45 protein-coding genes and 1 pseudogene are annotated in these 53,342 nt (G+C 75.1%); 19 read left to right on the top strand and 27 right to left on the bottom strand.

All coding sequences use genetic code 11. The features are described from left to right. Positions 1 to 326 precede the first annotated feature (326 nt). From AB0O09_RS32385 to AB0O09_RS32375, 3 genes are read right to left on the bottom strand one after another with little or no spacing between them, the layout of a single operon-like run. Positions 327 to 1,955: a thiamine pyrophosphate-binding protein gene (locus tag AB0O09_RS32385; RefSeq protein ID WP_363548028.1), complete on the bottom strand. Its 1,629-nt coding sequence runs from the start codon at positions 1,953 to 1,955 to the stop codon at positions 327 to 329. Beyond that, positions 1,952 to 2,914 carry an agmatinase gene (gene speB, locus AB0O09_RS32380; protein ID WP_363548026.1) on the bottom strand — a complete coding sequence of 321 codons (963 nt, stop codon included), beginning with the start codon at positions 2,912 to 2,914 and terminating at the stop codon, positions 1,952 to 1,954. The genes AB0O09_RS32385 and speB overlap by 4 nt, the downstream gene beginning before the upstream one ends. 39 nt (positions 2,915 to 2,953) lie before the next feature. Then, positions 2,954 to 4,420 carry a sodium:solute symporter gene (locus AB0O09_RS32375; RefSeq protein ID WP_363548023.1) on the bottom strand — a complete coding sequence of 489 codons (1,467 nt, stop codon included), beginning with the start codon at positions 4,418 to 4,420 and terminating at the stop codon, positions 2,954 to 2,956. Between the two features lie 245 nt (positions 4,421 to 4,665). Here AB0O09_RS32375 and AB0O09_RS32370 point away from each other — a divergent pair, with 245 nt between their 5' ends. Further along, positions 4,666 to 6,231, top strand: a complete 1,566-nt coding sequence (locus AB0O09_RS32370; RefSeq protein ID WP_363548021.1) for a PucR family transcriptional regulator — start codon at positions 4,666 to 4,668, stop codon at positions 6,229 to 6,231. A 332-nt stretch (positions 6,232 to 6,563) separates the two neighbouring features. On the opposite strand, the gene AB0O09_RS32365 is transcribed toward AB0O09_RS32370, so the two are convergent. Then, complete coding sequence (locus AB0O09_RS32365) at positions 6,564 to 7,331, bottom strand: crotonase/enoyl-CoA hydratase family protein (RefSeq protein WP_363548018.1); 768 nt, start codon at positions 7,329 to 7,331, stop codon at positions 6,564 to 6,566. Positions 7,332 to 7,576: 245 nt separating this feature from the next. Here AB0O09_RS32365 and AB0O09_RS32360 point away from each other — a divergent pair, with 245 nt between their 5' ends. Beyond that, entirely contained in the window at positions 7,577 to 8,509 is a 933-nt protein-coding gene (locus AB0O09_RS32360) for a hypothetical protein (RefSeq protein WP_363548016.1), read from the top strand. Positions 8,510 to 8,564: 55 nt separating this feature from the next. Next, positions 8,565 to 9,374, top strand: coding sequence for a hypothetical protein (locus tag AB0O09_RS32355; protein ID WP_363548013.1), 810 nt, complete (start codon positions 8,565 to 8,567; stop codon positions 9,372 to 9,374). A 22-nt stretch (positions 9,375 to 9,396) separates the two neighbouring features. Here AB0O09_RS32355 and AB0O09_RS32350 read toward each other — a convergent pair whose 3' ends face one another. The 8 genes and pseudogenes from AB0O09_RS32350 to AB0O09_RS32315 all read right to left on the bottom strand — a co-directional run bounded on the left by AB0O09_RS32350 (position 9,397) and on the right by AB0O09_RS32315 (position 17,883). Continuing rightward, on the bottom strand, positions 9,397 to 13,509 hold the full coding sequence (locus tag AB0O09_RS32350; RefSeq protein WP_363548011.1) for a bifunctional nitrate reductase/sulfite reductase flavoprotein subunit alpha: 4,113 nt from the start codon (positions 13,507 to 13,509) through the stop codon (positions 9,397 to 9,399). 204 nt (positions 13,510 to 13,713) lie between these two features. Beyond that, positions 13,714 to 14,040 carry a putative quinol monooxygenase gene (locus AB0O09_RS32345; RefSeq protein WP_363548008.1) on the bottom strand — a complete coding sequence of 109 codons (327 nt, stop codon included), beginning with the start codon at positions 14,038 to 14,040 and terminating at the stop codon, positions 13,714 to 13,716. Between the two features lie 46 nt (positions 14,041 to 14,086). Continuing rightward, positions 14,087 to 14,632 carry an IclR family transcriptional regulator C-terminal domain-containing protein gene (locus tag AB0O09_RS32340; protein ID WP_363548006.1) on the bottom strand — a complete coding sequence of 182 codons (546 nt, stop codon included), beginning with the start codon at positions 14,630 to 14,632 and terminating at the stop codon, positions 14,087 to 14,089. 27 nt (positions 14,633 to 14,659) lie between these two features. Further along, a pseudogene (locus tag AB0O09_RS32335) lies at positions 14,660 to 14,824 on the bottom strand (helix-turn-helix domain-containing protein); the annotation flags it as partial. Positions 14,825 to 14,952: 128 nt separating this feature from the next. Then, a complete protein-coding gene (locus tag AB0O09_RS32330) occupies positions 14,953 to 16,590 on the bottom strand; it encodes an MFS transporter (protein WP_363548003.1) in 1,638 nt (545 codons plus the stop codon). A gap of 31 nt (positions 16,591 to 16,621) precedes the next feature. Then, positions 16,622 to 16,921 carry an SHOCT domain-containing protein gene (locus AB0O09_RS32325; protein WP_363548000.1) on the bottom strand — a complete coding sequence of 100 codons (300 nt, stop codon included), beginning with the start codon at positions 16,919 to 16,921 and terminating at the stop codon, positions 16,622 to 16,624. Between the two features lie 40 nt (positions 16,922 to 16,961). Further along, on the bottom strand, positions 16,962 to 17,405 hold the full coding sequence (locus tag AB0O09_RS32320; RefSeq protein ID WP_363547997.1) for a DUF6325 family protein: 444 nt from the start codon (positions 17,403 to 17,405) through the stop codon (positions 16,962 to 16,964). Positions 17,406 to 17,439: 34 nt separating this feature from the next. Further along, entirely contained in the window at positions 17,440 to 17,883 is a 444-nt protein-coding gene (locus AB0O09_RS32315) for a hypothetical protein (protein WP_052391463.1), read from the bottom strand. 337 nt (positions 17,884 to 18,220) lie between these two features. Between AB0O09_RS32315 and AB0O09_RS32310 the strand changes: the two genes are divergently transcribed. Continuing rightward, complete coding sequence (locus AB0O09_RS32310; protein WP_363547994.1) at positions 18,221 to 20,827, top strand: LuxR C-terminal-related transcriptional regulator; 2,607 nt, start codon at positions 18,221 to 18,223, stop codon at positions 20,825 to 20,827. Positions 20,828 to 20,928: 101 nt separating this feature from the next. Further along, positions 20,929 to 21,129, top strand: coding sequence for a hypothetical protein (locus AB0O09_RS32305; RefSeq protein ID WP_263102957.1), 201 nt, complete (start codon positions 20,929 to 20,931; stop codon positions 21,127 to 21,129). 100 nt (positions 21,130 to 21,229) lie between these two features. On the opposite strand, the gene AB0O09_RS32300 is transcribed toward AB0O09_RS32305, so the two are convergent. Continuing rightward, positions 21,230 to 21,631, bottom strand: coding sequence for an SHOCT domain-containing protein (locus AB0O09_RS32300; protein ID WP_344624165.1), 402 nt, complete (start codon positions 21,629 to 21,631; stop codon positions 21,230 to 21,232). Positions 21,632 to 21,825: 194 nt separating this feature from the next. Between AB0O09_RS32300 and AB0O09_RS32295 the strand changes: the two genes are divergently transcribed. Next, positions 21,826 to 22,422 (top strand): DUF308 domain-containing protein, encoded by a 597-nt coding sequence (locus AB0O09_RS32295; RefSeq protein WP_363547991.1) that lies wholly within the window; start codon positions 21,826 to 21,828, stop codon positions 22,420 to 22,422. Between the two features lie 64 nt (positions 22,423 to 22,486). Here the strand turns inward: AB0O09_RS32295 and AB0O09_RS32290 are convergent, their stop codons facing one another. Beyond that, positions 22,487 to 24,178: a methyltransferase gene (locus AB0O09_RS32290; RefSeq protein WP_363547988.1), complete on the bottom strand. Its 1,692-nt coding sequence runs from the start codon at positions 24,176 to 24,178 to the stop codon at positions 22,487 to 22,489. Between the two features lie 58 nt (positions 24,179 to 24,236). Then, positions 24,237 to 25,502 (bottom strand): 4-hydroxybenzoate 3-monooxygenase, encoded by a 1,266-nt coding sequence (locus AB0O09_RS32285; protein WP_363547985.1) that lies wholly within the window; start codon positions 25,500 to 25,502, stop codon positions 24,237 to 24,239. Positions 25,503 to 25,755: 253 nt separating this feature from the next. On the opposite strand from AB0O09_RS32285, the gene ddaH reads away from it, so the two are divergent. The 4 genes from ddaH to AB0O09_RS32265 all read left to right on the top strand — a co-directional run bounded on the left by ddaH (position 25,756) and on the right by AB0O09_RS32265 (position 30,244). Beyond that, a complete protein-coding gene (gene ddaH / locus AB0O09_RS32280) occupies positions 25,756 to 26,580 on the top strand; it encodes a dimethylargininase (RefSeq protein ID WP_363548031.1) in 825 nt (274 codons plus the stop codon). A gap of 373 nt (positions 26,581 to 26,953) precedes the next feature. Continuing rightward, positions 26,954 to 28,363 (top strand): family 2B encapsulin nanocompartment shell protein, encoded by a 1,410-nt coding sequence (locus AB0O09_RS32275; protein ID WP_344624169.1) that lies wholly within the window; start codon positions 26,954 to 26,956, stop codon positions 28,361 to 28,363. 154 nt (positions 28,364 to 28,517) lie between these two features. Then, positions 28,518 to 29,414 carry a hypothetical protein gene (locus AB0O09_RS32270; protein ID WP_363547983.1) on the top strand — a complete coding sequence of 299 codons (897 nt, stop codon included), beginning with the start codon at positions 28,518 to 28,520 and terminating at the stop codon, positions 29,412 to 29,414. Positions 29,415 to 29,482: 68 nt separating this feature from the next. Further along, complete coding sequence (locus tag AB0O09_RS32265) at positions 29,483 to 30,244, top strand: hypothetical protein (protein ID WP_363547980.1); 762 nt, start codon at positions 29,483 to 29,485, stop codon at positions 30,242 to 30,244. A gap of 228 nt (positions 30,245 to 30,472) precedes the next feature. Here AB0O09_RS32265 and AB0O09_RS32260 read toward each other — a convergent pair whose 3' ends face one another. The 9 genes from AB0O09_RS32260 to AB0O09_RS32220 all read right to left on the bottom strand — a co-directional run bounded on the left by AB0O09_RS32260 (position 30,473) and on the right by AB0O09_RS32220 (position 38,726). Continuing rightward, positions 30,473 to 31,606 carry an FAD-dependent monooxygenase gene (locus AB0O09_RS32260; protein ID WP_363547977.1) on the bottom strand — a complete coding sequence of 378 codons (1,134 nt, stop codon included), beginning with the start codon at positions 31,604 to 31,606 and terminating at the stop codon, positions 30,473 to 30,475. A gap of 108 nt (positions 31,607 to 31,714) precedes the next feature. Next, positions 31,715 to 32,281 carry an ATP/GTP-binding protein gene (locus AB0O09_RS32255; RefSeq protein WP_344624173.1) on the bottom strand — a complete coding sequence of 189 codons (567 nt, stop codon included), beginning with the start codon at positions 32,279 to 32,281 and terminating at the stop codon, positions 31,715 to 31,717. Position 32,282: 1 nt separating this feature from the next. Next, positions 32,283 to 32,687 (bottom strand): DUF742 domain-containing protein, encoded by a 405-nt coding sequence (locus tag AB0O09_RS32250; protein WP_363547974.1) that lies wholly within the window; start codon positions 32,685 to 32,687, stop codon positions 32,283 to 32,285. Beyond that, positions 32,684 to 33,121 carry a roadblock/LC7 domain-containing protein gene (locus AB0O09_RS32245; RefSeq protein ID WP_344624175.1) on the bottom strand — a complete coding sequence of 146 codons (438 nt, stop codon included), beginning with the start codon at positions 33,119 to 33,121 and terminating at the stop codon, positions 32,684 to 32,686. Before AB0O09_RS32245 ends, AB0O09_RS32250 begins: the two co-directional genes overlap by 4 nt. Next, positions 33,118 to 35,787 (bottom strand): nitrate- and nitrite sensing domain-containing protein, encoded by a 2,670-nt coding sequence (locus AB0O09_RS32240; protein WP_363547970.1) that lies wholly within the window; start codon positions 35,785 to 35,787, stop codon positions 33,118 to 33,120. The genes AB0O09_RS32245 and AB0O09_RS32240 overlap by 4 nt, the downstream gene beginning before the upstream one ends. A 514-nt stretch (positions 35,788 to 36,301) precedes the next feature. Further along, positions 36,302 to 36,529 carry a hypothetical protein gene (locus tag AB0O09_RS32235; protein ID WP_363547968.1) on the bottom strand — a complete coding sequence of 76 codons (228 nt, stop codon included), beginning with the start codon at positions 36,527 to 36,529 and terminating at the stop codon, positions 36,302 to 36,304. A gap of 297 nt (positions 36,530 to 36,826) precedes the next feature. After that, positions 36,827 to 37,534, bottom strand: a complete 708-nt coding sequence (locus AB0O09_RS32230; protein WP_363547965.1) for a GNAT family N-acetyltransferase — start codon at positions 37,532 to 37,534, stop codon at positions 36,827 to 36,829. A 94-nt stretch (positions 37,535 to 37,628) separates the two neighbouring features. Further along, positions 37,629 to 37,922, bottom strand: a complete 294-nt coding sequence (locus tag AB0O09_RS32225) for a hypothetical protein (protein WP_363547963.1) — start codon at positions 37,920 to 37,922, stop codon at positions 37,629 to 37,631. 201 nt (positions 37,923 to 38,123) lie between these two features. Further along, on the bottom strand, positions 38,124 to 38,726 hold the full coding sequence (locus tag AB0O09_RS32220) for an alpha-ketoglutarate-dependent dioxygenase AlkB (RefSeq protein ID WP_363547960.1): 603 nt from the start codon (positions 38,724 to 38,726) through the stop codon (positions 38,124 to 38,126). Positions 38,727 to 38,815: 89 nt separating this feature from the next. Here AB0O09_RS32220 and AB0O09_RS32215 point away from each other — a divergent pair, with 89 nt between their 5' ends. Continuing rightward, positions 38,816 to 39,169, top strand: a complete 354-nt coding sequence (locus AB0O09_RS32215) for a hypothetical protein (RefSeq protein WP_363547958.1) — start codon at positions 38,816 to 38,818, stop codon at positions 39,167 to 39,169. On the opposite strand, the gene AB0O09_RS32210 is transcribed toward AB0O09_RS32215, so the two are convergent. Together AB0O09_RS32210 and AB0O09_RS32205 are read right to left on the bottom strand one after the other, a co-directional pair. Further along, positions 39,057 to 39,350, bottom strand: coding sequence for a hypothetical protein (locus AB0O09_RS32210; protein WP_363547956.1), 294 nt, complete (start codon positions 39,348 to 39,350; stop codon positions 39,057 to 39,059). The genes AB0O09_RS32215 and AB0O09_RS32210 overlap by 113 nt on opposite strands. 179 nt (positions 39,351 to 39,529) lie before the next feature. Continuing rightward, a complete protein-coding gene (locus AB0O09_RS32205) occupies positions 39,530 to 42,013 on the bottom strand; it encodes a glycoside hydrolase family 9 protein (RefSeq protein WP_363547953.1) in 2,484 nt (827 codons plus the stop codon). A 205-nt stretch (positions 42,014 to 42,218) separates the two neighbouring features. Here AB0O09_RS32205 and AB0O09_RS32200 point away from each other — a divergent pair, with 205 nt between their 5' ends. From AB0O09_RS32200 to AB0O09_RS32180, 5 genes are all read left to right on the top strand, one after another. After that, entirely contained in the window at positions 42,219 to 42,803 is a 585-nt protein-coding gene (locus AB0O09_RS32200; RefSeq protein WP_363547951.1) for a TetR/AcrR family transcriptional regulator, read from the top strand. Then, positions 42,800 to 44,248 carry an MFS transporter gene (locus tag AB0O09_RS32195; protein WP_363547949.1) on the top strand — a complete coding sequence of 483 codons (1,449 nt, stop codon included), beginning with the start codon at positions 42,800 to 42,802 and terminating at the stop codon, positions 44,246 to 44,248. Before AB0O09_RS32200 ends, AB0O09_RS32195 begins: the two co-directional genes overlap by 4 nt. 90 nt (positions 44,249 to 44,338) lie before the next feature. After that, the gene (locus AB0O09_RS32190; protein ID WP_363547946.1) at positions 44,339 to 44,869 is read left to right on the top strand and encodes a hypothetical protein; all 531 of its coding nucleotides are present in this window, start codon (positions 44,339 to 44,341) and stop codon (positions 44,867 to 44,869) included. 100 nt (positions 44,870 to 44,969) lie between these two features. Continuing rightward, positions 44,970 to 46,715: an RNA ligase family protein gene (locus tag AB0O09_RS32185; protein ID WP_363547943.1), complete on the top strand. Its 1,746-nt coding sequence runs from the start codon at positions 44,970 to 44,972 to the stop codon at positions 46,713 to 46,715. Beyond that, positions 46,715 to 49,531: a poly(A) polymerase gene (locus AB0O09_RS32180; protein WP_363547940.1), complete on the top strand. Its 2,817-nt coding sequence runs from the start codon at positions 46,715 to 46,717 to the stop codon at positions 49,529 to 49,531. Before AB0O09_RS32185 ends, AB0O09_RS32180 begins: the two co-directional genes overlap by 1 nt. On the opposite strand, the gene AB0O09_RS32175 is transcribed toward AB0O09_RS32180, so the two are convergent. Beyond that, positions 49,525 to 49,860: a hypothetical protein gene (locus AB0O09_RS32175; RefSeq protein WP_363547937.1), complete on the bottom strand. Its 336-nt coding sequence runs from the start codon at positions 49,858 to 49,860 to the stop codon at positions 49,525 to 49,527. The two genes, AB0O09_RS32180 and AB0O09_RS32175, sit on opposite strands and share 7 nt — an antisense overlap. A gap of 433 nt (positions 49,861 to 50,293) precedes the next feature. Between AB0O09_RS32175 and AB0O09_RS32170 the strand changes: the two genes are divergently transcribed. The 3 genes from AB0O09_RS32170 to AB0O09_RS32160 all read left to right on the top strand — a co-directional run bounded on the left by AB0O09_RS32170 (position 50,294) and on the right by AB0O09_RS32160 (position 53,252). Next, positions 50,294 to 51,412, top strand: coding sequence for a DUF3103 family protein (locus AB0O09_RS32170; protein ID WP_363547934.1), 1,119 nt, complete (start codon positions 50,294 to 50,296; stop codon positions 51,410 to 51,412). 125 nt (positions 51,413 to 51,537) lie between these two features. Beyond that, complete coding sequence (locus AB0O09_RS32165) at positions 51,538 to 52,623, top strand: S-(hydroxymethyl)mycothiol dehydrogenase (protein ID WP_363547932.1); 1,086 nt, start codon at positions 51,538 to 51,540, stop codon at positions 52,621 to 52,623. Next, a complete protein-coding gene (locus AB0O09_RS32160) occupies positions 52,623 to 53,252 on the top strand; it encodes an MBL fold metallo-hydrolase (protein ID WP_363547930.1) in 630 nt (209 codons plus the stop codon). Before AB0O09_RS32165 ends, AB0O09_RS32160 begins: the two co-directional genes overlap by 1 nt. Positions 53,253 to 53,342 lie beyond the last annotated feature (90 nt).

Raw genomic sequence — 53,342 nt, 5'->3', positions numbered from 1 at the left:
GAACACTGAATTCGGTCATGCCACGAACAGTACGGGCACGCCCGGCAGGGGCGCGTGGGGGCACCTCCCGGCCGAAGGCTGGGGGAGAACTGCGCGATCCGGATGCGGCCGCACTCGCAGGATGAGCCGAGCAAGAACAGGGGCGCGGGGAACTGCGCAATTCGGATGTGACTGCCGTACGAACCAGGGGTCGGCCCTGATAGCACGCACAGCCGCTCCCGGACTGCGCAGTTCTCCCCCAGCCTTCGGCCGGGAGGTGCCCCCACGCGCCCCTGGGCTGATCCGCTCAGTTCCGCGTGCCCTGGGGTGGTGCCCCTGACGTGGCTTCAGGGCTCCAGGTGGGTGGGGGCGAACATGCGGAGGAGGGCGGGGAGGACGACCACGGTGGGGCCGGGGGTGGCGAGGGCGGCGGCCAGGTCGGCGTGGAGGGTCTCGGGGGTGGTGGGGACGGCCGGGACGCCGAAGGACTCGGCGAGGCGGAGGAAGTCGGGGCGGGCGAGTTCGGTCGCGGTGGCCTCGCCGAAGGTGTCCGTCATGTACTCGCGGAGGATGCCGTAGCCCCCGTCGTCCACGATCAGCCAGGTGACGTTCAGGTCGTGCTGGCGGGCGGTGGCGAGTTCCGCGATCGAGTACATCGCGCCGCCGTCCCCGGAGACGGCGAGGACGGGCCGGCCCGGCAGGGCGGCGGCCGCGCCGAGTGCGGCGGGGAAGCCGTAGCCGAGGCCGCCGGCGCCCTGGGCGGAGTGCATGGCGCCGGGGCGCCGGGCGTCCCACGCGGACCAGGCCCAGTAGCCGAGGATGGTCATGTCGAAGAAGGCCGGGGAGTCGTCCGGCAGGGCGGCGCGGGCCGCGGCCAGAACCTGCTGTTCCAACTCCAGTCCCTGGCCGTCGATCCGGGCCCGGACCTGCTTGAGCAGGTCGGCGGCGGCGGCCTCGGCGCGGCCGTCGGGCTCGCGTGCGGGGACGGAGTCGGCGAGGGCGGCGAGGGCGAGCCGGGCGTCGGCGTGGATGCCGAAGGCGGGGTGGTTGGACTCCAGCTTGCCGAGGTCGGCCTCGACCTGGATCAGCTGACCGCGTGGGGCGAACGTGTGGTAGTTGCTGGAGAGTTCGCCGAGTCCGGAGCCGACGACGAGCAGCACGTCGGCGTTCTCCAGCAGCTCGGTGGTGTGCCGGTCCTCCAGCCAGGACTGCAGCGAGAGCGGGTGCTCCCAGGGGAAGGCGCCCTTGGCGCCGAAGGTGCAGGCCACGGGGGCCCGCACCAACTCGGCGAGCCGCAGCAGTTCGTCGGTGGCACCGGCCCGGACGGCCCCGCCGCCGGCGAGGATCACCGGGTTCTCGGCCTCGGCGAGCAGCACGGCGGCCTCGGCGACGAGTTCGGCCCGCGGGACGAGCGGGCGGGGTTCGGCGCGCAGGCCAGTGACCCGGGGCACGGTGGTGGGAGCGAGCAGCACGTCCTGCGGGATCTCCACCCAGACCGGACCGTAGGGGGCGGTGAGGGCGGACTCCCAGGCGGCGGCGAGGGCGGAGGGGATCTGCGAGGCGGTGCGCGCGGTGTGCACGGACTTCACCACGTCGCGGAAGCTGGCCTGCTGGTCGACGAGTTCGTGCAGGTAGCCGCGGCGGCGGCCGCCGAGGCCGGCGGAGGGGATCTGCGAGGAGACGGCGAGCACGGGGGCGGAGGCGGCGGCGGCCTCCTGGAGGGCGGCGAGCGAGGTGAGGGCGCCGGGGCCGGTGGAGAGGAACAGCGGGGCGACGGTCCCTGCGGTGCGGGCGTAGCCGTCGGCGGCGAAGCCGGCGTTGTTCTCCACCCGCAGGCCGACGTAGCGCAGCCGGGAGCGGCGCAGGGCGTCGAACAGGCCGAGGGCGTGCTGGCCGGGGAGGCCGAAGACGGTCTCGGCGCCGAGGTTGGCGAGGGACTCGACGACCAGGTCGCCGCCGTTGCGGACGTGGGTCATGCGCGCTCCTCAGCGATCCGGCGGGCCATCAGGGTGGTCAGCTCGTAGGCGGTGTGCGAGGCGGCCACGGAGGTGATCTCGGCGTGGTCGTAGGCGGGGGCGACCTCGACGAGGTCGGCGGAGACGATGTTGCAGCCGGCCAGTCCGCGGAGGATCTCCAGGAGTTCGCGGGAGGTGAGGCCGCCGGCCTCGGGGGTGCCGGTGCCGGGGGCGTGCGCCGGGTCGAGGACGTCGATGTCGATGGAGACGTACAGCGGGCGGTCGCCGATCCGCTCGCGGAGCTGCTGGGCGACCTCGTCGACGCCGCGGCGCATCACGTCGGCGGAGGTGACGATGCCGAAGCCGAGCTTCTCGTCGTCGGTGAGGTCCTGGCGGCCGTACAGCGGGCCGCGGGTGCCGACGTGGCTGAGCGCGGAGGTGTCGAGGATGCCCTCCTCGACGGCGCGGCGGAACGGGGTGCCGTGGGTGTACTCGGCGCCGAAGTAGGTGTCCCAGGTGTCGAGGTGGGCGTCGAAGTGGAGCAGGGCGACCGGGCCGTGCTCGGCGGCGACGGCGCGCAGCAGCGGCAGGGCGATGGTGTGGTCGCCGCCGAGGGTCATCAGCCGGGCGCCGGTGGCGAGCAGGTCGCGGGCGGCGGCCTCGACGGTGTCGACGGCCTCGTTGATGTTGAAGGGGTTGGCGGCGATGTCGCCGGCGTCGGCGACCTGGGCGAGGGCGAACGGCGAGGCGTCCTGCGCCGGGTTGTAGGGCCGCAGCAGGCGGCTGGCCTCGCGGATCGCGTTGCCGCCGAACCGCGCGCCCGGCCGGTAGGAGACCCCGGTGTCGAACGGGACGCCGACCACGGCGATGTCGGCGCGGCCGACCTCGTCCAGGCGGGGCAGCCGGGCGAAGGTGGCGGGGCCGGCGTAGCGCGGGACGCGGGACGAGTCGATCGGGCCGCGCGGTTCGGTGGTGCTCATGGATTCCTCGGGAGGGTCGGTGGGTGCGGTGGCGTGCCGTCAGGCGGCGGCGGGGACGGCCTCGGGCTCGGCCGGGGTGCGGCCGTCGAGGCGGTCGCGCCAGCGCTCCAGCAGGCGGGCGTCGGTGGGCCGGGTGGCCAGGCTGACGGCCAGGTAGGCGACCAGGCTGGCGCCGAGGCCGTAGTAGATGGGCTCGTTGGCGAGGGTGCCCTTGAGCACCATGAGGGTGATCACGGTGACGCCGCCGGCGGTCATCGCGGCCAGCGCGCCCGGCAGGTTGCCGCGGCGCCAGACCAGGCCGCCGAGGATCGGCACGAGCAGGCCGCCGACCAGCAGGTTGTAGGCGACGGTGAGGGCCGCGAGGACGTCGTCGAGCAGGCAGGCCAGGCCGATGGAGACCGCGCCCAGGACGATGATCGCCAGCCGGTTGGAGCCGACCTCGTCGTGGTCGTCGCCCTGCGGGCGGACCTTGCCGCCGCGGGTGCGCAGCCACTGCCAGATGTCGTTGTTGGCGACGGTGGCGGAGGCGATCAGGGCGCCGCTGGCGGTGGACATCATCGCGGAGAGCGCGGCGGCCAGCACCAGGCCCTTCACACCGGTCGGCAGGGTGGTCTTCACGATGGTCGCGAAGGCGCTGTCGGCGCCGGCGAGCTGCGGGTGCAGCGCCTTGGTGGCCATGCCGATGACGGCGCCGGCGAGGCCGTAGACCAGGCAGTAGACGCCGGCCACGGTGCCGCCGTAGGAGGCGACCCGGTCGGTGCGGGCGGTGAACACCCGCTGCCAGATGTCCTGGCCGATCAGCATGCCGAAGGTGTAGATCAGCACGAAGGTGAGGATCGACTCGCCGCCGATGGAGCCGAAGGAGAAGTAGCCGTCGGGCAGCTTGTCGGCCATGGCGCTCCAGCCGCCGGCCTTGACGACGGCGATCGGCAGCAGCAGCACCAGCACGCCGATCGACTTCACCACGAACTGCACCATGTCGGTGAGGGTGATCGACCACATGCCGCCGAGGGCGGAGTAGCCGACGACGACGGTGCCGCCGATCACCACGGCCGCCCAGCGCGGCACGTCGAAGAGCACGTCGAAGACGGTGGCGTAGGCGATGGTGGAGGTGACGGCCAGCATCAGGGTGTAGACCCACATCACCACGCCGGAGATGACGCTCGCGGCGTCGCCGTAGCGCAGCGAGAGCATCTCGGCGACGGTGTAGACCTTCAGCCGGGCGATCCGGGCGGAGAAGAAGGCGCTCAGGGCGAGCAGGCCGAGGCCGATCGCGAAGACCATCCAGGCGCCGGACAGGCCGTAGGTGTAGCCGAGGCGGACGCCGCCGATGGTGGAGGCGCCGCCGAGCACGACGGCGGCCATCGTCCCGGTGTACATCAGCGGGCCGAGGCGGCGGCCGGCGACCAGGAAGTCGCTCTTGGAGCGGGCGCGCCGCCTGCCCCACCAGCCGACGGCGACGATGCCCGCCAGGTAGCAGGTCATCACGACGTAGTCGATGGCCATGTGGTCCTCCGATCCGGCCGCCGCGCTGCGGGTGCGGGGCCGGGGTGCTCGTGGGGGACGGCTGCCGCGGCCGGAAGGGGGGCCTGCCGCGGCGCCGGGGGGGGACGGGTACGGGCACCGACCGCCGGACGGCGTCCTCGGCCCGTGTCGAAACGGTACGAGCAGCGCCGGGGCGGTTGAAGTGTCGGATCCGTCCATTCTCTATGCTCGGGATGGAGGAAGTGTCCATCGGAGGGAGGCCGGGCATGTCCGCACCGCCCGTACCGGCGGCTCCGCGCGCGCCCGAGCCGGGGACGCCGGCCCTGCCGCTGCGGGTGCTGCTCGGCGCCCCGGGCCTCGGCCTGGAGCAGATCGCGGGGCCCCGTGACGACCGGCTGATCGGGACCATCGGCACCACCGAGCTGCCCGACCCGGCGCCGTACCTGTCCGGCGGCGAACTGCTGCTGACCGCGGGCGTCCGCTTCCCGCCGACCGCGGAGGCCGTGGACGCGTACGTGCGCAGCGTCGCCGCGGCCGGGATCGCGGCGCTCGGCTTCGGCATCGCCCCCGTCCACGACGAGGTGCCGGCGGTGCTCGTCGAGGCCTGCGAGCGGCATGCGCTGCCGCTCGTCCGGGTCCCGCCGGCGACGCCGTTCGTCGCGGTCAACCGGGCCGCGTACGCGTTCATGGCCGAGGCCCGCAACCGCGACCTGCGGCTGGTCTCCGAGGCGCAGTCCGCCCTCGCCTCCGCCGCGGCCCGGCCGGACGCGCTGCAGGCTGTGCTGCACCAGCTGGCCGTGCGCACCGGCTCCTGGACGGTGCTGCTGGAGGCCGCCGGGCAGGAGCTCTTCGCCGCCGGGGAGCGCCCCGCCGCGCCGGCGGCGCGGCAGGTGCGGGAGCTGGCCGCCCGCACCACGGCCCGGCTCGCCGGCCGGCCCGGCCGGACCGCGCCGCCGACGGCCGCCGCCGAGCACCTCGAAGGACGCCACCTCACCGTGCACACCCTGCCCGGCGGCCTCGCCCTCGGCATCGCCGCGGACACCCCGCCCAGCAGCGTCCACCGCTCGGTCACCGGCGTCGCCGCCGTCCTGCTCGCCCTGCTCACCAGCCCCCGGCACGCCCTCGGCGCCGACACCCGCGGTTCCGGCGCGCTCGTCCGGCTGCTGCTCGGCGCCGCCCCGGCCGAGGTCGCCGCCCTGCTGCAACCGGACGGCGCCGCGGACGGCCGCTGGATCGTCGTCGCCGGACGGCGCACCCGGCCAGGACGCGGGGACGACCCCGTCCAGGTCGCCGCGCTCGGCACCGCCCTCGGCACGCCCTACCTGGACGTCACCGGCAACGCACTGCGGGCCCTCGTCCCCGGGCCCGCCGCGCCCGATCCGGCCGCCGCCGTCCGGTTGGGCTGGACGCTCGGCTTCAGCGCCCCCACCGGGCCGGACGGGCTCGGGAACGCGGCCGTGCACGCCGACCGCGCCCTGCGGCGGGCCCTGGCGGGCGGCCGGGGAGCCGCGCGGCAGCGCGACGAAGCCCTGAGCATGCACGCCCTGGTCGCCGAGGACGAGGCCCGCGCCCACGCCCGGGCCCTGCTGGCGCCGCTCGCGGAGGCGGGCGCCCCCGGACCGGACGTCCTGCGGGAGACCCTCACCGCCTGGCTCGCCCACCACGGCAGCTGGGACCGCACCGCCGCCGCCCTCGAACTCCACCGCAACACCGTCCGCCAGCGCATCGCCCGCACCGCCGACCTCCTCGCCGCCGACCTCGACGACCCCGACGTCCGCATGGAGCTGTGGTTCGCCCTCCGCCGTCTCCCACCGACGGACCACCGGACCTGAATCCGGCCCGCCGACCGGAGGAGACCCTCAGGAGCCGAGGACGCGGCGAACGGCGTGTACGTGCCCCGGCAGTGGGTGTCGTTGCCCTCCGGCTCCTCGAAGCATCCGGTGACCACGAAGGTGCCGGTCGCCCCCGCGACACCGACCAGCCCCGGCCAGCCCGGCCAGCCCGGCCAGCCCGGCACCGAACAGCAGCCGGACGACCGCCAGGACCACGTCCGGTCCGTCCACCCCATGCGGCGCCCCGCCACCCAGCCGACCGTTCACCTGTTCGGCCCGGGCCCTACCCGGTGCAGGCGCCACGGATCCGCGCGGCTTCCGCAGGGGCGCGGTCAGTGCCGGTCGGTGAAGGAGCCGTGGCGGCCGGCTCCCTTGGCGAAGCGGGCGGCTCCCTCGCCGGCCTCGGGCAGGGACCGCAGGCCGTGCCGGAGTTCGTTGTCGAGGGCGTCGTGCTCGCTCAGCCCGTCCTGTTCGAGGAGGGAGAGCCGGTCCTCGCGCATGCAGGTCTGCGGGAAGCGGGCGATCTCGGCGGCGAGCCGTTCGGCGGCCTGCCGGGAGGTGCCGCGGGGGACGACCCGGTCGACCAGCCCGATGCTCTTGGCCTCGCCGGCGTCGACCGGGCGGCCGGTGAGGACGAGGTCCATGGCGCGACCTGCGCCGATCAGCCGGGGCAGCCGGACGGTGCCGCCGTCGATCAGGGGGACGCCCCAACGGCGGCAGAACACGCCGAAGACGGCGTCCTCCTCGGCGACCCGCAGGTCGCACCAGAGGGCGAGTTCGAGGCCGCCCGCGACGGCGTGGCCGGAGACGGCGGCGATGACGGGCTTGGAGAGCCGCATCCGGGTGGGGCCCATCGGCCCGTCACCCTCGGGGGCGACCCGGTTCCCGTCGGCGGTGCCGAAGGCCTTGAGGTCGGCGCCGGCGGAGAAGATGCCGCCCTCGCCCCACAGGACGGCGACGGAGGCCTCGGGGTCGGCGTCGAAGGAGCGGAAGGCCTCGGCGAGGGCTTCGGCGGTGGGTCCGTCGACGGCGTTGCGGCTCTCGGGGCGGGAGAGCACGACGGTAGTCACCGGTCCGCTGCGTTCGGTGCGTACGGGCATCTGTGCCGGTCCTCCTCGCTGCCGCGGCCACCGCCGACCGGTGGACGGACCCCATCGAACCAGAACGGCGCCGTCCGGACGAGGCCGCCGCGCGGCGGGGTCCGGCGGGCCCACTGACAGGCGCTCATACTATGATCTGCCGCCGGGGATTGGGTGGCACACGATCCGGCGGCCGCACCGCCGGGGCCGTCCGACCCGACGGGGACAGCGCGGACGGGGAGCCGTCCGACGGGGGAAGGACCGCCATGTCAGGCAGCCACTACAAAGTGTCGCCCGAACAACTCGACCGGCTCGCCAAGGAGTGGCAGGCCCGGGCCGAACGCCTGGAACGCGTCGCGGCCAGGGTCGACGCGCTCTCGGGCAAGTTCCGCACCGCCGAGATCGAGACCCTGATCACCGGCGGCGTGCTCTCCACCGGCATCGTGCTCGCCGCCGAACAGGCCGCCCAGGACGCCGGGCGGAGCGCCGCCGCCACCGCGAAGGCGATGCACCAGGACGCGGCCGGGATCCGGCACTGCGCCCACAACTACCGCGAGGCCGAGGAGCACGCCGGCAAGCAGCTGCCCGGCGGCGGCCACCACACCCCGCCCAAGTCGCCCGGCAAGCCCGGCGGCAGCGGTGGCCACCACGGCGGCGGACACCAGGGCGGCAGCGGCGGCCACGACGGCGGCGGCAGCGGCGGGCACCACCCGATGCCCTCCTCGCCGAACCCGCACGGCAAGATCCCGATGTCCGACGTCGACTACAGCGGCGCCGGCTCGTGGAAGAGCGGCCGGGCCGCCTGCGAGGACTACGTCAACCAGGCGCTCGACACCATGGGCATCAAGGACCCGCAGGCCCGGGCCAACTGGATGCGCGGCCTGCTCACCATGACCCAGCGCGAGTCCTCGTACAACGACTCGCACTGGCTGGTGAACAAGACCGACAGCAACGCCTGGGGCCCGACCCAGGCGGACGGCGCGCCGCTGCACTCCTCGCGCGGCCCCTGGCAGTGCATCCCGGACACCTTCGCCGCCTACCACCAGCCGGGCACCTCCACCAAGATCTACGACCCGGTGGCCAGCGCGTGCGCCTCCATGAACTACATGATGGCGCGCTACCACGTCTCACCGGACGGCCACGACCTGGCCGCCAAGGTCGCCCAGGCCAACCCGAACCACGGCCCGCAGGGCTACTGACCGTCCGCGCCGGCCCGCACGGCCGGCCGTCGAAACCAGGAAGAGCCACCTCACCGTGTCCCGACACACCACGGCGCTGCGCGCCGCCACCGCCGTCTGTGCCGCCGTCCTCGCCGTCGGCGTGCTGACCGCCTGCGACCCGGCCGAGCCGGCCGCCGCACCGAGCACCGCCGCCGCGAGCCAGGCCGCGCCTTCCGCGGCCGACCCCTCGCCCGCCGGGGACGCCGCCTCCGCGGCGGCCTCCCCCAGCGCCAAGGCCGGCGGTGCCACCGGCCCGACCGTCAACGGCGTTCCCGCCTCCGCCTGGATGAAGGGCAACGACCTGCCGCTGAACTCCGCCTACCACTGGCCCGCGCAGGCCGGGAAGGCCAAGGCGGTCAAGAACGGCGAGCCGTTCGCCTTCGAGACGCTCTGCGACTCGGCCCGCTCCTCGGACCTCGCCGGCCTCGGCACCGGCGCCGACGGCGCGCAGTCGCTGCTGAGCGGCGGCACCGACGAGTGGCAGGTCCAGCAGACGGTCGTCCACTTCAAGGGCACCTCCAGCGGGGCCGTGCAGTCCGCGGGTGCGCTGCTGCGCGCCCTGACCGCGGAGGTCAAGGCCTGCGCCCCGGACGGCGCCACCCCCAGTGTGAAGGTCACCGCCGAGGACCCGGCGTACCTGGCCGCCACCATCACCCTCAAGCAGGGCAGCGGCGGCATCACCGTCCACGAGTACCTGACGACCACCTCGACCACGGTCGCCGAGCTGACCGTCTACGGCCCCTACGGCACCAAGAAGCCCAAGGCCGCCTGGACGGTCAAGGACGACACCGCCGTCCTGCGTCTGCTGGGGGCGCCGCTCTGCGGCGCCTTCAAGAACTGCTGACCGGGCGTCTAGCGAACACCCGTCAGTACACGTCGCGGACGTAGCGCTTGTCCGCGGCCAGCTGCTTGACGTACGCGGCCGCGCCCTCCTCGCTCAGCCCGCCCTGGGCGGCGACGATCTCGTGGAGGGCGCGGTCGACGTCCTTGGCCATCCGGCCGGCGTCGCCGCAGACGTACAGGTGGGCGCCCGCCTCCAGCCACGCCCACAGCCGCGAACCGTGCTCGCGCATCCGGTCCTGCACGTAGACCTTGTTCCGCTGGTCGCGGGAGAAGGCCAGGTCCAGCCGGGAGAGCACGCCCGCCTCCCCGAGGGCGGCCAGCTCGTCCCGGTAGTAGAAGTCGGTGGCGCGCCGCTGCTCGCCGAAGAACAGCCAGTTGCCGGCGTGGTCGCCACGGGCCCGCCGCTCGTCCAGGAAGCCCTTGAAGGGCGCGACGCCGGTGCCGGGGCCGATCATCACGGCGGGCACCGCCGGGTCGGCGGGCGGGCGGAAGTGCGGCGAGCGCTGCACGAAGATCCGCACCGGGGTGTCGGGGGCCGCGTCCGCCAGGAAGCTGGAGGCCACCCCCTTGCGGCGGCGTCCGGCGGGATTGTCGAACCGCACGACGGAGACCGTGAGTTGGACCTTCGCCGGGTCGACCAGCGGGCTGGAGGAGATCGAGTAGAGCCGCGGCTGCAGCTTCTTCAGCACGTCCACCCACTCCTGGGCGGTGGCCTTCACCGGGTGCTCGGCCACCAGGTCGATCGCCTGCCGGCCCCAACTCCACTGCGCCAGTTCGTCCTTGTTGTCGGGGCGGAGCAGTTTGCGGAGCAGCCGGCCGTCGGCCGTCCGCTCGGCGGCGAAGCGGAGCAGGTCGGTGGTGATCCGGGTCAGGTCGAGGTGCCGGTGCAGCGCCTCGGAGAGCGTCGTCCGCCCGACGCCGGCGAGTTCGACCTCGGTGTCGGGGTGCTGGCCGGTCGCCTCCAGCCACTCCACCACCAGCTCGGGGCAGTTGACCGGCCAGACGCCGAGCGCGTCGCCGACCTCGTACTCCAGGGCTCCGCTCGCGCCGAGGTCGAAGGTGAACTGGCGGACCTCCTTGGCCGCGCCGGGCAGGCTGAGCAGCCGGTTGCCGGTGAGGGTGGCGGTGAACGGTTCGGCCTTGGTGGGTCTGCGCGGGGCGGCCGGCGCCGGGGCGGGCTCCGCGGTGAGCGCGGTCAGCACCTGCTCCAGCCAGCCGGCGGCCGCCTCCTCGTAGTCCGGTTCGCAGTCGACGCGGGGCAGCAGGCGGACGCCGCCGAGTTCCGCGAGGCGCTCGTCGAGGCGGCGGCCGTGGCCGCAGAAGTCGTGGTAGCTGGAGTCGCCGAGGGCGAGCACCGCGTACCGCAGGTCGGGGAGGCGGGCCGCGCCGCCGTCGGCCAGTTGCTGCCAGAAGTCGGCGCCGTTGTCGGGGGCGTCGCCGTCGCCGAAGGTGCTGGTGACCACGAGCAGGTCGGTGCCGGCGGTCAGGGCGCCGGGGACGCAGTCCGCCATGGGCAGGACGGTCGCGCTCCGGCCGGCCTCGGCGAGCCGGGCGGCGGCGCCGGTGGCGATCTCCTCGGCGTTGCCGGTCTGCGAGGCGTACAGGACGACCACCCGGCGGCCGGGCGCCTCGGCGGCGGGCCCGGCGGCCGGCGCGGGGGAGCGGGAGAACATCCCGGCGAGCACGCCGTCCACCCACAGCGCGTGCGCCGGGTCGAAGGGGGCGTCGGCCGGCAGCACCGGCACCGCACCGGCCGGGGCGGTGACACCGAGGCCCGCCAAGTACCCGGCGAGGTAGCGGCGTTCGTGGTCGGCGAAGGCGGGCGGGGCGGCCAGGTCGGTGAGCGCGAAGAGCCGGGTGAGGGCCGCGACCGCGGTGCCGCCCTCGGCGGTCGCCGAGGTGAGGGCGGGCCCGGGGGCGGCGAAGGCGGCCGGGCCCGGGTCGGCGACGGCGGCGACCCGGGTGAGCGAGACCGCACAGGCCTTGAGCTCGGGCTGGAAGGAGACCGGGTCGACGGCGTCGTTGGTGACGGCGTTGATCCCCAGGTACTCGCCGAACATGTCGTTCCAGTGGAAGGGCGCGAAGCAGGTGCCGGGCAGCACCCGGTCGGTGACCACCACGGGCAGCACGGCCCGGCCGCGCCGGGAGGCGACCTCCAGCCGGTCCCCGTCGGCGGCCCGCAGCGCGGCGGCGTCCACCGGGTGGATCTCCACGAACGGGCCCGGGTTCAGCTTGTTCAGCTTGGCGACCTTGCCGGTCTTGGTGAGGGTGTGCCACTGGTGCTGCACCCGGCCGGTGTTGAGCACGAACGGGTAGTCGTCGTCGGGCAGTTCGGCGGGCGGCAGGTGCGGCCGGGCGTAGAACCGGGCCCGGCCGGACCCGGTGGGGAAGGCGAGCCGCGGCCGGGAGCCGTCCTCGCGGACCAGCGGCTCCTGGCTGACGCCGTCGTTGAGGTACCGCACCGGGTTGCGGTCCGGGCCGCCGGGGGCGCACGGCCACTGCGCGGGGCCCTCCCGCAGCCGGTCGTAGGTCACGCCGCGCAGGTCCCAGCCGGTCGTCGGGTTCCAGGCCTGCTTGAGCTCCTCGAAGACCTCCTCGGCGGAGGCGTAGCCGAAGGCCTCGGCGTAGCCCATGGCGCAGGCGACGTCGGCGATCAGCCGCCAGTCGGGCCGGGCCCCGCCGGGGGCGTCCACCACGCCCTGGACGAGGGTGAGGTTGCGCTCGGAGTTGACCATGACGCCGTCGGACTCGGCCCAGAGCGTGGCGGGCAGCACCACGTCCGCGTAGGCGTTGGTCTCGGTCTCGGCGAACACGTCCTGGGTGATGACCAGTTCGGCCGCCTCCAGGCCCTCGATGACCGTCCGCCGGTTGGCCACCGAGGCGACCGGGTTGGTGCAGATGATCCAGCAGGCCTTGATCTCGCCCTCGGCCATCCGCTCGAACATCTCCACGGTGCCGGCGCCGGCCTCGGCGCGCAGGCTGCCCCGCTCGATGCCCCAGAGGTCCTCCGTGAAGGCCCGTTCGGCCTCCACCAGGGCGGAGCGCTGGCCCGGCAGTCCGGGGCCCATGTAGCCCATCTCGCGGCCGCCCATGGCGTTGGGCTGGCCGGTCAGCGAGAACGGTCCGCTGCCGGGGCGGCAGATGGCGCCGGTGGCCAGGTGCAGGTTGACCAGGGCGTTGGTGTTCCAGGTGCCGTGGGTGGACTGGTTGAGGCCCATCGTCCAGCAGCTCGTCCACTCCCCCGCGGTGCCGATCCACTCGGCGGCCTGCCGCAGGTCGGCCTCGGCGAGGCCGGTCAGCTCGGCGACGGCGGCGGGCGGGTAGTCGGCGAGGAAGTCGGACAGGTGCTCCCAGCCCTCGGTGTGCTCGGCGATGAACGCCTCGTCGGTGTGGCCGCCGGCGACCAGCAGGTGCAGCAGGCCGTTGAGCAGCGCCAGGTCGGTGCCGGGGCGGATCTGCAGGAAGAGGTCGGCCTTCTCGGCGGTGGCGGTGCGGCGCGGGTCGACGACGACGAGCTTCGCACCGGCCTTGACCCGTTCCATCATGCGCAGGAAGAGGATCGGGTGGCAGTCCGCCATGTTGGAGCCGATGACCAGGAAGAGGTCGGCGTGCTCGAAGTCCTCGTACGAGCCGGGCGGGCCGTCGGCGCCGAGCGAGAGCTTGTAGCCGGAGCCCGCGCCAGCCATGCACAGGCGGGAGTTGGACTCGATCCGGGAGGTCCGTACGAAACCCTTGGCGAGCTTGTTCGCCAAGTACTGCGCCTCCAGGGACATCTGGCCCGAGACGTAGAACGCCAGCGCGTCCGGCCCGTGTTCGTCGACGATGGCGCGCAGCCGTCCGGCGACGGCGGCGACGGCCGCGTCCACGTCGACCTCGGCCGGCTCCTCGCCGCGGCCGGTGCGGACGAGGGCGGTGCCGAGCCGGCCGGGCGCGGCCATCAGGTCGGCGTGGGTGGCGCCCTTGGTGCAGAGCCGGCCGGCGTTCGCCGGGTGGACCGGGTCGCCGGAGGCCTTGACCACCCTCCGGCGGCCGTCGGCCTCCCGGGTCACGTCGAGGACGATGCCGCAGCCGACCCCGCAGTACGAGCAGGCCGTCCTCACCCGGCTGGTCTCCTGCTGCGGCGTCGGCACCGTCACGGCTGCCCCTCTCGTGGCCGCCGGTCCGGGCCCCCGCCCGCGGTGGCGGAGGCCCGCCGACCGGCCCGGTGGGACGCTCCCACCCGTGTCCAACGTAGGAAGGCCCTGTTGCGCGAAGGTGTCGTGCAAGGTGACCCGGCCGTTACGCCTGCCGCACGGAAGAACCCTCCGAGTGTGAGGCCCGGGGGTGGCGGCGACAAGGGGTCAGTCGGCGGGGGTGAGTTCGGCCATCTCGCCCCAGCCGTCGACCGGCGCCTCGACGTAGATGATCTGCGGCTTGGCCGCGATGGCCTGCGGCAGTTCGGCCATGGCGGCCTTGAAGTGGTCGGAGTTCACGTGGGCGGCGCCGGCCTCGGCGTCCGCGAAGGCCTCCAGCAGGACGTACACCTGGGGGTCGTCGACGCTGCGGGACCACTCGAAGAAGATGTTGCCCGGCTCCTCGCGGGTGGCCCGGGTGAACGCGTCGACCCGCGCCATCCAGCTGTCGGCGTACTCGCGGCGGGCGGTGAACTTGACGTTGATCAGGATCACGGCTGACTCCTCAATGGTGGTGTGGTGGTGGGGCGGTGACGGCCGCTCAGCCGAACTGCCGGGCGGCGCGGGTCAGGACGTCGCCGATCCGGCCGCGGGCGGCCCGGTGGGCGGTGGGCAGCGAGACGGAGAGCGCCCGGGCGGGGCCGTCGCCGGCGGGCGGCAGCGGCACGGCCAGGCACATCCAGTCGGGGTCGTACTCGCCGACCGAGACCGCCAGGCCGAGTCGGCGGACGAGGCCGAGTTCGGCCTCCAGCCGGTCGGGGTCGGTGATGGTGTGCTCGGTGAACCGCGGCAGGCCGTGCTCGGCCAGGTAGCGGCGGCGGGCCGGTCGGGAGAGCGCGGCGAGCAGCACCTTGCCGTGGGCGGTGGCGTGCGCGTGCGGTTCGGTGCCGGCCTCGAAGGGGTCGCCGTCGGCCGCGGCCGGCCCGGTGCTCTCGACCACGGCGATCCGGCCGTCCCGGTAGGTGCTGTAGTACGCGGGGGTGCCGGCCGCGCGGGCCACCCGCAGCAGCAGGTCGCGGACGTCGGGCTCGGCGGGCTCCCGCCGCCGGTACGCCCGGTGCAGGGCGGGGATCCGCGGGCCGAGCACGTAGCCGCCGCGGGTGCGGGCGAGGTGGCCGCGGGCGGTGAGCGGGCCGAGCAGGGTGTAGACGGTGGAGAGCGAGCAGCCGAGCCGGGCGGCGAGGTCGCGGGCGGCGACCGGGCCGGGTGCGTCGGCGACGGCGTCCAGCAGGTCGAGCGCCCGGTCGAGCGACTGCGGGCCGTGCGCGGCGGCGGCGATGGCGGGGCTCCTCTCGGCGCGGGGCCCGTACGGGCCGGTCGCCCCACAGCCTGCCCGAGGCCGGGCCCGCCGCCCAAACCCGCCGCACGGTCATTCCGGCGGTGCCGGAATGTGCGGCGCGGGGGCCGTCAGGCCGCGACGTCCTCGCGGTCCTCTCCGTCCTCGTCCTCCGCGTCCTCACCGCCCGGCCCCTTGCCGCGGACGTGGGCGGGCAGCGCCGTGGTGCAGAGGAAGCCGATCAGGGCGATGCCGCCGCTGGCGAGGACGGCGACCTTGAGTCCCGTGATCTGGGCGTCCCGGTAGTTGTCGACGATGGCGTCCGCCTCCGCGGGCGGGATCGAGGTCTGCTCCAGCGCGTCGGCGACGCCGTCCGCGGGGACGAAGGTGAGGCCGGCCTCGATCCGGGTGCCGGCCTGCCGGGCCACCTCGTCGGAGATCCGCGGGTCGTTCTTGATCAGGTTGCTCAGCGAGGCGGCGAGCGCACCGATCAGGATCGCGCCGATCAGTGCGGTGCCGAGCGAGGAGCCCAGGTTCTGGGCGGTGTACTGGAGTCCGCCGGCCTCGCTGCGGTCGGCGGCGCCGACGCTGGACTGCACGACGTTGCCGAGCTGCGAGGCGAGCATGCCCATCCCGAGGCCCATCACCGCCATGGCGAGGGCGAAGGAGGCGTCGTTCAGCTCGGGATCGATGGTGGCGAGCAGCCAGACGATGGAGGCGAGCAGCACCAGGAACCCGGCCCGGACGATGGTGCGCGGGGAGGCGATCCGCAGCAGCAGCGAGCCGCTCATCGAGGCGACCAGCATGGTGGCGGACACCGGCAGCAGCCGCAGGCCCGTCTCGAAGGCGTCCTCGCCCAGCACCACCTGCAGGTAGAGCGGGATCACGAAGAACAGGCCGAGCAGGATGGTGTTCTGGTTGAACAGGGTGATCAGCCCGGAGCGCAGCGACCGGACGCGGAACAGGCCGAGGTGCACCAGCGTCGGCCTCCCGGCGGCCTCCCGGCCGTGCTCCCAGCGGGCGAAGACGAAGAGCAGCAGGCCGCCGAGGGTGATGGCGAAGAGGGTCGGCGAGAAGCCGAACACGGTGAACGGCGGGTTCCGCGGCTCCAGCCAGCCCCAGCTGCTGCTCTGCAGCACGGCGAGGACGACCAGCGCGAGTCCGGCCGCGGAGAGCGCGACCGCCACCAGGTCGAGCTTCGGCCGTTCCTTCGGCGGTTCCTCGGCCGGGATCCAGCCGATCAGGCAGAGCATCGCGACCACCAGGACGACCTCGCCGGCGAAGACCAGCCGCCAGGTGAGGTAGGTGGTGACCCAGCCGCCGAGCAGCGGGCCGACGGCGATGCCGGCGCCGGCGAGGCCGCCGATCACGCCGTAGGCGACGGCCCGGTCGCGGCCCCGGTAGACGCCGGCGACGAGGGCCGCGAGGGCGGGCAGCACCAGGGCGGCGCCGAGCCCCTCGATCACGGACCAGCCGAGCGCGAGCACCCACAGTTCGGGGGCGATCGCGGTGAGGCCGGAGCCGACCGCGTAGACGACCAGGCCGACCACGAAGGTGCGGCGGCGGCCGTACATGTCACCGATCTTGCCGCCGGTGAGCATGAAGGCGGCCATCACCAGGGTGTAGAGGGTGATGACCCCCTGGATGGCGGTGACCTCGGTGTCGAAGTCGTCGACGAGCTGACTGATCGACACGTTCATCACCGACGCGTCCAGCACCATGAGGAACTGGCCCGTGCCGAGGACGACCAGCGGCTTCCACCGGTTCACCGCACCTCCAGGGGGTCTGACAGCGAGTCGGTCAGCCGTTGAGGATCCGGGCCTTCTGCGCCTCGAACTCGGCTTCGGTGAGGATGCCCTGCTCCTTGAGCGTGGCGAGTTCCTTGAGCTGGTCGATCTTGCTGTCCATGCTGACCGGGGCGGCGGCCGGCGGGGGCGGCGGCGGTGCCTGCTGGTAGACCACCTGCTGCGGGGGCGGGGCCTGCTGGGCCTCCTGCTCGGCCCACCGGCCGGCCTGCCGCCGGGACACGCGGTTGGACACCGCCGTGGCGGTGCCCGCGACCACGGCGGTGCGGGCGACTCCTCGGATCAGTCCGGGCATGGTTCTCTCCTTCGGTCTTCCGGTGCCGGCGCCGGGCCGGTCACTCCTCGGACTCGAGCTCGTCCAGCGCGGCGACGACGTCCTGCAGCGGGATGCGGCCGCTCGCCACCAGCTGGGCGCCGCCGCGGCGCAATGCGGCGGCGAACGGCGCGGCCCACAGGTTCTCGTAGACGATCAGGCCGGCCGAGTTGCCGGGCTCCAGGGCGGCGGCGGCCTCGTCGAGGTCCTCCGAGCCGAGCAGGCCGGAGGCCGCGCCCTCGAAGACCGCGAGGTCGAGTTCGCCGTCGCCGGTCATGTCGGCGATCTCCAGCCCGACGACGGAGCCGTCGAGCTCCTTCTTCATGAACATCAGGTCGATGATCCGGATGATGCCCCGGTCGACCAGGTCGACGAGCAGCGGCAGGCCCTCCCCGGTCATCTTGCTGCCGGGGAACTCGATCACCACGTAGTCGATCGGGCCCATCTCGTTGAGTTCGTCGGTCACTTCGGGCTCCTCGGGTGCGGGTGCGGGTGGGGGCTCAGGAGGCCGGCGGCCCGGGCTCCGGGCGGCCGCCGTAGGCGATCAGCGCGTACAGGGCGATCACGTCGATGGCGATGACCAGCACGGACCAGACCGGGTACGACGGGATGAAGGCCATCTGGGCGAAGGCGTTGAGGACGAGGACGGCCACGCCGAACCAGCGGGCGAGCTGGTTGCGGGCGAGGACGCCGGCCGCGGCGAAGCCCTGCGCGACGGCGAGGGCGAGCATCGCCCAGCCCCAGGCGCGCAGGTCGCCGAAGACGAAGCGGGCGTCGCCGACGAACACCTTGGACTGCGCGATCGCCGCGATGCCGTCGAGGCCGTTGAACAGGGCGAGGACGCCCAGCATGACGGCGGCGAACATCCGCATGGACTCGCCCTGCTGCGTCGCCCGCGGCGGCGTCGGGCGGAAGCTTCCGGCGGGATAGGGTGCGGTCGCCATCGAGACCTCCGTGTCGGGCGTCCTGGACGGTCCCCCAGATCAGGGTGCGGTCAAGCGGGCGGCTCCGCACCACCCGGCGCGGGTGACCGGCCGCCCCGGCGGTCACCCTCCGTGCGTTGCGGCCGCCCGGGGGTGTACCGATGATTGAAGCCGGGACGACGTGTGCACCCGGCACGCGCCCTGGACTCCGGTGGTCGCCATGCCAGACAGCTCAGGAAATCGGCGGCCGGCCGCCGTCGGCGCACCGGCCCCGGCGGCGCCTCCTCCCCCCGCCGGTCCCCCCGGTCCCCCCGCGGGTCCCCCCACTGCTCCCGCCGTTGCTCCGAACGGCGACCCCGTGCTGGCCGCCCGCTTCGCCGCGCCGCCCGTCCCCCGCACCTTCGTCCGCCGCGAACGGCTCGCCGACCGGCTCACCGCGGGGCTGCAGCGGCCGCTCGTCCTGGTGAACGGCCCGGCGGGGGCCGGCAAGACCCTGCTGGTCGCGGACTGGGCGGCGCGGGCCGCCCTGCCCGGGCCGCTCGTCTGGCTCACCCTGGAACGCGGCGACGAGGCACCCGGGGTGTTCTGGGCGCAGCTGCTCGCCGCACTGCGGCACGGCGGCATCCCGCTCCCCGCGGACGTGGCCGGCCCCGCCCGGGCCGCCGAGGTGGACCTCGCCCTGCCGGACCGGCTGGCCGCCGGACTGAACGGGCGCGGCGCCCCGGTCGTCCTGGTGCTGGACGAGTTCGAGCACGTCACCTCCCCGGCGGTCGCCGAGGCGCTGGACGGACTGCTGCGGCACGCGGCGGGCGGGCTGCGGCTGGTCCTGATCAGCCGGGACGAGCCGCTGCTGCCGCTGCACCGTTACCGGGCCGCCGACGCGGTCGCCGAGATCCGCGGCACCGACCTCGCCTTCACCGCCGAGGAGACCGGTGTCCTGCTCACCCGGCACGGACTGGCCCTCTCCGAGGAGGGCGTGCAGGCGCTGACCCGCCGGACGGAGGGCTGGGCGGCGGGCCTGCGGCTGTGCGCACTGGCCACCGAGAACACCGACGACCCGGAGGGCTGCCTGCGCGAGTTCGAGGCCGGCAACAGCACCGTCGCGGACTTCCTGCTCGCCGAGGTGCTGCAGGCCCAACCCGCGGAGACCCAGGACCTGCTGCTGCGCACCAGCATCCTGGAGCGCACCCACACCGGGCTGGCGGACGCCCTGACCGGCCGGCGGGACGCCGCCCGGATCCTGGAGGAGCTGCGGCACGCCAACGCCTTCGTCACCCCGCTCGGGCACGCCTGGTACCGGCAGCACACACTGTTCGCCGAGATCCTCCGGGTGCACCTGCGCGCCCGGCACCCCGGCCTGGAACAGGAGCTGCACCGGCGGGCCGCGCACTGGCTGCACGACGCCGGGCGGCTCGCCGACGCGCTGCCGCACGCCGCGGCGGCCGGGGACTGGGAGACGGCGGCCGACTGGCTGGTCGACGACCTGGCGGTCGGTCAGCTGCTGGCCGGCCTGGACGCCGCCCGGCTGGGCGCGCTGTTCGCCCGCATGCCGGAGCGGGCCGACGGGCCGGCCGTGGCGCTCGTCCGGGCCGCCCGGGCGCTCGCCCGGTGGGACGTCGACCGCGGGCTGGCCCACCTCGGCCGGGCCGACGAACTCGCCCCGCCCGGCACCGGCAGCGCCGCCGCCCGGCTGAGCAGCGCCGTGCTGCGCGTGCTGGCGGCGCGGCTGCTCGGCTCGGCGGACATGGCGGAGAACGCCGCGGAGAGCGCGGCCGAGCTGGAGCACGAGGTGCCGGAGGAACGGCTGCGGGCGCACCCGGAGCTGAAGGCCCTGCTGCTGGCCGGGCTCGGCTCCGCCCAGCTGTGGGAGGGCCGGTTCGACGCGGCGCGGGCCGGACTGACGGCGGCGGCCGAGGCCGCGGGCGGCGCCGCGCAGGCGGCCGTCCGGCACGAGTCGCTGGGACGGCTGGCGCTGATCGACCTGCTGCTCGGCTCACCGGGCCGGGCCGAGGCGCACGCCGTGGAGGCGATCGCGGAGGCCGCCCGGTGCGGGCTGCCGCCCTCGGCCCACAGCGGCGTCGGCCACCTGGTGCTGGCGGAGATCGCCTTCGACCGGGACGACCTGGCCGTCGCCCGGACGGCCCTGGAGCGGGCCGAGGCCGGGTCGGGTGCCCGCCGCGACCCGTTGCTGGTGGTCGGCCTGGCGGTGCTCAAGGCGAAGCTGCTGCTGAACTCCGGGGACGCCCGCGGCGCACTGCTGACGCTGGCCGCGGCGGAGCGCCCGGCGCCGGCCGACAAGCCCTCGCCCTGGGCGCGCGAGCGGATCGCGCTCGGGCAGTGCGCCGCGCAGTTGGCGGCCGGTGACCCGGTGGCCGCGCTGCGGGTGCTGTCCGCCGCCGGCGAGGGGCCGGAGCCGGCCGTCGCCGCCGCGCAGGCGCACCTGGCCGCGAACGATCCGCGGGCCGCGCTGGCGGCGCTCGACGCGGTGCCCGCCCGCGCGGTGCGGCCGGCCGTCGCCGTCCGGGCGCAGCTGGTCCGGGCCCGGGCCGCGTCGGCGTTCGGGGATCCGGCGGCGGCCCACCGGCTGCTGGCGCAGGCGCTGGCCGCGGCCCGCCCGGACCGGCTGCGCCGCCCGTTCCGGGAGGCCGGGCCGTGGGTGCGGCGGCTGCTGCAGGAGCGCCCGGCCCTGGCCCACGCGCACGGCTGGCTGCCCCGGGACCTGGTCGCCGGACTCCCCCGTCCGGGTGACGCGCCGGCGCCCGCCCCGGTGGTGGAGCAGCTGAGCGAGCGCGAGCACGACGTGCTCGTCCGGGTGGCGCAGTTGATGTCGACCGACGAGATCGCCGCCGACCTGCACCTGTCGGTGAACACCGTGAAGACGCACCTGAAGAGCATCAACCGCAAGCTCTGCGCCACCCGTCGCGGCGAGGCGGTGCGCCGGGCACGGCAGTTGCACCTGCTCTGAGCGGGCCGTCCCACCCCGGCCGGGTGATGACCCGACCGGCCGTACCGGGGACGGTGGAGCAGGGGGTCCGAGGCCGTGGGGTACCGAGGGAGCGTGTGCCCATGCACTACGAGATCCGGGTCGCCGGGACGATGTCGGAGACGATGCTCTCCGAGGGGTTCCCCGAGCTCGACAGCTACGTCGTCCCCAGCCAGACGGTGCTGTACGGCCAGGTGGTCGACGAGGCGCACCTGTACGGCCTGCTGGCCCGCTTCCGGGCGCTCGGCCTGCGGGTGGTGGAGTTCCGGCAGCTGCCGGACTGAGGGCGGGGTCCGGCAGCTGCCGGACCCCGCCCCGCGCGCACGGTGCGCACGAGGGCGCCGGACCGCAGTGGCGGTCCGGCGTCCCTTCAGGTCCGGGCGGTCAGGCCAGGACCTTCGCCTTGGCCTGCTGGTACTCCGCCTCGGTGATCGCGCCGCTCTTCTGCAGATCGGCGAGCTTGGCGAGTTCGTCGACGTGGCTGGACGGTGCCGGGCCGGAGCCGGCCGCGGCCTCTTGGACGTAGGAGCGGAAGTCCTGCTCGGCCTGCATCCGCATCCGCATCTCGCGTTCGCCCATGCCCCGGCCGCGGGCGATCAGGTAGACGAACACGCCGAGGAAGGGGATCAGGATCAGGAAGATGCACCAGCCGGCCTTGCCCCAGCCGCCGACCGAGTCGTCACGGAAGAGGTCACCGAAGATCCGGAACAACAGGAAGAACCAGAGGATCCAGAGGAAGAACCACAGCATGGTCCAGAAGATGTTGAGCAGCGGGTAGTCGTTCACCGTGCGTCTCCCGTCTCGGGCGGCCTGCCTGCCCCGGGGGGGGTGCGGCAGGCGGGGTACTCCGGATCAACCGTCCCCGGAGCGGGGGGCGCCCGCACCACCCGGCGCGGGTGATCTCCGCCGGCCGGGGCGGCGGGAGACTGGGGGCTCCGGGGCGCCCCGTGCGCCGGCTCCGCCGAACGAGGGAGCACACCATGACCGCACCCTCCCGTCCCGCCCCCACGGACCCGCAGGACCTGCTGACCGGGCTCGGCAGGTCGTGGCTCTGGCCGCTGTCCTTCGGAGTACTGACCCTGGTGGCGGGCATCGTGATGCTCGCCTGGCCCGAGGAGACCACCCGAGTGGTCGCGATCATCATCGGCCTGCAGTTGCTGGTGGCCGGGGCGGTCCGCTTCGTCACCGCCTTCACCCACGAGGAGGGCACCGGCGGCCGGGTGCTGCACGTGCTGATCGCCCTGCTGTCGGTGGTGGCCGGTGTGCTGGTGCTGCGGCACCAGCTGCAGACCGTCGGCTTCCTGGCGATCGTGGTCGGCCTCTACTGGCTGCTGGCCGGGATCGTGACGCTGTTCGTGGCGATCTCCGGCAAGTCGATGCCGGGCCGCGGGCTCGCGGTCTTCCTGGGCGCGATCGGGGTGATCGCGGGCATCGTGGTGCTCGCCTACCCGGTCGAGTCCGCCGTCGCGCTGGCCAGGCTGCTCGGGCTGTGGCTGCTGCTGCTCGGCCTGATCGAGATCGGCGGTGCCTTCGTGCTCCGCTCGGCCGTGCGCCGGACGGAGGTGCAGATGCGGTGAGGCGCTGCCGGGCGGGACGGCGCACCGACGGCCGTCCCGCCCGGTCGTGCCGGGCCCGGTGCCGTCAGCGCGTCCGGCGGGCGGCCAGCAGGGCGCCGTCCAGCGGGAGTTCGGCGACGCCGGTGAGCTCGAAGCCGGCCTCGGCGAACAGCCGGCCGTAGTGCTCGGCGGTGCGCTCGCGGCCGCCGACGTTGCACAGCATGTGGACGTCCCAGGGCACCGCGAGGGACGGGCCGGCGTCCTCCTCGGCGGGCAGCAGCCGTTCCACCACCAGGAGTTCGGCGTGCTCGGGCACCGCCTCGGCGAGCCGGCGCAGGATCGCCAGGCACTGCCGGTCGTCCCAGTCGTGCAGCACCCGGGAGAGCAGGTAGACGTCGCCTCCGGCGGGCACCTCCTCGGTGAAGTCGCCGGCCACCAGGCGGCAGCGGTCGACGCAGCCGGCCTTCGTCAGCGTCTCCCGGGCGGCCTCCACCACGTGCGGCCGCTCCAGCAGCACGCCCTCCAGGTGCGGGTGGGCGGACAGCACCCCGGAGATCAGCGCGCCGTTGCCGCCGGCGACGTCGACCACGACGCGGGCGGCGCCGAAGTCGACGAGTTCGGCGATCGGGTCGAACATCTGGGTGCTGGCGGCCATCGACCGGTCGAACAGGTCGGCGAGCTGCGGGTCGGCCGCGAAGTGGGCGAAGTGGTGGGCGCCGTAGGTGTGCTCGAAGGCGTCCCGGCCGGTGCGGACGGCGTACCCGAGGGCGCCGAAGGATCGGTAGAAGGGGCCGCCGTAGAGCAGGGCGAGCGGGTGCAGCGACCGGTCCGCGTCGGTGCGCAGCAGCCGTCCGAGCTCGGTGGGGCGGTGCGAGCCGGTGCCGTCGGGGGCGAACACGCCGAGCTCGGTGAGGTAGCGCAGCAGCCGCCGCAGCCGGTCGGGGTGGGTGCCGGTGAGCTCGGCGAGCCGCTCGGTGGTCGGCCGCGGGGCGGTGTCGAGGTGGTCGGCGAGCCGCAGTTCGGCGGCGACCGCGACGGCCTGGGTGGCCCAGGCGCCGGTCATCAGGTGCAGCAGCCGGTCGGCAGGGCGGTCGCCGGTGCTGCCGTGGGCGGCGAGGACGCCCGCGTGGTGGCCGGAGGTGTTGAGTTCCAGCCGCCGGTGGCCCGACTCCGCGCCGGTGCGGAAGTAGAGGACGGTGGTGTCCTCGTGGGCGTTGTGCCCGCCGCCGTCGGCGGTGGTGCGGCCGCGGTCCAGCAGGGTGGCGCGCAGCCCGGCGAGCACGACCGGGTCCGGCGTGGTCACCTCCAGCGCGAGGTGCGCCTCGTGGTCGTGGGCGCGCTCGCCGGCGGCGAGGGTGTCGAGGCCGGAGCCGGGCGGGACGGCCAGCGCGAAGATCTCGATCTCGCACGGGCTGCCGTCGGCCGCGGTCACCGGGACGCGCAGGATGCCGACCTCCAGGCTGTCGGCGCTGCGCCCGTAGCGGCGGGCGAGCCGTGCGCGGACGACGGTGCTGGGGGCGATCGGGCCCGCCTCCAGCCCTTCCGCGCGGAGCAGGGCGTGCAGGTCGCCGAGCGAGTGCGGGAACACCAGGACGGCGGCGTGGGTGAAGCGGCTGTGCGCGGCGACGGCGTCCCGTTCGGCGGGCGCGAGGCCGGGCAGCAGGTCGGCGAGGACGGTGCCGGTGTCGTTGGCCGCGACGAAGGCGGCGGCCCGGCGGATGCGGTCGAGGTCGTGCGGATGCAGGCGCGGCTGTGCCGCGCCGGGCGGGTTGCCCATGCGGTTGTCTCCCCCGTGGAGCGGGTCGGGTCGGGAAATGCGGAGTGGTGGCGGACCGTCAGATGCCGACGTAGTTCTCGGCGAAGTGGTCCTGGTGGCGGCGGGAGGTCTGCAGGCTCTCCAGCCGGGCCTGCTGCAGGGCGCGCAGGAAGACGGCGTCGTCGTCGCTGCCGGCCGGGCCGTGCAGCAGGTTGATCATCCAGTGCGAGAACTCCTGCGCCCGCCATATCCGCGGCAGGCAGTCGGCGGAGTAGCGGGCGAGCGGCTGTTCGTCGCCGCCGCGCAGCGCGGCCGTCAGGCCCCGGGCGAGGATCTCCGCCTCCATGACGGCGAGGTTGGCGCCCTTGGCGGCGGCCGGGCTGATCAGGCCGGCCGCGTCGCCGACCAGGAAGAGCCGGCCGTACTGGATCGGGTCGAGGACGTCGGAGGTCATCTCGACCGTCCGGCGTTCCACGATCGGGCCCTCGTGCAGCGGCCCGTGCCGGTCGGCGCGCATCCGGTGGGCGAGGTCGGCCCAGATCCGGGCGTCCGGCCGGGTGTCCGGGGACTCGCCTCTCGGCACCTGGAGGTAGTAGCGGGTGATGTCGGGGGTGCGGGCCATGTGGCCGGCGAAGCCGTCCTCGTGGACGGCGTAGGCGACGGGGCCCATGCTCTGCGGGGCGGCGGCGAGCAGGGCCAGCCAGGTGACGCCGTGGTCGCGGCGGTAGCGGCGGACGGCCCCGACCGGGACGGCGGTGCGGGCGGTGCCGTGGCGGCCGTCGCAGCCGGCGACGAACCGGGCGGACAGCCGGTGCAGGGTGCCGTCCGCGGACTGCGCGGTGACCGCCGGGCGGTCGCCGGTGAGGCCCGTGATGCCGACCACCGGGGTCTCGAAGCGCAGGTCGCCGCCGCGGGCGAGGAACTCGGCGACCAGGTCCCGGACGAGGTGCTGCTGCGGGTAGACGGTGTGCGCCTCGCCGCGGCCGAGGCTGCCGTAGGTCAGGTGGAACTCGCCGCGGTCGGTGCGGAAGGCGCAGGTGTCGTGCTGCCGGCCGTCCTTCAGCAGGCCCTCGGCGAGGCCGTTCTCGGTGAGCACCCGGACGGTGTTGGCGGCCAGGAACCCGGCCCGGGCGCGCTGTTCGACGTGGGCGCGGCTCTGCCGCTCCAGGACGGTGCACCGCACCCCGGCGCCGAGCAGCAGGTTGCCGAGGACCAGCCCGGCCGGCCCCGCTCCGACGATCACGACCTCGGCGGCGTCCTCGGCCCCGGCGACGTCCTCGGCCCCGGCGGTTCCGGGCACGGTGCTTCCGGGCATGGTGGTTCCGGGCATGGTGGTTCCGGACATGGTGGCGTGTTCCCCCCGTACGTGTTCCTCCGACAGGCTGTCAGGTGCGGTCCCGCAGCCGGTGACCGGCGGCCCCCGCGCCGCCGAACATCCCTCCAACGGCCGGGGGCGCCGACGGGTTTCGGGCGGCGGAGAAAGGTCGACCCGGGTGGCCGGATGTCACCGCACTGCCGCCGCCGGTTCACTCGCCGTTCGGCGAGCGCCGCGTAGCGTTCGCGGCGCGGCCGCACACCCGGCGGCCCGCCGCCACGTCCTGGGGGTCACCACCATGCGCCTCGCCCAGCCCCGGCACTACCTCATGTGCCGTCCCACCCACTTCGACGTCGTCTACTCCATCAACCCGTGGATGGACCCGGGCAAGCCCGTCGACACCGCGCTCGCCGTCGCCCAGTGGGAGCAGCTCCGCCGGACGTACCTGGACCTGGGGCACACCGTGGAGACGGTCGAACCGGTGCCCGGCCTGCCGGACATGGTCTTCGCCGCCAACGGCGCCACGGTGCTGGACGGCCGGGCGCTGGTCGCACGGTTCCGCGACCGCGAGCGGGCGGACGAGGCCCCCGCCTACCGCGAGCGGCTGCTCGGCCTGGGCCTGGCGGAGGTGGCGACCGCCGGCTTCGTCAACGAGGGCGAGGGCGACTACCTGCTCTGCGGGGACCTGCTGCTGGCCGGCACCGGCTTCCGCAGCGACCCGCGCTCGCACGCCGAGGCGCAGGAGTTCTTCGGCCGCCCGGTGATCGGGTTGACCCTGGTCGACCCGCGCTTCTACCACCTGGACACCGCCCTCGCGGTGCTGGACGAGCGGACGGTCGCCTACTACCCGGAGGCGTTCACCCCGGGCAGCCGGGCGGTGCTGCGGCGGCTCTTCCCGGACGCGGTGGTCGCCACCGCCGAGGACGCCGCCGACTTCGGGCTCAACGCGACCTCGGACGGCCGGCACGTCGTGCTGCCGCAGAACGCGACGGCGCTCGCCGAACAGCTGCGCGACCGCGGCTTCGAGCCGATCGGTCTCGATCTGTCGGAGCTGCTGAAGGCCGGCGGCAGCGTCAAGTGCTGCACCCTGGAGCTGCGGACGGCCTGATCCCGCGCGGGGAGGAGCAGCAGGCAGCGGGGCAGCAGGGCCCGTCGGACGGCTCGCGGAGCCGGCGGCGGGCCCCGGCGCGTCCGGCGTCGTCCGGCCGCGCCAACGCGCCCCGCACCCTATCCGCGCGCCCGGTTCTGTCCGCGGCCGTTCGGCCGTGTCGATCACCGATCAATCCTTTCTGCGGGTGTTTTCACCTGATGGGGTGGCTGACGGCCAGCCGGACGGATCAAGGGTGCGTGACGATCTAGTGTTCCGTTCCGGGCGCCGGTCCGCCGCACACGACTGGCGCCGCCTTCCCTTCTCGACACAGGATCTGACGCTCCGCCATGCCCGCGCGAGGCGGCGCACCATACGAAGGAGAACCCTGCCGATGTCCGTGGACGCGAGCCCGGAGGCACCGCAGGTGCAGCAGCAGTCCAGCCTCACCACGGCTGCCGCGCGCAATCTCGCCACGACCACCAAGTCAGCCCCGCAGATGCAGGAGATCACCTCCCGCTGGCTGCTGCGGGTCCTGCCCTGGGTGCAGACCGCCGGTGGCGCCTACCGGGTGAACCGCCGACTGACCTACACGGTCGGCGACGGCCGGATCGAGTTCGTCAAGACCGGCTCCCAGGTCCGGGTGATCCCCCGGGAGCTCGGCGAACTCGCCCTGCTGCGCGGCTTCGAGGACGTCGACGTGCTCACCGTGCTGGCCGACCGCTGCGTCCAGCGGGACTTCGGGCCGGGCGAGGTGCTGGCCGAGCGCGACACCCCGTCCGACCGGATCCACCTGATCGCGCACGGCAAGGTCAGCCGGGTCGGCAGCGGCCGGTACGGCGACGACACCGAGCTCGGTGTGATCGGCGACGGCGACCGCTTCGGCGAGTCCGCGCTGCTCGACCCGGACGCCGTCTGGGAGTACACCGCGAAGTCCCTCACCGCCGGAACGGTCCTCTCGCTCTCCCGCACCGAGTTCGAGGCCGTGCTGGCCGGCTCACCCGCGCTGCAGGCGCACATCCACGAGTTCCGTTCGCTGCCCGCGCAGCGGCAGAACGAGCGTGGCGAGGCCGAGATCGCCATGTCGGCCGGCCACCACGGCGAGCACCAGCTGCCCGGCGCCTTCGTGGACTACGAGCTGCGCCCCCGCGAGTACGAGTTGAGCGTCGCGCAGACCGTGCTCAAGGTGCACACCCGGGTCGCCGACCTCTACAACCAGCCGATGAACCAGATCGAGCACCAGCTGCGGCTGACCATCGAGGCGCTGCGCGAGCGGCAGGAGCACGAGCTGGTCAACAACCCGGAGTTCGGCCTGCTGCACAACGCCGACTTCGACCAGCGGATCCAGACCCACTCCGGCCCGCCCACCCCGGACGACCTGGACGAGCTGCTGAGCCGCCGCCGCGACTCGGAGTACTTCCTCGCCCACCCGAAGACCATCGCCGCGATCGGCCGGGAGCTCAACTCCCGCGGGCTGTACCCGGACCACGTCGACCTGGGCGGCCAGAAGGTGCCGGCCTGGCGCGGGGTGCCGATCCTGCCCTGCAACAAGATCCCGATCACCAAGGAGCACACCAGCTCGATCCTGGTGATGCGCACCGGCGAGGACAACCAGGGCGTGATCGGCCTGCACCAGACCGGCATCCCGGACGAGTACCAGCCGAGCCTGTCCGTGCGCTTCATGGGCATCGACGACAAGGCCCTCATCTCGTACCTGGTCACCGCCTACTACTCGGCGGCGATCCTGGTGCCGGACGCGGTCGGCGTGCTGGAGAACGTCGAGATCGCGGGTGGCCGCGGCTGACCGGGTGACGGCCGTAACCCGGCCGTACAAGATCGAGTTGACACGGTGTCGGGCAGCCCGTTCGGGTGCCCGGCACCGCCTCGTGTCCGCCCTCCGATCGTCACCGAACCACCGCCGACGCACCGTCGCCGGAACGAAAGGCACCAGATCCACCATGCCGGGACCGATCACCCCGCAGGCCCGCGGCGTCCGACTGGCCGGCACCGTGCTGGGCGCGACCGCCGCCTGCGCCCTGCTGACCGGTGCGGCGTACGGGCGGTCCGCCGCCCCCGGGGTCGACACGGACGTCGACTCCTGCGCCCGGGTCGCCGTCTCGGTGACCGGCGTCGGCGGGGTCGACATCGAGGTGGAGGTCTGGACGGACGTCACGATCGACGTGGACATGGGCGCGGTCACGGCCGCCGTCCACCACCCCGGTCAGCCGTCCCTGCCCGCCCACCCCGGCCAGCCCCACCCCGGGCACCCGGTGCATCCGGTGCACCCGGTGCATCCGGTGCATCCGGTGCATCCGGTGCATCCGGTGCTCCACCCGACGCACCCCGCCCATCCGGTGCACCCCGTGCACCCCACGCACCCCGCACATCCGCCGCACCCGACCCATCCGCCGCACCCCACCAGGCCGCCCAAACCGCCGAAGCCGCCCAAGCCCCCGCACCCGTGCCCCACCCCGACGCCGACCCCCACGCCCACCCCCTCGCCGACACCGGCGCCCACGCCCTCGCCGACACCGACCCCGATGCCCGCGCCGGTGCCGCAGACCCCGCGGCCGGCGGCGCCCCCGCCCGCCCCGCTGCCGGCCGAGCCCGTACCCTCGCCCCCGGCCGCGGCGCCCGCCGCCGAACCGCCGGAGCCGGAGCCCGCACCGCCGGCCCCGCCCGCCCCCGCCCCGCGGAAGATCCGGATGCCTCCGGCCCAGCCGGCCGTCGCGCCCGCCCGGCACCGCAGCAGTTCGCCGGTGACCACGATGATGATCGTCACCGTCCCCGCGGTGCTCGCCGCCGCGGCCGCCAAGGTCCGCGGGAAGGCCGCCGCCCGCGGCAGCCGGTCCTGACCGGTCGGTCCCGCCGCCCCCGACCGGCCGTCGGCCGGTCGGCCGTCCAGTGCTGAACAGGAGTTGTCATGTCGGAGTGGCTCGCCCTGGCGATCGCCATGGCGGCGTCCGTCCTGGTCGTCGTCGCCGTGGTGGTGCTGCGCCAGCGACGGGTCGGGGAGGACGACGACCCGTCCGAGACCCCGGACGTCATCGAGTACATCACCATGATGATCGGCGTGGTCTACGCGATCGTCCTCGGCCTCGCCATCGCCGGCGTCTGGGAGGCCCGCAGCGCCGCCCAGGACGAGGTGCTGAACGAGGCGCAGGCCCTGCACGAGGTGAGCGCCCGGGCCGAGGTGTACCCGGCCGACTTCCGGGCCCGGGTCCGCGGCGACGTGGACGCCTACGTGACCTTCGTGGTGAACACCGAGTGGGACCACATGCGCGAGAACGGCGAGATCTCGCCGCGCGGCACCGAACTGCTCGCCAAGCTGCGCCAGGACGTCGCCTCGCGGGCCCCGCAGTCGGACCTGGAGGCGCAGGTCTACCAGCCGGTCATGGACCGGATCGCCGCGGCCGACGAGTCCCGCAACACCCGTGGCCAGAGCACCGGCCCGACCATGCCCGGGGTGGTGTGGTTCGGTCTGATCGTGGGCGCGGTGGTCACCGTCGGCATGGTGTTCGCGCTGCAGATCCGGCGTTCCCCGAGGGAGTTGATCCTGGCCGGCACCTTCAGCGCGCTGATCGCCTTCCTGCTGTTCCTGATCTGGGACTTCGACGATCCCTTCGGCCGGGGCGTCTCGGTCTCCACCCAGCCGTTCCTGGACCTCTTCCCGTCCCTGCACTGAGCGCGGACACGTCCCGAGGGGCGGGGGGGGCCCCCCGGGTGCCCCCGCCCCCAACAGGGCGCGGCCGGCACGAAGGCGGAACCCCCCCCGGGGGGGGGGCCGGGGGGGCCGCCCCGCCCCCCCCCCCCCCCGCCGTGCACCCCACCCCCCCCCGGCCCGGCGCGCGCACCCCCCCCCGGGGGCGCGGGGAACCGCACGGTTCCCCGCGCCCCTATCGGTCCTCGGCCGTCAGTACGGCTTCACCAGCACGTGGGCGGCGCCGGGGATGCCGACCTTGAGGAGTTCGTCCTCCTCCGGCGTGGTGGGCGTGCCGGTCTCCTGCTTGAGGACGGCCCGGGACAGCGCCTGGACGAACATCGCCCGCGGCCGGCGGCGCTCCTCCCAGGCCCGCAGCGCGGCCGGCACCGAGTCCGCGGCGTCCAGCTCCTGGGCGAGCACCAGGGCGTCCTCGACCGCCATCGCCGCGCCCTGCGCCAGGTGCGGGGTGGAGGCGTGGGCGGCGTCGCCGGCCAGCACCACCCGGCCGACGTGCCAGGGCTCGTCCACGGTGACCTGGGAGATCCGCGAGTAAACCACTGCGGCCGGGTCGGTGACCTGCGCGAGCGCCTCGGCGACCGGGCCGCCGAAGCCGGCGAGCCGCTCGGCGAGCTGCTCGTGGGCCCGCTCCGGGTCCGGGCGGAAGTCCTCGGCCTCGGCGAACACCGCACCCAGGTACATGAGGTCGTCGGTGATCGGGGTGAGCAGCGCCTTCGCGGCGAGGTTGCCGGTGCTCATCACCACGCCCTGCACCTCGGGCTGCCGGGGCACGGTGACCCGCCAGTTGGCGAAGCCGGTGTACTCGGGGCGGTAGCGGTCGCCGTACAGGCGGGTGCGCAGCGGGGAGCCGATGCCGTCGAAGCCGACGACCAGGTCGAAGCGGCCGGCCGAGCCGTCGGAGAGCGTGACGTCCGCGCCCTCCCCGTCGTCGGCGAGTCCGGTGATCGTGGTGCCGAAGCGGACGGTCGCGCCGGCCTCCGCGGCGGCCCGGCCGAGCACCTCGGCGAGGGCCGGGCGGGGTATGCCGTTGTTGGCGGGGGCGTCGTCCATCCGCGGCTGCGGGATCTTGGCCAGGGTGGCACCGGACGGGTCGCAGATGGTCAGCACCTCCCACTCGAAGCCGGCCTTCAGGCAGTCCTCCAGGACGCCGAGTTCGCGCATCACGTGCAGGGCGTTGGAGGGCTGGATGATGCCGACGCCGAGGGCGTCGAGCTGCTCGCGGAGTTCGGCGACCTCGACGGTGTGGCCGCGGCGGGCGAGCGCGACGGCGAGGCTCAGCCCGCCGATGCCGCCGCCGTGGACGAGGACGCGCAGGGGTGTTGCCATGGTCTCTCCGTGGGTTCGGGGGACGGCCGGGCAGGGGAGGCCGGCCGCGTGGTGCGGGAGGACGGCGGGGACGGGTGCCGTGGCTCTGCGGCGGGGCGCGCGGGCGGGTCAGCCGGCGACCGGCAGCGCCATCAGGTGGTCGACCAGGGCGAGCAGCACGTCCCGCCCGAAGGGCCGTTCCCGGACGTCGCCGACCAGCATCGGCACGTGCGGGTCGAGGTCGAGGGCGGCCCGGATCTCGCCGGGCGTGCGGGTGTTGACGCCGTGGAAGCAGTTGATCGCCACCACGAACGGGATGCCCCGGCTCTCGAAGAAGTCGATCGACGCGAAGCTGGTCTCCAGCCGGCGGGTGTCGGCGATGACGACGCCGCCGAGCGCGCCGTTGACCAGGTCGTTCCACATGAACCAGAACCGCTCCTGGCCGGGCGTGCCGAACAGGTACACCACCAGCTCGGGGCTGACGGTGATCCGGCCGAAGTCCAGGGCGACGGTGGTGGTGTCCTTCTGGTCGACCCCGGCGAGGTCGTCCACGCCGACGCTGGCGGTGGTGAGGTACTCCTCGGTGCGCAGCGGGGCGACCTCGCTGACGGCACCGACCATGGTCGTCTTGCCGACGCCGAAGCCGCCGGCGATCAGGATCTTGACCGCGGCGGCGCCCGCCTGGGTGGTCGTCATCTCAAAGCCTCCTCAGTCCCTCACGTACGGCGGCCAGCAGGCCGCGGTCGGCGCCGCCCGCGGCCCGGGCCACCGAGATCGGGGCCCGGGCCGTCAGGAGGCCCTGCGCGACGAGGTCGCCGAGCAGGATCTTGGTCACCGAGACCGGCAGGTCGAGGTCGGCGGCGACCTCGGCCACGGCGGCCGGCGTCCGGCACCGGTCGACGATCATCCGGTGCTCGGGCTGCAGCCGGCCGGGCCGGACGGGCGCGCCGTAGGCGTCGACCGGCTCCTGCACGGTGGTGAGCAGGGTGATGAGGGTGAGGTCGTCGCGCTCGGGCGCGGTGCGGCCGCGGGTGATGGTGTACGGCCGGACCATGCCGTCCGCGCCGTCGTCCCCCTCGTCCTCGTCCCAGTACGACGTCACCCGCGCTGCCCGCCGCGGGCGGCGAACGCGTCGAACTCGCCGCGCTGCGGGGTGCTGAGCTTCTGGCCGACCTGCTGCACCAGGTTGTGCATGGCGAGCGACATGACCTCCGCGTCGACCTCCTGGGAGGCGACGACGGCGAGGTGGGTGCCCTGGCCGGCGGCGATGACGAACAGCCACAGCTCGGCCAGTTCGACGATCACCTGGTGGACGGGGCCGCCGGCGAAGAGCTGGCCGACGCCGCGGGCGAGGCTCTGCTGGCCGGTGGCGACGGCGGCGAGGCGCTCGGCGTCGGAGCGGTCGATGGTGCGGGAGTGGCTCACCACGAGGCCGTCGTCGGAGAGCAGGACGGCGTACCTCGTCCCGGCCACCGAGTCCACCAGGCCGTCCAGCAGCCAGTCGAGGTCCTGGTGGGTGGCGATTGTGCGCGTCATGACCGGTCTTCTCTCGTCGGGATGGTGTGGGTGTTCCGGGTGTTGCCGGGGTGGGGCCGCCCGCCGGGCTGCGGGGTCTGCACGGTCGGCGGGACGGCACCGGAGCGCGCCTCCCGGGACCGCCGCTGGAACGCACCGATCGCCGCTCCGGCCCGTCGGGGGGCCGGCCGGAACAGCGGGTTCTCGTCCCAGCGCGGCGGCGCGGGGGCGGCCGGCGGGGCGGCCGGGTCGATCCGCAGCTCGTCGACCAGGCTGGCCTGGCGGACGCGGCGCGGCAGCGGGGGTTCGCCGCCGGGCAGGGCCGGCACGGGCGGCGGAGGGTAGCCGCCGGTGCCGGGGAAGGGCGCCGGGGCGGGGAACGGCGCGGGCACGGCCGGGGCGACCGGCACCGGCGGCACGAGCTCGGCGGGTGCGGGCACCCGGCCGGGCCACGAGTCGGCGGTCACCGGCTCGGGACGGTACGGCGCGGGCAGCCCGTACGGGGCGGGCGCGCCCTCCACGGACGGCACGGCGGCGGGGAAGGGCTGCTCGTGGCCGGCGGCCCGCTGCTCCTCGGGCTGCGCGCCGAGCGGCTCGTGCTGCGGGTACGGGTCGCCGGGGGTGTACGGGTCGTCGATCGGCACGTACGGGACCTCCTCGGACACCGGGTGGAGCTCCACGGGTGCGGTGACCGGGTCGGGGGCCCCGGGGAGGGCGGTGATGCCGGCGAGCGCCCGGCCGCGGGACCTGGTGGGCAGGCCGCCGGCCGTCTGCGGTGCCGCGACGGCGGTGGGGCGCGCCGTCGGGTCGGGGACGATCAGCTCCTCCGGGACGAGCACCACGACGCGGGTGCCGCCGAAGGCCGACTGGCGGAACTCGATCCGCAGGCCGTGCTGGTCGGCGAGACGGGCGATCACGTAGAAGCCCATGCGGATGTCGTCGCCGCGGGCGAGCACGTCGGCCCGGGGCGGACGGGTCATCAGCTCGTTGGCCTCGTCGATCTGTTCCTCGTCCATGCCGAGGCCGCGGTCCTCGACCTCGATCGCGACGCCGCGGCTGACGCGGCCGGCGCGGACCTCGACCGGGTTCGGCGGGCGGGAGAAGCTGAGCGCGTTCTCGATCAGCTCGGCGATCACGTGGGCGACCGGGCCGACGGCGCGCTCGGAGAGCCACGGGCTGCCGTCCAGGTCGATGACGACCCGGCGGTAGTCCTGCACCTCGCCCTGGGCGGCGCGCATCACGTCCAGCAGCGGCACGGGCTTGCGCCAGCGCCGGTGCGGGGTGCCGCCGGCCAGGATGACCAGGTTCTCCTCGTAGCGGCGCAGGCGCGCGGTGAGGTGGTCGAGGTCGAAGAGGCCCTCCAGGATCTCCGGGTCCTCGTGGCGGCGCTCCAGCGCGTCGAGCTTCTTGAGCTGCTGGCCGATGAGCAGCTGGGTGCGGCGGGCGATCCGCTGCAGTAGGCGTTCGAAGCCGCGGTGCTGCTCGGCCTGGGCGACGGCGGCCTGCAGGGCGCTCGTCCGGGCGAGGTTGAACGCCTCGCCGAGCTTGGCGAGTTCGTCCTCGGTGCGGGCCCACGGGTCGCGCTCGATCGCCCGGGCGTGCTCCTCGACGTCGATCTGCTCGCCGTTGCCGAGGCGTTCGACCACCTCGGGCAGGGCGTTCTCGAGCTCCTCGGCCTGCTGCTGCAGCCGGCCGATCCGGCGGCGCAGGGTGCGGGTGAGCCGCCAGCTGGTGAGCGCGACGACGACGACGGCGATCAGGCCCACGACGGTGGTGAGGAGCAGCCGGACGGCCAGGGTGACGATGCTGCCCTTGCCCTCGTCGACGACGAGCCCGGTGCGGTGCTCCAGCAGGCCGACGAGTTCGGGGGTGAGGGTGTCGATCGACTGGCGCCAGGCGTCCTTGTCGACGCCGAGGGCGATCCGGCCGTTGCGGTCGGGTGCGGCGGGCCTCAGCAGCTGCTGCTCGGCGCGGGTCTTGGCCTGCCAGGCCGGGCTGCCGGCGATCTGCTGCCACATGGCGGCCTCGTCGGCGGGCAGGTAGGGCGCGACCTTGGTGCCGAACTGGAAGTCCTGCTCGGCGACGGCCTGCCGGAGCTGCTGGTAGTCGTCGGTGCCGAGCGAGCCGGTGGGCCAGCCGCGGGCCAGCAGCGCGTCCGAGCGGGAGATCATCTCCTTGCCCCAGAACAGGTCGACCAGCGGCTGGGAGATCGTGGTGATCCGGCCGTTGTCGACGTGGCTGAGCGAGGCGAACAGTCGCAGGTCCACCGCGATCAGGTCGGTGTAGTACCGGTAGACCGCGGCCTGCTGCTGCTCGCCGCCGCTGTCGACCAGGGCGCGCTGCGCGGGCAGCTGGCTGATGGCCTGCCGGGCCTGCCGGACGGCCTCGCGGACCTCGGTCGGCGCGTCGTCGGCGGCGACGTCGGAGAGCTTCTGGAACTCGCGGACGGCTTCGTCGGTCTTGGTGCGCTGGGTGCGCAGTGCGTCGCCGACGCCGCCGTGCGCGGCGAGGACGTCGGCGCTCAGGCGCCGCTCCTCCTGGAGGTTGTAGTAGACGATGTTGGACGGCTGGCCGGCCTTCTGCGCGAGCAGGCCCTGGGCGGCCTGGCGCTGGAAGTCGAACAGGAGCTGTCCGCTGGTGACGGCCCACAGGGCGGCCAGCGCCACTCCGGGAACGATCGCCAGCACGAGCAGGGTCGCGCGGAGCGACAGCCGGCCCGTTCTGATCCGCCGAGGCGCGCGCGTGCGCAGGGCATTCTCCTTGGAGATGACACCAGTCGTTCGGAACTGGTCGAATCTGATAAGGACTCTGACGGATGGATATTAGCCACACCGTATAACGACAAGGAAAGTCGCCATGACGGCGCGGCGCCGGTACGGCGCCGCCGCAGTGCCTCAACACCCGCTACGACCAGGCATGATGAGCCGCCGCAGGGACCAACGTCCCGATGTTCGACGTCTCTTCGCCGTGGGCCGGATCCGGCCTGCGCGAACTGCCCTTCCCGACACCGGAACTGAAGGTACGACTGGTGCGGGACCGACCCGCGAACCATCCGTCAGGGCCGCCGGCCGAGCCGCTCGGAGTCTAGCGCTCCACTTGCCGCGGGGTGAGGTGATCCTGTCAGAATGTCCGTGGAAATCGAATCCGAACGGTCGGAATCGCCCCGAACGGTCCGCGAATCTCCCAGGATGAATCAGCGATTCACACGATCGCCGAGAACTCCGTCCAGGCCTCCGCGAACATCTCGTGCAGCGGTCGCGGCGGCAGCAGCCGCGGAAACGGGCCCGAGGTCTCCTTCCGGAACTCGCGGCCGGCCAGATGGGTCGCCGGCTTGGCCGTCTCCAGCAGGAGTTCGGGCGCCTTGAGCTCCGTCCAGGGCCCGGCGGCGAAGGCCGTCCGGCCGGCCCGCGACCGCTTGCCGGTCTCCACGGGTCCGGCCGCCGCCAGCTCGGCCTGGGCCGCCCGGTGCCGGGCCGGCGTCCAGCCGTTCCAGCGGCGGACGTTCCGGTCGGTCGGGCGGGCCAGCGCGAGCAGCTGCAGCAGCAGGGCGGCCGCTGCCGGACCTCACGACCCTGCGGCCGCTCGCCGTCCGGGCCCTCGACCGGATCCTCGCCGACCGGGCCGAAGCGCGGTCGCGAGCTGGACGGACCCGCGGGACGGCCGGGAGTGGCTCGCCGGACTCGAGCGCCTGCGCGAGGTCCTGACGGCGCCGTCGCCCGGCGGCCCTCAGACCGCGGGGACCGCCGCGGGGACGCGGGCGCCGGCGAAGGTCACCGAGCGGCGGGCGCGGAAACCGAGCGACTCGTAGAGCCGCAGGGCGCCGGTGTTGTCCTCGGCCACGTGCAGGAAGGGCCGCTCGCCGCGGGCCCGGATCCCGGCGGCGACCGCCCTGACCAGCCGGGTGCCGAGGCCCTGGCCGCGGTGCGCGTCGTCGGTGCAGACGGCGCTGATCTCGGTGTGGCCCGGCGGGTGGAAGCGTTCGCCGGCCATCGCGACCAGGACGCCGTCGCGGCGGATGCCGAGGTAGCTGCCGAGCTCGACGGTGCGCGGCAGGAAGGGGCCGGGCCTGGTCCGCTCGACCAGGGCCAGCATCTCGGGCACGTCGGCCGGACCGAGCCGGACGGCCTCCGGGTCGGGGGCCGCGGCCACGCCCTCGTCGACGAGCTGGATCCCCTCGATCCGGAAGGTGACCTGCCAGTCCGCGGGCGGCGGGACGGAGACGGCCGCCGTCACCACGTGCCCGCCGGGGCCCGCGAGCACGGCGGCGTCGGCCCAGTCCTCGGCCCCGGGCTCGTCCGGCATGCCGAGGAAGGGGGTGACGTCCGCCGGGTAGTGCAGCAGGCGCCCGAGCCGGCCGGCGAACAGCGCGTGCGGCCCGGCCAGCGCCGCGCGCACGGGGTTGTCCAGCGGATGGGTGCCGTTCGTGGTGGACATGCGTTCCCCTGCTCGGATCGGTGGTGTCGATGACAGCACCGGAGGCGGCCGGATCCTTCCCGCCGCCCCGGGCCTCCCACCGGGCGGGGAGCGGTCAGGCCGCGTCGGGCGCCGGGCCGAGGACGTCGTCGACCTCGGCGAGGAACTCCCGCCACGGCTCGGAGGCGCTGTCGCCGCCCTCCTGCTGGGCGGCGGCCGAGGTGTGCATGATCCACCAGCGGAAGCCGTTCCAGAGGTGCTCGTTCCCGGGCGGGAGCAGCACCTGCGCCTCGGCCAGCCGGCCGAGCATCGCGGGTTTGGCCTCGGCCAGCGGTGCCCCGTCGTCCAGAGAACGCTGGTAGTCGCCGAGTTCGTCGAAGAGGACCCTCAGCCGGGTCAGGTCGGTCATCCGTCACCACCTCGTGCACATGGGGGCGCCGCATGCTGCCGTTCGCGGGATCAACCCCAAGTCGTCACGCTGTCTGCGCAGTTGTGGCCGTCATGCTAGGCCGGTCGGCGGCGGGCCCACCGGGATTCCGGGCTTTCGCACGGAATCGGACCGAACCGGTCCCGATCGGTCCGGCCCGCGGGCGATACCGGCCCGGCCCTGTCAGCCGGGTCGCTGCGCCAGGGTCCGGAAGGTCACCGAGACCCGGCGGCCGCGCGGCACCCGGCCGTCCGGCCCGGGGTCGCTACGGCGGGCGGGGATCGCGTGGCGCCAGGCGTACCGGGCCGGGCCGGTCAGCACGGTGAGGCCGCCCGGTGCGAGCGGCACCGGGACCCGGCGGCCGCCCGCCGGGTCGGTGAAGTCCATGACGGCGGCGGAGCCGAGCGAGAGCGCGGCCACCACCGGGCCGAAGCAGGGGACGCAGTCCACGTGCGCGCCGATGCCCTGGCCGGGCAGGTACTCGTTGACGATCACCTGCTCGGCCGGGGCGTCCAGGTGTCCCTCGTCGAGGAGCCGGGCGGCCAGGGCGAGCGCCCAGTCCGGCAGCGGCGGGGCGGGCTCGACGGCCGGCCCTGCTGCCAGGCCGCGCCGGCCGTAGTCGTACCGGTGGCCGTAGTGCTGCACCCGCCGCCGCAGCTGCGCCGACCAGGGATCGGCGTCGATCCGCGCCAGCAGCCCGGCGCAGCGCCGCTCGGCCAGCCAGCCGTCCACCTGCACCAGCCCGGGCACACCGGCCCCCGCCGCACTCCCCCGGTTCTCGGACACGGCCGCAGGCTAGCCCTGCCCACCGACATCCGGCCGTTCCCGGCGGAGGGGTACGGTCGGTCGTCCATCACGATCTTCAAAGAGGGACCATGGACACGGACGGGACCGCACGGCCGGGCCGCGCCCGCTGGACGGCGGTCGTGCTGGCCAATCTCCTCACCGGCTGCCTCGGCGTGCCCGCGCTGCTCGTGCTCCTGTTCTTCGTGCAGAGCTACCCGCTGGTCTGGATCGGCCTCGGCAGCCGGGATCCGAACGACAACGACGGGATCCTGCCGTGGATCCTCCTGCTGGGCCCGCTGTGGGCGGGCACCGTCGCGCTCTGGTTCCTCGTCAACCTGGGGGTGGCCCGGCTGACGGGCCTGCGCGGCCGGCGGTTCTGGTGGACGGGCGCGGGCCTGGCCGCCGTCCCGACCGCGCTGCTCGCCTTGTACAGCGCGATCTGATCAGGGCGCTGCGGACCGGCTCAGCAGGCGATCGGGGACGGGCCCGGGGCGGGCTCTGCACCGGGAGCGTCGCGTCGTCGGACTCGCGGTTCCACTGGAGGGCGCCGTTCTGCCCGCCGATCCGGAGGTCCTCGCCGCCGTCGCGGGCGTCGGCGAGCGTGACGGCGGTGACGTGGTCCACCGACAGCGCGGTGGTGTGCCGGACCCGCAGCCGGGCGTGGCGCTGCCGGATGGGAGGGACGGGTACGGGCGGCGGTGCGGGGCATGGCGGTACGCCCTTTCGCAGACCTGGTGGGGGGTGGTGCGGGGCACCCGTGGGCCGGGTGCCCCGCACGGGCTGCGGCAGGCCGTGCGGCGGTGTCAGCTGCAGGCGGCGCCGTTGAGCGTGAACCGCGCGGGCGGGGTGTTGCTGCCGGAGTAGGTGCCCTGGAAGCCGAAGCTCGCGGTGGCCCCGGGGGCGAGGGTGCCGTTCCAGCCGGCGTCCTTGGCGGTGACGGCGGCGCCGGTCTGGGTGACGGTGGCGTTCCAGGCGTTGGTGATGCGCTGGTCGCCGGGGTAGGTCCAGCCGGCCGTCCAGCCGTTGACGGTGGTGGTGCCGGTGTTCTTGACGGTGACGGTCGCGGTGAAGCCGGTGCCCCAGGCGTTGTCGACCTTGTAGGCCACGGTGCAGGGGGCGGCGGGCGGGGCGGTGTCGTCGTCCGCCTCGGTGGCGGTGAAGGCGCCGGCCTCGACCCCGGTGCCGCCCGCGGTGAAGACGGCGCTGCCGTTGGCGGTGTCGGCGTCCTGGGCGGCGGAGACGGTCACCTGCTGGGCGGTCGCCCAGTTCGCGGGCGTGAACACCAGGGAGGCGGCGGCGGCGAGGTCGGTGTCGCCCGAGGTGCGGGCGACGGTGACGGTGACGTTCTGCGCGGGGGCTGCGGACAGCCGGACGGCGACCGCGGCGGAGCCGCCCTCGGGGACGGTCACCGCGGCCGGGGCCACCTGCACGGCGGGCACGGTCGGCTGCGGCCCGCCCGGGTGCTCCGCGGCGAAGGCGGCGAGCCAGGCCAGCGAGGCGTTCCAGTTGATCGCGACCTCGTTGGTGGAGTACGAGCCGATGTCGTCGACGTAGCACGCGGCGGGGGCGCAGCCGGTCAGCTTCTCGGCCGCGACCGGGTCCTGCAGGCCGGAGTCGGGGCCGCCGGCGAAGGAGCCCGCGGGCGGGTGCGGCAGCGAGGCGTCGTTCTGGTGGGCCCAGAAGCGGTGGTGCTGGTTCTCGGAGGCGTTCTCGCCGTAGCCGGTGACGTAGGAGCGGTCGAGGGCGTTGCGACCGAGCAGGTAGTCGAGGGACTCCAGGGCGCCCGCCCGGTAGCGCTGCTGGCCGGTGAGTTCGTAGGCGACGGCCATCACCACGGCGTCGTTGGCGACGGAGCTGTTGGAGCCCCAGACGTAGCCGTCGGCGGCGATCGGGACGGCGTAGCCCTGGCCGGCCATGGTGGCGAGGTACCCGTCGGCGGCGGTGGTGAGCCGGCCGCGGAGGCGGGCGAGGTCGTCGGCGGGCAGGGCGACGCCGGGGACGGTGGCCAGGGTGATCCGGCCGAGGGTGGCGGTGCCGCCCCACCAGGGGGCGTCGGCGGGGGCGGTGTGCAGGGCGGAGGAGGTGACGGCGTCGCGGTACTGCGCCTCGCCGGTGGTGGCGAGGAGTTCGGCGGCGGCCCAGTAGAACTCGTCGGAGACGTCGGCGTCGTCGTAGGCGCCGCCGCCGGTGCTGTCGGTGCCGGGGGCGAGGACGTTCGGGTCGGCCTTGGCGGCGGCCCAGGCGCGGCGGGCGGAGTCGAGGCACTTGGCGGCGAAGGCGGCGTCGTACGGGGCGTAGACGCGGGCGCACTGGGCGGCGGTGGCGGCCAGGTTGAGCGTGGCGGCGGTGGACGGCTTGTGCAGTTCGCGCTGCTGGGAGTCGAGTTCGGGGCGGGTGGGCAGTCCGGTCCACTGGGCGTCGTGGACCTTGTGGAAGGCCATGCCGGCCATCGGCTTCCCGGCGGGGACCTGCATCCGCATCAGGAAGTCGAGCTCCCAGCGGGCCTCGTCGAGCACGTCGGGGACGCCGTTGCCGCGCTCGGGCACCTTCAGGGTGGAGTCGCCGAGGGCGGCGTCGGTGCCGGCCCGGTGGGCGCGTTCGAAGGAGTTGACCAGCTGCCAGGTGGCGATGCCGCCGTTGACCACGTACTTGCCCTGGTCGCCGGCGTCGTACCAGCCGCCGCGGACGTCCAGGCTGTAGTCGCAGACCCCGGCCTGGCAGGGCACCGAGGTGTCGCCCTTGTTCGGGGCGACGCCGAGGTGGCCGGCCGGGCGGGCCCAGGCGGCGCCGGCGAGCGAGGCGTCGATCGGGATGCCGCTGCGCTGCTGGTAGAAGAAGGACATGCTGTCGGCGCGCAGGCCGTCGTAGAGCGCGGCCGAGATGTCGAAGGGGTGGCTGGCGCGGCCGTCGACGACCAGGGTGTAGCCCGTCCCCGCGGTGCCGTAGGCGGTGAAGTCGACCAGGTGGGTGGCCTGGCCGGAGGCCGGGTCGGCGCCGTGCACGGTGGTGGAGCCGGAGGCGACGGCCGCCCCGGCGGCGTTGCGCAGCTGCCAGGCGAGCGGGGCGGTGGCGCTGCTGACCACGGTGGCGCGCTTGGGGCCGTCCGGCAGGTAGCCGAGCTGGTTGACCCGGACGGGGGTGTCGGCGGCAGCGGCGGCGGTGGCGGCGGTGGCGGTGGCGGGGGCGGCGGCGAGCGCGCCGGTCAGCCCGGTGGCGGCCAGGGCGAGGCCGGTCAGGACGGCGGCCGCGCGGCGCGGCAGCCGGCGGGCGGCGGTGGCTGGGGGCACGGGTGGGGGCCTTCCTGGGGCGGGGAACGGGGCGGGGATTCGGGCAGCACAGTATGGGAGCGCTCCCAAAGGCCAGTGAAGCCAGTCCGCTGAGAGCACGTCAAGAGGCATGCACACGGCGGCCGTTCGGTGATCCCGAAGGGAGCGCTCCCGCATCGAAAGCGAGTAGACAGCGTCTACGGGCATGCTGTAGACACTGTCTACCATGGACGAGGAGAACATCGGGCTGCGTGAGCGGCTGATCGGGGCCGGGGTCGAACTGCTGGCCGCCGAGGGGGTGCAGGCCCTCACCCTGCGCGAGATCGCCCGCCGCGCCGGCGTTTCGCACGGCGCGCCGCGGCGGTACTTCCCCACCCATCTGGAGCTGCTGTCCGCGATCGCCCGGCGGGGATTCGCCGAGCTCGGTGACCGCGTCGCCGCAGCCGTCGCCGACGGGCCGCAGGACCCGAGGGAGCGGCTCACCGCCCTCGGCCGGATCTATCTCGAGTTCGCCCGCACCGAACGCGGAATGTTCGAGCTGATGTTCCGCCACGACCTGCTGGAGAGCAATCGGCTGGGCCTGCGGAAGACCAGCCTGCCGCTCTTCGAGGTGCTGGTGGACCTCGTCTCCCGGGCCCGCCCGCGCGGCGGCACCGGACCAGCGGTCGCCGCCGCCGCCCTCTGGGCCAACCTGCACGGCACCGCCCAACTCTGGTCCTGGGGAAGCCTGCAGCTCGCCGCCGGCACGGAGGACGTCGAACTGCTGCTGCGCGCCGCACTCGACGCCCATCTCGGGACGGTGCAGCCATGAGCCCCTCCCCCCGGCTCACCCTGGCCGCGAGCACCACCGGCGCCGTCCTCGTCGCACTGGACGGCACCGTGCTGACCGTCGCCCAACCCGCCCTGCAACGCGACCTGCACGCGGACTTCGCCCAGGTCCAGTGGACCAGCACCGGCTACCTCATCGCCGTGGCGAGCCTGCTGGTCCTGGCCGGGCGGCTCGGCGACCGGTACGGGCACCGGCGGGTGTTCGCCGTCGGCACGCTCGGCTTCGGCGCGGCCTCGGCCGGCATCGGGCTCGCCCCCGGCATCGGCTGGGTGATCGCCCTGCGGATCGTCCAGGGCGTCTTCGGCGCCCTCCTGCAGCCCGCCACCCTCGGCATGCTCCGCGCCGCCTACCCGCCGGAACGGCTGGCCACCGCCGTCGCGATCCGGACCAGCGCCATCGGCGCCGCCGCAGCAGCCGGCCCGGTCCTCGGCGGGGCCCTGGTCACCGCACTCGGCTGGCGGGCCGTGTTCGCCCTCAACGTCCTTCCCGCACTGGTGATCGGTGTGCCGGCGCTCGGCCTCCGCGGCACACCCCCGACGCCCTCCGCGAGCGCGGCCTCCGCACCCGTACGGCTCGACCCGGTCGGCGCCGCGCTGCTCGGCACGGCCCTGGCCTGCCTGGTGCACACCCTGGTCGGCCTGCCGGAGACCGGGTGGACGGCGTCCGCCGCCCTCGGGGCCCTCGCAGCCGCGGCGGCCGGCGCCGCCTTCGTCCGGCACGAACGGCGCACCGCAAGCCCGTTGGTGCCCCCGGACCTGGTCGGCTCCCGGGCCGTGGCCGCCTCGCTCGGCGTCCTGGTCACCGCCTCGGCGGCCATGTTCGGCACGCTCTTCCTCGCCGGCTGGTACCTGCAGGACGTCCTGGCACTGGACCCGTTCTCGGCCGGCCTGCGTGCGCTGCCGCTGGCCGCCGCCATGGTGCTCGCCGCACCGCTCGCCCCCGTCCTGCTGAAGCGGTACGGGCCGCGGCGGACCATCGCCTCGGCCATGGCGCTGCTCACCGCCGGCGTCCTGGTGCTCGCCCGGCTGGACCGGACGGCCGGGGCGCTGTCCACCGGTGCCGGATTCCTGTTGATGGGGGCCGGGTTCGGCGCGGTGATGGTCGCCGCGACGGCGGTGGTCGTCCGCCGGGCCGCCACCGCCCACGCCGGGGTGGCCGGCGGACTCCAGCAGACCGCCATGAACACCGGCCCCGCCCTCGGCGTGGCCTCCGCCACCACCGCCCTCGCCCTCTTCGCCGGCACCCCGCACCCGGCCGGCCCCGCCCTGGAGAACGCCCTGGGCCCGTCCTTCGCCCTCCTCTCCCTCGCCGGCACCGCGGGCACCGCCCTCGCCCTGGCCCTCCCCCACCGCACGGCCCCCGCCGACCCGGCCTCCTCCGACCAGGCCCCCGCCCACGCGGGTCCACGGCAGTCGGGCACCTCGTAGGGGCGCGCGGGGCGGCCTCCGGCCCGGGGTTCCACGGACGCTAGGGTGTCGCGGACCGTCCGCATGATCGACACCGCCGGGAGCCCGCCGATGACCCGGAACCGCACGAGTGCCCTGTTCGCAGCGGTGCTCACCCTTGCGGTGGTCGTGGTCTACCTGGGCCTCCCCTCCGACCCGGACGTGGAGTACACCAACGACTACGCCGACCACACCGCGCTGCAGGTGGCCGGGTACCCGTCCTCGGAGACCCTGGAGGTGGTGCAGAAGGCGGTCTGGCGGATGGCCGACGGCGACGCCGGGCGGCTGTCGGCCCTGGCCACCTCCGACGGTTCGAAGACCCGGGCGCTGACCAATGCCGAGATCTGGGTGGAGGCCTTCGGCAAGGGCGCGCAGGGCAGGGTCACCGCCGAGTTCATGGGTCCCGCGATCGACCGGCAGGCCGTGGTGCTCTACTTCCACGACACGGGCCGGCGCATGGCCCTGCACCTCCGTCTCGACGGGAACGCCGGCGAGGACGGCTGGAAGATCGGAATGAACGAGACCGACCCGAAGACCGCGGCTGCGGAGCCGACCTGGGCACCCACCGCCCCCGGCACCGGCGTTCCCCTCCCCCCGCGCTGACCGTCCGGCCGGGGACGGCCGAGGGCGACAAATTGGATGGATCGGTCGGCGGCCGCCTCCTACAGTGACGGGGTCCCACCACCCCGACCAGGAGCGGATCATGCGCGTGAGCTACCCGCGGACCCCGCACCTGCCCTGGTCGCCGGGGGCCTCGGCGGACGACGTCCGGGCGGGCGGCCTCGACGGGCTGCGCGGCCGGGAGGTCGTCGTCACCGAGAAGCTCGACGGTGAGAACACCACCCTCTACCGGGACGGCCTGCACGCCCGTTCGCTGGACTCCGGCCACCACCCCTCGCGCGCCTGGGTGAAGGCCCTGCAGGGCCGGATCGGCCCGGCGGTACCGGCCGGCTGGCGGGTCTGCGGCGAGAACCTGTTCGCCCGGCACTCGCTCGCCTACCGCGAACTGGACAGCTGGTTCTACGGATTCTCGGTCTGGGACGACACCGACCACTGCCTCGGCTGGGACGACACCGTGCGCTTCCTGCGCCGCCTGGGCGTCCCGGCCCCGCGGGTGCTGTGGCGCGGCGTCCTCGACGAGAAGGCCCTGCGCGCCCTGCGGTTCGACACCGAACGGGTCGAGGGGTACGTCGTCCGCACCGCCGAGGGCTTCCCCCGCGCGGAGTTCGGGCAGCGGGTCGCCAAGTGGGTCCGCCCGCACCACGTTCGAACCGACACCCACTGGATGCACGCCGCGGTCGTGGAGAACGGCCTCGGCCCGGCGGCCGCCCTCTGGGCGGTGCGCTCCGGCGCGCCCGCCGACCTGCCCGCCCTGCTCGGCGCCGCCGGACTCGACCCGGAGCGGGCACCGGCCGCCGAGGCGGCCGCGGCCGAGGTCTCCGCCCGGCTCGACGTCCTCGGCCGGCGCGGCGACGCCCGGCTGGCCGGCGTCCTGGCGGCCGCCCTGCCCGGCAGCAACCGGGCCCGGCTCGCCACCACGCTCGCCGCACCGCTCGGCATGCCGCTCGCCCGCCGGGTCGCCGACCTGGTCGGCCTGCACCCCGTCGTGCAACGCCCCTACCCGGACGAGGACCGCCGGGCCGGCCTCGTCCGGCTGGCCCAGGCCGCGGACCTCGGCGTGCTGCACGCCGTGGCCGCCGCCGTCACCGCCGGCCGGGCGGACGCCGAGGCGGACGACGCCCGCGAACAGGCCGCCTGGTCGGCGCTGCACGCCGAGGACGCCGGACTGCTCGGCGAGGCCCCGCTCGCCGCCCTCCGCACGGGGCTCCGCGAGGCACTCGCCGGTCTCCGGCCGGACGCCGCCGACCGCTGCTGGGCCGAGGCCCGGGAGGCGTTCGCGCTCGGCCGGGTCTCCGGGGTGGACGACGCCGTGGCCGCGGCCTGGCGGTGGCGCTCCGGCGCCTTCCCGCACCTGGTGCAGCTGGTCGGCCCGTCCGGCAGCGGCAAGAGCGTCTTCGCCGAGCGGCTGCCCGGCACCGCCGCCCGGATCTCGCTGGACGGGCTGCGCGAGGAGCGCGGCGACCGCGGCGACCAGCAGGCCAACGGGGACGTGCTGCGCGAGGGGCTGGACCGGCTGGACGCCGCGCTCGCCCGCGGCGGCACCGTCGTGTGGGACGCCACCTCGCTCAACCGGCAGCAGCGCTCGCTCGTGCAGGGCATCGCGCAGCGCCGCGACGCCCTGGTCACCCAGGCGGTGCTGCTGGTCGGCGAGGCCGAACTGGTCCGCCGCAACGCGGTGCGGCCGCACCCCGTCCCGGCCGGGGTGCTCGCCCAGCAACTGCGCCGGTTCGGCCCGCCGTACGCGGGCGAGGCGCACCGCACCTGGTACGTGGGCGAGGCCGGCGCCGTCGAGGACACGGCGGGGACGATCGACGGGGAGGACGCCTGATGCGCACCAGCGAGGAGATCTACCACCGCGTCCGCTGGGACGCCCGGTTCGACCCGTCCCGGTTCGTGCTGGTCGTCCAGCAGCGCGGCGCCGACCCCAAGCGCGTCCCGCTGGACGGCTTCGCCCCGGGCGGCGACATCCCCTGGCACCGGGTGCTCTGCGTGGAGGCCGACGGCGAGACGGTCTGGGACCGCGCCGCCGGGGTGGACCGGCTGGACACCACCGCGGCCGGCCGGGCCGGCGACGGGCGGCGGCTGCACGCCCCGTTCTTCACCGCCCGCACCCCGCACACCTGGGACGGCTCCGCCTGGCGGCCCGCCGACCGCCCGGCCGGCCGGCCGCCGCGCGGCACCGTCCGGGTCGTCACCTGGAACACCCTGTGGGACCGCTACGACAGCGAGCGGATCGACACCGCGCGCCGCCGCCCGCTGCTGCTGGCGGCACTCGCCCGCACGGACGCCGACGTGATCGCGCTGCAGGAGGTCGAACCGGCCCTGGTCGACCTGCTGTTGCGCGAGCCCTGGCTGCGGGACGGCTGGACGGTCGGCACCGACCCCCGCGGACGGGACGTGCCCGACTGCGGACTGCTGCTGCTCAGCCGGCTGCCCGTGCTGGAGGCCGGCCGGCACCCGCTCGGCCCGCACAAGGCGCTCGCCGCGGTCGTCGTCGACACCGGCAGCGGGCCGCTCACCGTGGCCGCCACCCACCTGACCAGCGACCACAGCGAGGACGGGCCGGCCCGCCGACGGGCCGAACTGGTCCGGATCGCCGAGGGCCTGGCCGGCGTCGAGGGCGACCTGGTGCTGGCCGGCGACTTCAACGACGGCCGCGGCGGCGCCGAGGGACCGGCCGCCGTCCTCGGACTGCAGGACGCGTGGAGCGCGGTGCACGGCCCCGAGGACGGCACCCCCACCTTCGACCCGGGCGCCAATCCGCTCGCCGCGGTCTCCTCGCTCTCCGGCCGGGCCTCCCGGCTGGACCGCGTGCTGCTGCGCCCCGGCGGCCCGCAGGCCCGCTCCGCCGTCCTGCTCGGCGACCGCCCGGCCGCGGACGGCCTCCACCCGTCGGACCATTACGGTGTGGCGGTCGAACTGGGCCCCGGCGGGGCCGCACCCGGCGGCGTCTTCGACGTCGGCCCGTCGGTGCGCACCGCCCTCGCCTGGCTGCCGCCGGACGCGCTGTGGCCCGCGGTCCAGGCCGTCCGGGCCGAGCACGACCCGCAGATCCACCGCTGGCCGCCGCACGTCAACGTGCTGTACGGCTTCGTCCCCGAGGCCGAGTTCGAACAGGCCGCACCGCTGCTCGCGGAGGCCGCCGCCGAGGCGGCCCCGTTCACCGCCCGGCTGGCCGGGGTGCACGGCTTCCGGCACCGCAGCGGCTCCACCGTCTGGCTGGACCCGGCCGCCGACGGCGCCGGTCCGTGGCAGGCCCTGCACCGGTCCCTGCTGGAGCGGTTCCCGCGCTGCCGCGGACGCTCGGAGGGCTTCACCCCGCACCTGAGCCTCGGCCGGACGGACGATCCGCGGGCACTCGTCGCCGAGTGCACCGCCCGGCTGCCCGAGGCCGCGGCCCCGGTCGGAGAGCTGGTGCTGCTCTCGCGGCGCGCCGAGGAACCGATGCGGCCGCGCGCCGTGCTCACCCTCGGCACCGGGGAACTCCGCTGGCTCCCCGAGCCCGCCGCACCGGCCCCCGACCCGGCACCGGACGCGCTCGCCGACCGCACCGCCCGGCGGCTCGCCGAAGCCCTCGGCGAGGGCGTGCTGCACCTCGTCGGATCACGGCGGACGGGCTGCGCCCTGCCCGGCGCCGACCTGGACCTGGTCGCCGCACTGCCCGGCGAGCCCGACCCGCCCGCGCTCGCCGCCCGGGTGGCGGCCGCGCTGCCGGAGGCCGTCCGGCTGCGGCAGGTCGTCGGCGCCCGGGTACCGGGCCTGCGCTTCACCGTCGACGGACTGGCGGTCGACCTGGTGGTCGTGCCGACGGGCCCGCTCGACCCCGCGGAGGCGGTCGAGCGGCGGGCCGAACTCGGCGAGGCCGCGGCCCTGGCACTCAGCGCCGTCTCGGACGCCGACGCGCTGCTCGCCGCCGTCGGCCCGCGGCGGGCCGCCTTCGCCGCCCTGGCACGGGAGGTCAAGGCCTGGGCGAAGGCCCGCGGCCTGGACTCGGCGCCGTTCGGCGGGCTGCCCGGACTCGCCTGGGCGGTGCTCGCCGCCCGGACGGCCCGGGAGGCACCGGACCTCGACGGCGAGGACCTGCTGCGGCACTTCTTCGGCAGCTGGGCGGCCCGGGACTGGCGCGAACCGGTCGGCCCGCCGGTCGGCCCGCCCGGGCCGGTCACCGTCGCCACCCCGACCGCCCCCGTCCGCTCCTGCACCGCCCAGGTCACCACCGGCGGACGGGAGCTGCTCACCCAGGAGCTCTACCGGGCCTGGGAGCTCCTGGAGTCGGCGGCCGCCACCGGCGCCGACCCGCGGCCGGGCCTGCTCGCCCCGCCGCCCCTGCACCGGCGGCACGCCGCCTGGGCGGTGGTGACGGTACGGCCGGGCCGGGCCGAGGAGTTCGAGACCCTGCTCGGCCTCGTCCGCGGCCGGATGCGGGCCCTGGTCGCCGCCCTCGACGAGGCCGGTGCCACCGACGCGCACGCCTGGCCGCACCCGTTCGCCACCGGCCCCGCCACCGCCCGCTTCGCCGTCGGCCTCGGCCGCACCCCGCCGGACGCCGACACCCTCGCCGCCGTCACCGACCGCTGGACCCGCGGCCTGCCCGGCGTCGAGGTCACCCGGACGGAGGGCGGCGGGGTGCCGACCCTCTACTGACCGACCGCCGGTCCGTCGGCGGTCCGGCCCATGGCGTGGAGCTGCTCCCGCCGGGCGTCCAGCGCCTCGGCGAGCACCTGCGGGCGGTGGGGGTCGGCGGGGTCCATCGCCCCGGCGGCCGCCACCGCCTCGTCCAGCAGGGCGAGCCGGGCCTCCGGGAGGTGCGCGATCTCCTTGCCGAGCTTCACCAGGGCGCGGGAGAGCTTCGGCAGGTGGACGGCCGGGCTGTCCACGGCCAGCAGCCGGTGCGCGGTGACCCGCTGGAGCCTGCTGAGCTTCCCCGTGCCGAGCAGCAGCACCCGGGCCCGCAGGACGGCGTCGTCGTTCATTCCGTTTCCCCCTTCGCGTCGCCACCCCGATCAGCCCGACCCGCCGTCAGGGCAGCACGGCGGACGCCCCGGTGCCTCCACAGGGGAGTCCGGGCGCGTGGGAAGGGGTGGGTCCGTCGAGTGTGCGGGGTGCGCCCTGCCCCGGACAAGATCGAACCGGGGTGCTCTCCGTCCTACCGCCGACCCCCTCCGACCCGGCATGATGGACCCGACACTCTCCCGGCGGCCCCCTTCGGGCGGTGGCCCGCCACCCCGCAGCGACACTGACCGTTCGTCAGACAGGTGCTCCGCGCAGCCTTGACGCGGGCACGACGGGGTTGCTTCGCTGTCCTGGCTCACTCAACACCGCCCCCCACGCGGAAGCCGACGAGCGTCAACTTGCCGTGGCCCACGGGTGGCGGGCGCACTCCGTACACCCAGCCATGGAGGACCGTTGAGCACCATCAGCACCCTGAGAGTCGGCGCGGTCGGCGCCGTCCTCGCCCTGGTCATGGGGGCCGCCGCACAGACCGCGAGCGCCCGGGCGGAGGCCCCGCCGCAGCCCGGCCGTGCGCACTCCGCCGTGCAGGCCGTCGAGGAGGAGACCGCGCGGGCGGTCGCCGCCTCGCTCGGTGACGCCGCCTGGCGGGACGGCCTGCGGGCCGCCGTCCGCGGTGGCGCCGAGGTCGACCCGGGCACCCTCGCCTCGCGCGCCTCCGGCGCCGCCGCCCACCGGCTCGCCGCCTCGGTCGCCGACGGCAACGCCCGCGTCCTGGCGGCGAAGGGCCTGGACGCCGCGACCGGCCCGCTGCTGCGGCTGCGGCTCGGCGACCCGTCGATGCGCGCCGCACTGGACGCGGGCACCGCGCCCTGGGTCGCGGCCGCGCCGGCGAGCGACCGGGCCACCACCCTCACCGCCTACGACGCCCGGGGCCGGGCGCACGTCCTGGACGCCACGCAGGTGCCCCGGCAACCGGTCTACCTGGTCGACCTCGACGTGACCCGGGCGCTGGCCGGCGGCGCCGAGATCCTCCGCCGCACGCTGGGCGGCGCCGCGGTGAAGCCGCAGGCGGCCGCCGCGGACGGCTGGTGGGGCACGAAGATCGACGCGATCGAGGTGTCCGACGACGAGGAGCCGTGGTTCAAGGGCGCGGCCGAGATGTACGCCCTGGTCACCGGCTTCGGCACGGACGGCAAGGTGCGGGTCGACCCGGTCGACATGCCGTACCTGGACTACGACGGGACGGTCTACCGGCCCAACCAGATCCTGGTGAACTGGTCGAACTACAAGTACGACCTGGCCGACGTGGTGCTGATGGAGGAGGACGGCAGCACCAACTACCAGGCCCTCGCCAAGGCCATCGCGGCCGTCCTGCTCACGGTCACCGACCAGGGTGCGTACATCCCGCTGGTCAACGCGGTGCTGGACGCGATCCCCACCGAGTGGTGGACGGACGACCCGGACTACGTCGACTCCTGGTACACCCTGGCCCGGACGTCCTCGGGCCGGCTGAACGGCGCCCGGGGCAACGGCTGGATGAACGTCTCGCCGTACTGGGTGTCCGCCTTCTGATCTGCCCTGATCGGCAGCAATTCCCGTGGAAATGTGGACAGATCGGATAGATTGGTCCACGGAACACCCGGCCGCCGCGCGACGGGCGGGGCGGCCGGGCCCCACGACGAGGGAGTGCTGCTCTGATGGCCCAGCAGGTACGGGGTGTGATCGCGCGGTCCAAGGGTGCGCCGGTCGAGGTGGTGACGGTGGTGGTGCCCGACCCGGGGCCGGGAGAGGCGGTGGTGAAGGTGCAGGCCTGCGGGGTGTGCCACACCGACCTGCACTACCGCGAGGGCGGCATCAACGACGAGTTCCCCTTCCTGCTCGGCCACGAGGCCGCGGGCGTGGTGGAGTCGGTCGGCGAGGGCGTCACCGACGTCGCCCCGGGTGACTTCGTGATCCTCAACTGGCGTGCGGTGTGCGGCGACTGCCGGGCCTGTCGGCGCGGCCGGCCGTGGTACTGCTTCGCCACCCACAACGCGAAGCAGAAGATGACGCTGACCGACGGCACGGAGCTGTCGCCCGCGCTCGGGATCGGCGCCTTCGCCGAGAAGACGCTGGTCGCGGCGGGCCAGTGCACCAAGGTCGACCCGGCCGCCTCGCCCGCCGCGGCGGGCCTGCTGGGCTGCGGCGTGATGGCCGGCCTCGGCGCGGCGATCAACACCGGCGGGGTGGGCCGCGGCGACTCCGTCGCGGTGATCGGCTGCGGCGGTGTCGGCAGCGCGGCCGTGCTCGGTGCCCGGTTGGCCGGCGCGTCCCGGATCATCGCGGTCGACGTCGACGCCCGCAAGCTCGCCGCCGCGCAGAAGCTCGGCGCCACCCACACCGTGGACTCCTCCGCCGCGGACGCCGTCGAGGCGATCCGCGAGCTGACCGGCGGCAACGGCGCGGACGTGGTCATCGACGCGGTCGGCCGCCCCGAGACCTACAAGCAGGCCTTCTACGCCCGCGACCTCGCCGGCACCGTCGTCCTGGTCGGCGTGCCCACCCCGGAGATGCAGCTGGAGCTGCCGCTGCTGGACGTCTTCGGCCGCGGCGGCGCCCTCAAGTCCTCCTGGTACGGGGACTGCCTGCCGAGCCGGGACTTCCCGATGCTGATCGACCTCTACCTGCAGGGCCGCCTCGACCTGGACGCCTTCGTCAGCGAGACCGTCCCGCTGGACGGCGTCGAGCAGGCCTTCGAGCGGATGCACAAGGGCGAGGTCCTGCGATCGGTGGTGCTGTTCTGATGGCCGCCCGGATCGAACACCTCGTCACCTCCGGCGAGTTCACGCTGGACGGCGGCACCTGGCAGGTCGACAACAACGTCTGGATCGTCGGCGACGACGAGCAGGTGCTGGTGATCGACCCGGCCCACGACGCCGAGGCGGTGGCCGCCGCGGTCGGCGACCGGCGGCTGCTCGCGATCGTCTGCACCCACGGGCACAACGACCACGTCAACGCCGCCCCCGGGCTCGCCGACCGGACGGGCGCGCCCGTCCTGCTCCACGCGGAGGACGGCGTGCTCTGGCAGCAGACCCACCCGGGGTTCAAGCCGGACGGCGAGCTGGCGGACGGGCAGCGCCTGACGGTGGCCGGCACCGAGCTGACCGTGCTGCACACCCCGGGGCACAGCCCCGGCGCGGTCTGCCTGTACGCGCCCGGCCTCGGCACCGTGTTCAGCGGGGACACCCTCTTCGCGGGCGGTCCCGGCGCCACCGGCCGGTCCTTCTCCGACTTCCCGACGATCATCCGCTCGATCAGCGAGCGGCTGCTCGTCCTGCCGCCGGAGACGGTCGTCCGCACCGGCCACGGCGACTCCACCACCATCGGCACGGAGGCCCCGCACCTGGAGGAGTGGATCGCCCGAGGCCACTAGGGCTTGTGTGATGTTGTGATCAGTTGGGCGGTCGTACGAGGTCGTCTATCCAGATCATCGAGGCGCGAAGATGGAGGCCGGCGAGGTAGC

Source organism: Kitasatospora sp. NPDC093679 (assembly GCF_040683455.1).
Lineage (GTDB): Bacteria > Actinomycetota > Actinomycetes > Streptomycetales > Streptomycetaceae > Kitasatospora > Kitasatospora arboriphila.
Note: the sequence above shows the minus strand (reverse complement) of the source record. Positions and strands in the feature narration are given on the sequence as shown.

Coding starts and splice junctions, on each gene's coding strand:
- AB0O09_RS32290 (WP_363547988.1), bottom strand. CDS start 24,178: ATGGGCAACCCGCCCGGCGCGGCACAGCCGCGCCTGCATCCGCACGAC.
- AB0O09_RS32255 (WP_344624173.1), bottom strand. CDS start 32,281: ATGACGACCACCCAGGCGGGCGCCGCCGCGGTCAAGATCCTGATCGCC.
- AB0O09_RS32245 (WP_344624175.1), bottom strand. CDS start 33,121: ATGACGCGCACAATCGCCACCCACCAGGACCTCGACTGGCTGCTGGAC.
- AB0O09_RS32315 (WP_052391463.1), bottom strand. CDS start 17,883: ATGGCGACCGCACCCTATCCCGCCGGAAGCTTCCGCCCGACGCCGCCG.
- AB0O09_RS32215 (WP_363547958.1), top strand. CDS start 38,816: ATGGACACGGACGGGACCGCACGGCCGGGCCGCGCCCGCTGGACGGCG.
- AB0O09_RS32360 (WP_363548016.1), top strand. CDS start 7,577: ATGTCAGGCAGCCACTACAAAGTGTCGCCCGAACAACTCGACCGGCTC.
- AB0O09_RS32265 (WP_363547980.1), top strand. CDS start 29,483: ATGTCGGAGTGGCTCGCCCTGGCGATCGCCATGGCGGCGTCCGTCCTG.
- AB0O09_RS32190 (WP_363547946.1), top strand. CDS start 44,339: ATGACCCGGAACCGCACGAGTGCCCTGTTCGCAGCGGTGCTCACCCTT.
- AB0O09_RS32385 (WP_363548028.1), bottom strand. CDS start 1,955: ATGACCCACGTCCGCAACGGCGGCGACCTGGTCGTCGAGTCCCTCGCC.
- AB0O09_RS32370 (WP_363548021.1), top strand. CDS start 4,666: ATGTCCGCACCGCCCGTACCGGCGGCTCCGCGCGCGCCCGAGCCGGGG.
- AB0O09_RS32325 (WP_363548000.1), bottom strand. CDS start 16,921: ATGCCCGGACTGATCCGAGGAGTCGCCCGCACCGCCGTGGTCGCGGGC.
- AB0O09_RS32175 (WP_363547937.1), bottom strand. CDS start 49,860: ATGAACGACGACGCCGTCCTGCGGGCCCGGGTGCTGCTGCTCGGCACG.
- AB0O09_RS32180 (WP_363547940.1), top strand. CDS start 46,715: ATGCGCACCAGCGAGGAGATCTACCACCGCGTCCGCTGGGACGCCCGG.
- AB0O09_RS32305 (WP_263102957.1), top strand. CDS start 20,929: ATGCACTACGAGATCCGGGTCGCCGGGACGATGTCGGAGACGATGCTC.
- AB0O09_RS32225 (WP_363547963.1), bottom strand. CDS start 37,922: ATGACCGACCTGACCCGGCTGAGGGTCCTCTTCGACGAACTCGGCGAC.
- AB0O09_RS32375 (WP_363548023.1), bottom strand. CDS start 4,420: ATGGCCATCGACTACGTCGTGATGACCTGCTACCTGGCGGGCATCGTC.
- AB0O09_RS32160 (WP_363547930.1), top strand. CDS start 52,623: ATGGCCGCCCGGATCGAACACCTCGTCACCTCCGGCGAGTTCACGCTG.
- AB0O09_RS32260 (WP_363547977.1), bottom strand. CDS start 31,606: ATGGCAACACCCCTGCGCGTCCTCGTCCACGGCGGCGGCATCGGCGGG.
- AB0O09_RS32185 (WP_363547943.1), top strand. CDS start 44,970: ATGCGCGTGAGCTACCCGCGGACCCCGCACCTGCCCTGGTCGCCGGGG.
- speB (WP_363548026.1), bottom strand. CDS start 2,914: ATGAGCACCACCGAACCGCGCGGCCCGATCGACTCGTCCCGCGTCCCG.
- AB0O09_RS32275 (WP_344624169.1), top strand. CDS start 26,954: ATGTCCGTGGACGCGAGCCCGGAGGCACCGCAGGTGCAGCAGCAGTCC.
- AB0O09_RS32285 (WP_363547985.1), bottom strand. CDS start 25,502: ATGTCCGGAACCACCATGCCCGGAACCACCATGCCCGGAAGCACCGTG.
- AB0O09_RS32365 (WP_363548018.1), bottom strand. CDS start 7,331: ATGCCCGTACGCACCGAACGCAGCGGACCGGTGACTACCGTCGTGCTC.
- AB0O09_RS32295 (WP_363547991.1), top strand. CDS start 21,826: ATGACCGCACCCTCCCGTCCCGCCCCCACGGACCCGCAGGACCTGCTG.
- AB0O09_RS32230 (WP_363547965.1), bottom strand. CDS start 37,534: ATGTCCACCACGAACGGCACCCATCCGCTGGACAACCCCGTGCGCGCG.
- AB0O09_RS32195 (WP_363547949.1), top strand. CDS start 42,800: ATGAGCCCCTCCCCCCGGCTCACCCTGGCCGCGAGCACCACCGGCGCC.
- AB0O09_RS32165 (WP_363547932.1), top strand. CDS start 51,538: ATGGCCCAGCAGGTACGGGGTGTGATCGCGCGGTCCAAGGGTGCGCCG.
- AB0O09_RS32270 (WP_363547983.1), top strand. CDS start 28,518: ATGCCGGGACCGATCACCCCGCAGGCCCGCGGCGTCCGACTGGCCGGC.
- AB0O09_RS32200 (WP_363547951.1), top strand. CDS start 42,219: ATGGACGAGGAGAACATCGGGCTGCGTGAGCGGCTGATCGGGGCCGGG.